The 57671-nt window shown below is 60.7% G+C and carries 39 protein-coding genes (2 of these 39 running past the window's edge); 25 read left to right on the top strand and 14 right to left on the bottom strand.

Going from position 1 to position 57671, the window contains the following annotated elements; genetic code table 11:
- The 5 genes from C9422_RS16080 to C9422_RS16060 form a co-directional block, all read left to right on the top strand.
- Positions 1-324, top strand: the 3' end of a protein-coding gene (locus C9422_RS16080; protein WP_116581315.1) for an NAD(P)/FAD-dependent oxidoreductase. It extends 1032 nt beyond the left edge of the window; 324 of the gene's 1356 nt are visible here — the last part of the coding sequence; its start codon lies off the left edge, out of view; it ends in the stop codon at positions 322-324.
- Positions 321-1436, top strand: a complete 1116-nt coding sequence (locus C9422_RS16075) for an FAD-binding oxidoreductase (protein ID WP_116581314.1) — start codon at positions 321-323, stop codon at positions 1434-1436. Before C9422_RS16080 ends, C9422_RS16075 begins: the two co-directional genes overlap by 4 nt.
- An 18-nt stretch (positions 1437-1454) precedes the next feature.
- Positions 1455-2501: an ABC transporter substrate-binding protein gene (locus C9422_RS16070; protein ID WP_116581313.1), complete on the top strand. Its 1047-nt coding sequence runs from the start codon at positions 1455-1457 to the stop codon at positions 2499-2501.
- A 279-nt stretch (positions 2502-2780) separates the two neighbouring features.
- Positions 2781-3905 (top strand): cell division protein ZapE, encoded by a 1125-nt coding sequence (gene zapE / locus C9422_RS16065; protein WP_116581312.1) that lies wholly within the window; start codon positions 2781-2783, stop codon positions 3903-3905.
- Between the two features lie 186 nt (positions 3906-4091).
- A complete protein-coding gene (locus tag C9422_RS16060; RefSeq protein ID WP_116581311.1) occupies positions 4092-5411 on the top strand; it encodes a leucine-rich repeat-containing protein kinase family protein in 1320 nt (439 codons plus the stop codon).
- 125 nt (positions 5412-5536) lie between these two features.
- On the opposite strand, the gene C9422_RS16050 is transcribed toward C9422_RS16060, so the two are convergent.
- Positions 5537-6241: a YebC/PmpR family DNA-binding transcriptional regulator gene (locus tag C9422_RS16050; protein WP_007976978.1), complete on the bottom strand. Its 705-nt coding sequence runs from the start codon at positions 6239-6241 to the stop codon at positions 5537-5539.
- Between the two features lie 225 nt (positions 6242-6466).
- On the opposite strand from C9422_RS16050, the gene C9422_RS16045 reads away from it, so the two are divergent.
- Positions 6467-7861: a type VI secretion system Vgr family protein gene (locus C9422_RS16045; RefSeq protein ID WP_116581310.1), complete on the top strand. Its 1395-nt coding sequence runs from the start codon at positions 6467-6469 to the stop codon at positions 7859-7861.
- Between the two features lie 67 nt (positions 7862-7928).
- Here C9422_RS16045 and C9422_RS16040 read toward each other — a convergent pair whose 3' ends face one another.
- Complete coding sequence (locus tag C9422_RS16040) at positions 7929-9254, bottom strand: MFS transporter (RefSeq protein ID WP_007976973.1); 1326 nt, start codon at positions 9252-9254, stop codon at positions 7929-7931.
- A 267-nt stretch (positions 9255-9521) separates the two neighbouring features.
- Here C9422_RS16040 and C9422_RS16035 point away from each other — a divergent pair, with 267 nt between their 5' ends.
- Complete coding sequence (locus tag C9422_RS16035) at positions 9522-10394, top strand: LysR family transcriptional regulator (protein WP_116581309.1); 873 nt, start codon at positions 9522-9524, stop codon at positions 10392-10394.
- 104 nt (positions 10395-10498) lie between these two features.
- On the opposite strand, the gene C9422_RS16030 is transcribed toward C9422_RS16035, so the two are convergent.
- Positions 10499-11365 (bottom strand): LysR substrate-binding domain-containing protein, encoded by an 867-nt coding sequence (locus C9422_RS16030; protein WP_116581308.1) that lies wholly within the window; start codon positions 11363-11365, stop codon positions 10499-10501.
- A gap of 109 nt (positions 11366-11474) precedes the next feature.
- Here C9422_RS16030 and C9422_RS16025 point away from each other — a divergent pair, with 109 nt between their 5' ends.
- From C9422_RS16025 to C9422_RS16015, 3 genes are all read left to right on the top strand, one after another.
- Positions 11475-12584, top strand: coding sequence for a 2-aminoethylphosphonate--pyruvate transaminase (locus tag C9422_RS16025; RefSeq protein WP_116581307.1), 1110 nt, complete (start codon positions 11475-11477; stop codon positions 12582-12584).
- 152 nt (positions 12585-12736) lie between these two features.
- Positions 12737-13564: a phosphonoacetaldehyde hydrolase gene (gene phnX / locus C9422_RS16020; protein ID WP_102700637.1), complete on the top strand. Its 828-nt coding sequence runs from the start codon at positions 12737-12739 to the stop codon at positions 13562-13564.
- A gap of 254 nt (positions 13565-13818) precedes the next feature.
- Positions 13819-14379: a cytochrome b gene (locus C9422_RS16015; protein ID WP_116581306.1), complete on the top strand. Its 561-nt coding sequence runs from the start codon at positions 13819-13821 to the stop codon at positions 14377-14379.
- A 131-nt stretch (positions 14380-14510) separates the two neighbouring features.
- Here the strand turns inward: C9422_RS16015 and C9422_RS16010 are convergent, their stop codons facing one another.
- The 5 genes from C9422_RS16010 to C9422_RS15985 form a co-directional block, all read right to left on the bottom strand.
- On the bottom strand, positions 14511-15428 hold the full coding sequence (locus C9422_RS16010) for a 1-aminocyclopropane-1-carboxylate deaminase/D-cysteine desulfhydrase (protein ID WP_116581305.1): 918 nt from the start codon (positions 15426-15428) through the stop codon (positions 14511-14513).
- Positions 15429-15614: 186 nt separating this feature from the next.
- Positions 15615-17654 (bottom strand): FAD-dependent oxidoreductase, encoded by a 2040-nt coding sequence (locus tag C9422_RS16000; protein ID WP_116581303.1) that lies wholly within the window; start codon positions 17652-17654, stop codon positions 15615-15617.
- Positions 17655-17878: 224 nt separating this feature from the next.
- Positions 17879-18265 (bottom strand): tautomerase family protein, encoded by a 387-nt coding sequence (locus C9422_RS15995; protein ID WP_116581302.1) that lies wholly within the window; start codon positions 18263-18265, stop codon positions 17879-17881.
- 47 nt (positions 18266-18312) lie between these two features.
- Positions 18313-19770: a coniferyl aldehyde dehydrogenase gene (locus C9422_RS15990; RefSeq protein ID WP_116581301.1), complete on the bottom strand. Its 1458-nt coding sequence runs from the start codon at positions 19768-19770 to the stop codon at positions 18313-18315.
- A gap of 109 nt (positions 19771-19879) precedes the next feature.
- Complete coding sequence (locus C9422_RS15985) at positions 19880-22255, bottom strand: crotonase/enoyl-CoA hydratase family protein (RefSeq protein WP_116581300.1); 2376 nt, start codon at positions 22253-22255, stop codon at positions 19880-19882.
- Positions 22256-22394: 139 nt separating this feature from the next.
- Here C9422_RS15985 and C9422_RS15980 point away from each other — a divergent pair, with 139 nt between their 5' ends.
- Positions 22395-23360, top strand: a complete 966-nt coding sequence (locus C9422_RS15980) for a LysR substrate-binding domain-containing protein (RefSeq protein ID WP_116581299.1) — start codon at positions 22395-22397, stop codon at positions 23358-23360.
- A 4-nt stretch (positions 23361-23364) separates the two neighbouring features.
- Here the strand turns inward: C9422_RS15980 and C9422_RS15975 are convergent, their stop codons facing one another.
- The gene (locus C9422_RS15975; RefSeq protein WP_256589972.1) at positions 23365-24324 is read right to left on the bottom strand and encodes an AraC family transcriptional regulator; all 960 of its coding nucleotides are present in this window, start codon (positions 24322-24324) and stop codon (positions 23365-23367) included.
- Between the two features lie 177 nt (positions 24325-24501).
- On the opposite strand from C9422_RS15975, the gene C9422_RS15970 reads away from it, so the two are divergent.
- Both C9422_RS15970 and C9422_RS15965 read left to right on the top strand, forming a co-directional pair.
- Complete coding sequence (locus C9422_RS15970; RefSeq protein WP_116581298.1) at positions 24502-26088, top strand: GMC family oxidoreductase; 1587 nt, start codon at positions 24502-24504, stop codon at positions 26086-26088.
- 147 nt (positions 26089-26235) lie between these two features.
- Entirely contained in the window at positions 26236-26895 is a 660-nt protein-coding gene (locus tag C9422_RS15965; RefSeq protein ID WP_116581297.1) for a MarC family protein, read from the top strand.
- Positions 26896-26976: 81 nt separating this feature from the next.
- Here the strand turns inward: C9422_RS15965 and C9422_RS15960 are convergent, their stop codons facing one another.
- The 3 genes from C9422_RS15960 to C9422_RS15950 all read right to left on the bottom strand — a co-directional run bounded on the left by C9422_RS15960 (position 26977) and on the right by C9422_RS15950 (position 30542).
- The gene (locus C9422_RS15960; RefSeq protein ID WP_165824782.1) at positions 26977-28689 is read right to left on the bottom strand and encodes an arylsulfatase; all 1713 of its coding nucleotides are present in this window, start codon (positions 28687-28689) and stop codon (positions 26977-26979) included.
- A gap of 282 nt (positions 28690-28971) precedes the next feature.
- Entirely contained in the window at positions 28972-29418 is a 447-nt protein-coding gene (locus C9422_RS15955; RefSeq protein WP_116581296.1) for a hypothetical protein, read from the bottom strand.
- Between the two features lie 164 nt (positions 29419-29582).
- A complete protein-coding gene (locus C9422_RS15950; RefSeq protein ID WP_116581295.1) occupies positions 29583-30542 on the bottom strand; it encodes a LysR family transcriptional regulator in 960 nt (319 codons plus the stop codon).
- A 153-nt stretch (positions 30543-30695) separates the two neighbouring features.
- Between C9422_RS15950 and C9422_RS15945 the strand changes: the two genes are divergently transcribed.
- The 7 genes from C9422_RS15945 (at position 30696) to C9422_RS15915 (ending at position 38545) form a co-directional block, all read left to right on the top strand.
- A complete protein-coding gene (locus tag C9422_RS15945; protein WP_116581294.1) occupies positions 30696-32732 on the top strand; it encodes an alkyl/aryl-sulfatase in 2037 nt (678 codons plus the stop codon).
- Between the two features lie 240 nt (positions 32733-32972).
- Entirely contained in the window at positions 32973-34241 is a 1269-nt protein-coding gene (locus C9422_RS15940) for an OmpP1/FadL family transporter (protein WP_116581293.1), read from the top strand.
- 47 nt (positions 34242-34288) lie between these two features.
- Positions 34289-34966, top strand: a complete 678-nt coding sequence (locus tag C9422_RS15935; RefSeq protein ID WP_116581292.1) for a DUF3313 domain-containing protein — start codon at positions 34289-34291, stop codon at positions 34964-34966.
- A gap of 65 nt (positions 34967-35031) precedes the next feature.
- On the top strand, positions 35032-35460 hold the full coding sequence (locus C9422_RS15930; RefSeq protein WP_116581291.1) for a hypothetical protein: 429 nt from the start codon (positions 35032-35034) through the stop codon (positions 35458-35460).
- Between the two features lie 14 nt (positions 35461-35474).
- Entirely contained in the window at positions 35475-35933 is a 459-nt protein-coding gene (locus C9422_RS15925; protein WP_007976931.1) for a glycine zipper 2TM domain-containing protein, read from the top strand.
- A gap of 783 nt (positions 35934-36716) precedes the next feature.
- On the top strand, positions 36717-37499 hold the full coding sequence (locus tag C9422_RS15920) for a PaaX family transcriptional regulator C-terminal domain-containing protein (protein ID WP_116581290.1): 783 nt from the start codon (positions 36717-36719) through the stop codon (positions 37497-37499).
- Between the two features lie 56 nt (positions 37500-37555).
- Entirely contained in the window at positions 37556-38545 is a 990-nt protein-coding gene (locus tag C9422_RS15915; RefSeq protein WP_116581289.1) for a fatty acid desaturase family protein, read from the top strand.
- A gap of 18 nt (positions 38546-38563) precedes the next feature.
- Here C9422_RS15915 and C9422_RS15910 read toward each other — a convergent pair whose 3' ends face one another.
- The gene (locus tag C9422_RS15910; RefSeq protein WP_371924769.1) at positions 38564-39259 is read right to left on the bottom strand and encodes a hypothetical protein; all 696 of its coding nucleotides are present in this window, start codon (positions 39257-39259) and stop codon (positions 38564-38566) included.
- A 50-nt stretch (positions 39260-39309) separates the two neighbouring features.
- The gene (locus C9422_RS15905; RefSeq protein ID WP_116581288.1) at positions 39310-50547 is read right to left on the bottom strand and encodes a peroxidase family protein; all 11238 of its coding nucleotides are present in this window, start codon (positions 50545-50547) and stop codon (positions 39310-39312) included.
- A gap of 672 nt (positions 50548-51219) precedes the next feature.
- On the opposite strand from C9422_RS15905, the gene C9422_RS15900 reads away from it, so the two are divergent.
- From C9422_RS15900 to C9422_RS15880, 5 genes are all read left to right on the top strand, one after another.
- A complete protein-coding gene (locus tag C9422_RS15900) occupies positions 51220-52956 on the top strand; it encodes a type I secretion system permease/ATPase (protein ID WP_116581287.1) in 1737 nt (578 codons plus the stop codon).
- 6 nt (positions 52957-52962) lie between these two features.
- Complete coding sequence (locus C9422_RS15895; RefSeq protein WP_116581286.1) at positions 52963-54303, top strand: HlyD family type I secretion periplasmic adaptor subunit; 1341 nt, start codon at positions 52963-52965, stop codon at positions 54301-54303.
- 1 nt (position 54304) lies between these two features.
- Positions 54305-55633, top strand: a complete 1329-nt coding sequence (locus tag C9422_RS15890) for a TolC family outer membrane protein (RefSeq protein ID WP_116581285.1) — start codon at positions 54305-54307, stop codon at positions 55631-55633.
- 233 nt (positions 55634-55866) lie between these two features.
- Complete coding sequence (locus C9422_RS15885) at positions 55867-56997, top strand: carbon-nitrogen hydrolase family protein (RefSeq protein WP_116581284.1); 1131 nt, start codon at positions 55867-55869, stop codon at positions 56995-56997.
- A 3-nt stretch (positions 56998-57000) separates the two neighbouring features.
- Positions 57001-57671, top strand: the 5' portion of a protein-coding gene (locus C9422_RS15880) for an AraC family transcriptional regulator (RefSeq protein WP_116581283.1). It continues 370 nt past the right edge of the window; 671 of the gene's 1041 nt are visible here — the first part of the coding sequence; its start codon is at positions 57001-57003; the stop codon falls past the right edge of the window.

Genomic DNA, 57671 nt, shown 5'->3' with positions numbered 1-57671 from the left:
GGCGATTTTCGTCAGGGCCTGGAGCGCGCCTTCGCCTTTCCCGAGAACTGGGCCGCCGGCATCGCCGATGACGTGATGGTCTGCCGCTGCGAAGAAGTCCGCGCCGGCGATATTCGTGAAGTGGTGCGCGAGGGTCACTGGGAAATAAATCGGGTCAAGGCCCATTGCCGGGTCGGCATGGGCCGCTGCCAGGGTCGGATGTGCGGCGCGGCGGCAGCGGAGATCATCGCCTGCGAAAGCCAGCGCGCGGTGTCCGACATTGGCCGGCTGCGCGCCCAGGCCCCCATCAAGCCGCTGCCCTTTGGCCTGGAGATCGACGCATGATCGAAGTCGACGCAGTGATCATCGGCGGCGGCATTGTGGGGGCTTCGGCGGCGCTGTTTCTCGGCAAGGCCGGGCGTCGCGTGGTGCTGCTGGAGCGGGACTTCTGCGGTTCCCATTCCAGCGGCGTCAACTACGGTGGCGTCCGCCGCCAGGGCCGACCGTTGTCGCAATTGCCACTGTCGCAACGTGCCCACGCCATCTGGGCGCAGCTGCCGCAATTGATTGGCATCGACGGCGAATATCAACGCAGCGGCCACCTTAAACTCGCCCGCAGTACAGACGATTTGCGTGCCCTGCAAGACTACGCTGCCTGCAGCCAGGGCTTCGGCCTCGACTTGCAGGTGCTTGACCGTACCGAGCTGCGCAGCCGTTTTCCATGGGTGGGAGACGTCGCGGTGGGCGCCTCGTATTGCCCGGATGACGGTCACGCCAATCCGCGTCTGGTGTCCCCTGCCTTCGCCCGGGCGGCGCGGCGACACGGTGTGCAGGTACATGAGCAATGCACGGTCACCGCCGTGGAACACGACGGCCAGCGCTTTTGCGTACGCACGCAAAACGGCATGCAGTTGCACGCACCCTGGCTGCTGAACTGCGCCGGGGCTTGGGCAGGCAGCATCGCCGCGCAATTCGGCGAACCGGTGCCGATGCATTCCGGGCACCCGGCAATGCTGGTCACCGAACCCCTGCCGTTGGTGATGGATGCCAGCACCGGCGTCGAGGGTGGCGGCATCTACGCGCGACAGGTCGCCCGCGGCAATTGCGTGTTGGGTGGCGGCCAGGGTTTTGCCCTGGACGACGCCCGCGCCCGCCCCGGTCAAGGCGCCGTGCTGGAAATCCTGCGCCAGGCCGTCGAGCTCTATCCGTTTCTTGAAGGTGCCCAGGCGATTCGTACCTGGAGCGGCACCGAGGGTTACCTGCCTGATCGCCAGCCGGTGATCGGCCACAGCCGTACCCAGCCCGGTCTGTTGCATGCGTTCGGCTTTGCCGGCGCCGGTTTCCAGATCGGCCCGGCGGTGGGCCAGGCGCTCACCGAGATCATCTGTAGCGGCGCGTCAAAGACGTCGCTGGATGCGTTTTCCATCACCCGGTTTCACTCCATCTCCGTAGCTTGATAGAGGAAGGTCGCGCCAATGAAAAACCTCAAACGCAACGCACTGCTCGGTTTGTCCTGCATGAGCGCCCTGCTCACCATCACCCAGGCCCACGCCGAACCGACGCTTTACCTGGGCATGAACGGCGGGACCATGGAGCGGCTTTACGCCGACAAGGTACTGCCGGCCTTCGAGAAGGCCAACAACGTCAAAGTGGTGATCGTGCCCGGGACCTCCGCCGATATCCTGGCCAAGGTCCAGGCCAGCAAGGACAACCCGCAGATGCATGTGATGTTCCTCGACGACGGCATCATGTACCGCGCCATCGCCATGGGCCTGTGCGACAAACTCGAAAACAACCCGGCCCTGGCGCAGATTCCCGCCAAGGGGCGGATCAAGGATGAAGCGGTAGCCGTCAGTCTCGGCGTCACCGGGCTGGCCTACAACACACGCTTGTTCAAGGAGAAAGGCTGGAGCGCGCCGACCTCGTGGATGGACATGGCTGACCCGCGCTTCAAGGACAAAGTGGTGTTCCAGTCGATGGCCTCCTCCACCTTCGGCCTGCACGGTTTCCTGATGTTCAACCGGATTCAGGGCGGCAGCGAAACCAACGTCGATCCGGGGTTCAAGGCTTGGCCGAATACGGTTGGGCGCAACGTACTGGAATACATCCCGAGTTCGGCGAAGATTTCCGAAATGCTCCAGACCGACGAGGCGGCGCTGTTTCCGCTGACACCGACCCAGGTCACCGCCCTGAAGCTCAAGGGCATGCCAGTGGAATACGCACAACCGAAGGAAGGCGCCGTGGTGCTCAACGTCGCTGAATGCGCCATCGCCAACAACACGCAACCGCAACTGGCGCAAAAACTCGCCGCGTTCCTGCTCACTCCCGAAGCCCAGGCCGCCGCGCTTGAGGACGGCGACCAGATTCCTTCAAACCCCAATACCCCGACCTCCGAGCGAACCCGTGGGCAGGTCGAAGCGATGCAACAATACCTGGAGACCGCAATCGCGGTAGATTGGGATCAGGTCAACGAACAGCGCCCTGCGTGGAATGCACGGTGGAATCGGAGCATCGAGCGATAGGCGACTGACACGACTGCGCTTCACAAACGACCCTCCTGTAGGAGCGAGCTTGCTCCGGGCGGCGTTCCGACGATGGACGTCAACGATAACGCGTGCTGCCTGAGTGCCCGCGCTATCCAGAGTTCTTCGCGAGCAAGCTCGCTCCTACAGGTCTTTCCAAGTGACCGGTCGGAACCGCTCCGACGCGCACCGACACAACTGGAAGCAAATTCCCTGCTCTGGTTACACTATGGCGCCCCGGCTCGGGGAGCCTGCCCGCACACCAGAGGTGACATCTCAGTGGCCGTTCGACCACCCAATCGTTCGCGAATCAAATCGCGCTGGCAATCGTTGCGTCGTCTTCTCGGCAAGACACCGGCTGCCGGCAGCGCCGAGGCAGGCGAGATAATCCACGACTACTTTCATCACCAGGCCCATTCCCGAGGCTACACCCTCAGTCACAGCCAGTTACGCGTGATCGACTGCATGGCCCGGCATGCCTGCCTGTTGACGGGCGCTTCGACTCAAACCCTCCCGGGCCTTTACCTGCATGGCGCCGTGGGGCGCGGCAAGAGCTGGCTGCTCGACGGTTTTTTCCGGGCCGTTCCCCTCGCGCAAAAACAACGCCTGCACTTCCATCAGTTTTTTGCCCAACTGCACCAGGGCATGTTCGAGCATCGCGCACATCCCGATGCCCTGGCGATCACCCTCGATGCCCTGCTCAGCGATTGCAGGGTGCTGTGTTTCGATGAGTTCCATGTGCACGACATCGGCGATGCGATGCTCATCACCCGGTTGTTCAAGGCACTGTTTCAGCGCGGCATCCTGTTGCTGGTCACCTCCAACTACCCGCCCGCAGGCCTGTTGCCCAATCCGCTGTACCACGCCCGCTTCAAACCGGTGATCGACTTGATCAATGCGCGCATGCAGGTCATGGAAGTCGGCGGTCCGCACGACTATCGCAGCCAGGTCCGCAGCCATGCGCAACAGCTGTTCACCCAAGGCCATTATGTGTGGCCGGCCAGCGCGGTGCAGCGGCGTTCATTGAACCTGCCGGATCTCGGCGCCCCGCCCCTGTCGCTCCCCGTGGGCACCCGGCATTTCCGGGCGCGTTTGTGCGATGAGCGCCGCGTCGGCTTTACTTTCGCCGACTTGTGCGACCAGCCTGTGGCCGTGATGGATTACCTGGAGTTGTGCCGCCGCTTCGATCGCTGGATCATCGATGACCTGCCGCGGCTCGCTGAGTGCTCGATAGCCGCCCAACAGCGCTTCATCAACCTGATCGACGTACTGTACGACCAGGACAAGCACCTGACACTGCTCGCACAGCACGCCCTGCGCGAAAGCCTGGACGGCGATGCCATTGACCTGGCACGCACCCGCAGTCGATTGGGGCAACTGGTCGAAGTCAGCGAGCCGGCCTGAGCGATATTATTTTGTTGTATTGAAGGGCCTCTTCGCGAGCAAGCCCGCTCCCACATTGGAACGCGGTCAACTGTGGGAGCGGGCTTGCTCGCGAAGGCGGCCTGACAGTCGCCACATCTTTCCCGCTATCATGTCGCCCATTTCCAGGGCCACGCGTCCTCTCTTTGGCTAATGGCGAATCTGTTCATGCATACCCTTGCTCAATTGCGTGCCGGCGAGTTGTCAGGCATCACGCGGCTGGATCTGGTCGACGGCCTCACCGAATTCCCTCGGGAGATTTTCGATCTGGCGGACTCGCTGGAAGTACTCAACCTCAGCGGTAATGCCTTGAGCGCCCTGCCCGAGGACTTGCATCGCCTGACCCGTCTGCGCGTGCTGTTCTGTTCCGATAACCGTTTCACCGAGTTGCCGGCCTGCCTGGGCCAATGCGCCGCACTGACGATGATCGGCTTCAAGGCCAACCGCATCGCCCACGTGCCCGCTGCGGCGCTGCCACCGCTGCTGCGCTGGCTGATCCTGACCGACAACTGCATCGAGACGCTGCCGAGCGAGTTGGGAGAGCGGCCATTCCTGCAAAAGCTCATGCTCGCCGGCAACCGTTTGCACGCGCTGCCGGAATCCTTGCGTCAGTGCCATCGGCTGGAACTGATCCGCATCGCCGCCAACCAGATGACCGAGTTGCCGCAATGGTTGCTGGAATTGCCAAGCCTGACCTGGCTGGCGTACGCCGGTAACCCGCTGGAAACCGAAGCCGACGCCGCGGCCCTCGACGCGATACCGCGCATCGACTGGTCGGCATTGCGCCTGGAAAAAAAGCTCGGCGAAGGTGCGTCCGGGGTGATCCATCAGGCCGTCTGGCAACAGGCTGACCAGCCGCCCATGGCCGTTGCGGTGAAGCTCTACAAGGGCGAAATGACCAGCGATGGTTCACCGCTGCACGAGATGAACGCCTGCATCACCGCCGGCCTGCACCCGAACCTGATCCGCGTCGAGGGGCGAATTGTCGATCACCCGCAGCAAACCGCCGGGCTGGTGATGCAACTGATCGCACCGAGTTACCGTAACCTCGCCGCACTGCCGAGCCTGGCGTCGTGCAGCCGCGACATCTACCCCGACGACTTGCGTTTCAGTGCAGCCGTGGCGCTGCGCATTGCCTCTGGCATTGCCTCGGTGGCCGAACACCTGCACAGCCATGGGATCACCCACGGCGACCTCTACGGGCACAATATCCTGTGGAATGAACAGGGAGATTGCTTGCTGGGGGACTTTGGCGCGGCATCGTTCCATGCGACTTCCGACACTTTGGAAAGCCGTGCCTTGCAGCGGATCGAGGTGCGGGCATTCGGGGTGTTGCTGGGGGAGTTGCTGGCGCGGATCGACTCGGGGTTGAGCGATGAACGGCGTGGGGTGCTGGAAGATCTGGAGCGGCGTTGCTGTCAGCCGCAGGTGCTGGCGCGGCCAGGGTTTGAAACGATCGTTCAGGAATTGGCTGGGCTCAAGAAATAAATACAGGACCTGTGGCGAGGGAGCTTGCTCCCGCTGGACGGCGTAGCCGTCCAAAAAGCGACGGTCGCTGCGCAACCGGACGGGAGCAAGCTCCCTCGCCACAAGTTAGGTCAGGGCCAGCTCGATCAACCCGCCAACCCGACAAACATGTCCTGCACGTCGTCATGGTTATCGAGCCCTTCGAGGAAGGCTTCGACTTCCGCCATCTGCTCATCGCTCAGGCCGCTGACCGGGTTTTTCGGCTGGTAGCCCAGTTTGGCCGACAGCACGGTGAAACCTTGTTCCGGCAGGGCTTTCTGCACTGCGTCGAGGTCGGTCGGTTCGGTCAGGAACAGGGTTGCACCCTCTTCACCCGGTTCGAAATCCTGCGCACCGGCTTCGATGGCGGCCATTTCCGGATCGGCGTCCGGGGTGTCCGGCGACGCTTCGATCATGCCGACATGGTTGAAGTCCCAGGCCACCGAACCGGAAGCGCCCAGTTGGCCCTTGCGGAACGCCACGCGGATTTCGGCCACGGTGCGGTTGATGTTGTCGGTCACGCACTCGACGATCAACGGCACCTGATGCGGGGCGAACCCTTCATAGGTCACGCGATGGTATTGCACGGTCTCGCCCAACAGGCCCGCGCCCTTCTTGATGGCGCGATCCAGTGTTTCCTTGGGCATCGAAGCTTTCTTGGCCTGTTCAACGACCAGACGCAAGTGCGCGTTGGTCGCAACATCAGCGCCGTTGCGCGCAGCAATGGTGATTTCCTTCACCAGTTTGCCGAAGATCTTGCCCTTGGCATTGGCTGCCGCTTCTTTGTGTTTAACCTTCCACTGTGCGCCCATTTCTCACTCTCTTATCTGTGACATCTGTGGCGTCGAGACAACCATTGGCCGACGCTTTGCGCAAGTTTATACGGCCTAAAGTTGGCAATCGACCAAAAAATCCCGACTGGCATCGACATCTTCACCAGCGGTTGTAGGGGGATTCTGAAATGCCGCTTTGGCCTGTCCGCAATACGCCGGGGTTTCGTACGCTTTGCACCCTATTCAACGGCGGCAGCGTGTTCGATGCACAACGACAAGGAAAGTCCCACCACCCTGACGCTTCTCGATGACGACCTGAGTTTCCAGGTAGTCCGGTTCAGCGGTCACGAAGCACTCAACCAGCCCTATCGATTCGACATCGAGGTTATCGGCCTGGCACCGGCCTTGAACCTTGAACGATTGCTGCACCAGCCGGCGTTCCTCGAATTCGGCCACGACCAGGGCCTGCATGGCGTGCTGCACAGCGCCGGGTGTGAACATCGAAGCGCACACCGGGTCGCTTACAAACTGGTGCTGGTGTCCCGTCTCCAGGCGCTGGAGCAGCAACGCCGCCGACGGGTTTTCCAGCGCGCCAGCGTGCCCATGATCTTGCGCCAGTTGCTCGAGGAACATGGGCTGCCCGCCAGCAGTTATCGCTTTGAACTGGCAACCGGGCACTATCCCCTGCGCCCGTTTTGCATTCAGTACGAAGAAACCGACCTGGCGTTGTTGCAACGACTGTGCGAGGAAGAAGGCATCCACTACCACTTCGAGCATCAACGCGACGGCCATGTACTGGTGTTGGCCGATGACAGCCTGAGTTTCCCCCAGGAGCCGCTACTCATGCCGCTGCGCAGCGACGCACTCGACGATCATCACCAACCTGTGATCAGCGAATTGTTCCAGCGCCATGATGCCTCGCTCCCCCCTGTGCGCCCAGGTGCGAGGAATCCTGGTGCAGCGGACATCAGCGACGGCGCAGCCAATCACTCGTTCACCACTCACGAACAGCAGCATCGCGACCAGCTCAGCCGGCGACAGCTGGAACGCCTGCGGTGCCGGCACCTGCAAATACACGGTCAAAGCAACCTGGGAGCATTACGCAGCGGCCGGATCGTGCAGGTGGCCGGCCATCCCCTGGCGAACTTCAACGATCAATGGCTGGTGACCGAAACAAGCCATCAGGGGGGCCAGCCATCGATTCTGCTCGACGACTCAGCGGGCATGGCCCTGGGTTATCGCAATCAATTCAGCGCCATCCCCTGGTCCACGGTGTTCAGGCCCGCGCTGAAACAACCCCGGCCGAGCATTCCCGGGTATCAGCCCGGCCGGGTGGGCGGCCCTGTCGGACAGCCGCCGACTGTGGACGAGGATGGCCGGATTCGAGTGATCCTCTGGCCTGCCACAGATTCAGCCACAGAGTCGTTGTCCAGTGGTCTGTGGCTGCCCTTGGCGCTGACCACGGCCGAGGACTGGATCGATCCGTCCCGCTTGCCTGTGGCCGGCAGTGAAGTACAGGTGATTTTCCTCGACAGTGACCCGGATCGCCCGGTGCTCTGTACGGCGCTGGGCCCTCGGCCACAACCTCTGAACCCACCGCCCCGTGAGCCCCGGGGCGATACCCGCCTGCTGTTCGACTGGCTGCTCCACCGTCCTTGAGCATGATCGCGGTCCACAGCCCGGTATAAACGCCGCCGATTTACACATCGGCGACGAGGACCAGGATTCAGGTACGCAGGGGTTTGATGTTCATCGCCCGATCGGGCGCGCAGGGATGCTTGGTTTTCAGGCCGCCGGGGCGGCTGTTCCAGTGCGGGATCAGCACCAGCGCCGAGAACATCGCGCAGCCGGCGAAGACAATGAATACGGTGACCGAGTCGAAGTAACCCGGCAGCAATCCGCCGAGCACCGCCCCGACGGAACCGCAACCGTTGACGAACCCGGCCGCCGTCGCACCGGCCTTGGCCGTGCCGAAATCGATCGCCGCCGCGCCGCTGATCATCGAGTCCGGCCCGTAGAGGGTCAGGCCCATCACGAACAAGAGCGCCACCACCAGGACCACACTGCCGGTATGCAGGGCACCCATGAACAATGCCAGGGTCACGGTGAGTGCCAACAGACTGAGTACGCAAGCCGGCATGCGTCGGGCGCCGAACAGTTTGTCCGAGGCCAGGCCGATCATGATCGGACCGAGCAACCCGGCCAGTTCGAACGAGGTCGGAATGATCGCCGCACCGACCTTGCCCACCGAAGGCATCTGTTCGAAGACGATCACCGGTCCCCACAGCAGGATCGCGTAGCGCGCCGGTTTCAGCATGAAGTACGCCAGCCCCAGCACCAGTACCGTGCGGTTGCGCAGGATTTCCTTGAGTGGCACCCAGATACTGATTTTGCTTTGGGCAAGGGCTTCTTCAGCGGTCAGTTCGGGTTCCGGCTCCACAGCCGGCAAGCCGACGTCTTCAGGTTTGTTGCGCTGGAAAATAAAAAACAGCACGGCGACCAGCCCAACCACCGCCGCACTGGAAACAAACGCCGCATGCCAGGTGCCGATGAGCGTATACGCCCACCAGCCGGCAAACGGCGAGGCCACGAGCCCGCCAAAGGCGTAGCAGGAACTCCACAGGCCCAAAACCCGCCCGCGCTGTTCGGAGGGAAAGAAACTGCCCAGGTTCTTGCACAATCCCGACCAGCCGGTGGACTGCGCCAGGCCTTGAATCAGCATGCAGGTAGCAAAAATCGGTAACGTCGCAAAGTTGCCCATCACCAGCGCCGCACCCGCGGAAATCAGCAACCCGCCGAGCACCACCACCCGCGGACCGAAGCGGTCGGCCAGGATGCCCCAGGTGAACTGGCCGACTGCGTAAGCCGTCAGGTAGATGGCGTCGAGGTTGGCCATGGCCATTTTGTCGAGCATGAAGGTCGGGTCTTCGGCGATGCCGAGTTTGGCCACCGAGAAGGCTTTGCGGGTGAAGTAGAAAGCGGCGTAGGCGAGCCAGGTGATCGCGAAGATCTGCACGCGCCAACGCTTGATGGTGCCGATGTGCTTGTTCATTGTGGTTCTGACCTCAGGGTGTGAGTGTGCCGGCAGAATTGGAAGCAAACGCCTGTTTTTTTATTGTTGAGCACTGCGATATCGCCCTGTCCCTACGGCGGATACCGGTCAGATGAGTCCTGTTTTGCACGCCCAGGCTCATGGCACCCGCTGCGGTTCGACTGACCGGTCAGCGGGGCTGAGAGTGATAAAAACAATTACTGTTTAATAAGTGAAATCGATTTATTGTATTTCCAAAATAAGCTTTGCTTGTTACTGGAGATATCGATGTCGGTTTCCCACGCCCAACTCAAAGCGTTCCATGCCGTTGCGGTACATGGAAGCTTTACCAAAGCCGCCGAGCGGCTATTTCTGACGCAGCCGGCGATTTCCGACCAAGTGCGCAAACTTGAAGAGCGCTACGGTGTTTTGCTGTTTCACCGCAACAAACGTTCGGTACGCCTGACCGATCTGGGCGAACGCCTGCTGAGCGTTACCCAGCGGCTTTTTGTGATTGAGGCCGAAGCCCAGGAACTGCTGCAGGATTCCCAGGCCCTGCAGACCGGCAGCCTGATTCTGGCGGTGGATGCGCCGGTGCACGTGCTGCCGCAGATTGCCCGATTCTGCGAACGCTACCCCGGCATCAGCGTGAAGATCGAAACCGGCAACACCGATGAGTCGCTGTTTCGACTGTTCAACTATCAGGCCGACCTGGCGTTGCTGGGCCGTGACGTCAGTGACGAACGCCTGATCTCCCTGCCCCTGCGCAATGACCCGATGGTGGCGTTCGTGTCGCGCAATCATCCGTGGGCCGACCGTGAATCCATCACCCTCGCCGACCTCGATGACACACCGCTGGTACTGCGGGAAATCGGTTCGGTGACGCGCCAGACCCTGGAGGAGGAAATGGCCGGCGCCGGGCTGCGCATTCGTCCGGCGATCCAGGTTGAAGGTCGGGAAGCCGCTCGTGAAGCGGTGGTGGTCGGGATTGGCATCGGCGTGGTGTCGGCGGCCGAGTTCGGCGCCGACTCACGGGTGTGCGCCTTGCCGATTACCGATTGCAAACGCCGCCTGACTGAAACGCTGGTGTGCTTGCGCGAGCAGAGTTCGCGGCGAATCGTGGCGACGTTTCTCGAGATGGTGCGAGAAAGCCTCGACTGACCCTCTGTAGGAGCTGTCGAGTGAAACGAGGCTGCGATCTTTTGATCTTGAAAGTCAAAAGATCGCAGCCTCGTTTCACTCGGCAGCTCCTACAGGGGAATGGGTCAGTTCAGATTCGGCGCCAACCCGAAAAATGCCTGAATCAACCGCAAATCCCGGCGCCGCTCCATGCACCCGATCATGTGCCGGTTCACCAATCCCTCACCAATGATCGGCACCGCCGCCACTCGCGGGTCGTGGCTGACTTCCACTGACGACACCACCCCCACCCCCAGTTCGGCGGCCACCGCCTCGGTCACCGCTTCGCGGCTGTCCAGTTCCAGCAGCACCCGCGGATTGACCCTGGCCTGGGCGCAAGCCTCATCGAAGGTGCGCCGGGTGATCGAACTCGGTTCACGCAACACCATGATCACCTGATCCAGCTCCCTGAGCTGCACGCCATTGGTCTTCTGCGCCCAAGGGTGCCCGTCGGGCACCAGTGCACAAATCCGTGATTCGTTCAGTGGCTGCAGATGCAAGCCCTTGCGCGGCTCGACTTCGGTCAGCACCGCGACGTCGGCATGTTCGGACAGCAGCGCCGCCAGGGTTTCCTGAGCGTTGCCCAGGCGCAGGTTCACCGTGATCCCCGGATAGCGCGCGCGCAGGCTGGCAAGCATCGGCATGACCATGTGCGGACCGTCCGCCGCCACCTCCAGGCGCCCGGTCAGCAACTGCCGGTTGGCTTCGAGCATCACCTGCGCCTCTTCGGCCAGGCCGAACATCGCCCGAGTGATCGCCGCCAGCTTGGTCCCCTCCTCCGTCAGTTCCACACGTCGGGCGGTGCGGCGCAGCAGGGTGATCTGGTAGTGCTCTTCCAGCGCCTTGATGTGCCCGGTGACCGCCGGCTGGCTGATGAACAGCCGCGCCGCCGCCCGGGTAAAGCTGCCTTCCCGGGCCACGGCATCGAAGGCACGGAGCTGAAACAGGTTCATGAATAACCCTCACTGATGGCTAGCATAACAATAAACAATTTGATTGATAGCACGGCAAATTGCAATTTAAGCCCCGTAGCTTCATCCCATCGAATGCGAGGACACGAACATGAGTGCTGCCGAACCTATCCTGCTCACCCCCGGCCCGTTGACCACTTCGGCCCGCACCCGTCAGGCGATGATGATCGACTGGGGTTCATGGGATGACCGCTTCAATCAACTGACCGCCAGCCTCTGCGAGCAATTGCTGGCGATCGTCAACGGCGCCGCGACCCACCACTGTGTGCCCTTGCAAGGCAGTGGCACCTTCGCCGTCGAGGCCGCGATCGGCACCCTGGTGCCTCGCGATGGCAAGGTTCTGGTACTGATCAACGGCGCCTACGGCAAACGCCTGGCGAAAATCTGCGAAGTGCTGGGCCGTTCCTTCAGCACCTTCGAAACCGCCGAAGACGAACCGACCACCGCTGCCGACGTCGACCGCCTGCTGCGTGCCGACAACGGCATCACCCACGTCGCCCTGATTCACTGCGAAACCAGCACCGGCATCCTCAATCCGCTGCCGGAGATCGCCCAGGTCGTCGCCGGACACGGCAAGCGCCTGATCATCGACGCCATGAGCTCCTTCGGTGCCCTGCCGGTGGACGCGCAACAAGTGCCGTTCGACGCCCTGATCGCCGCCTCGGGCAAATGCCTGGAAGGCGTGCCTGGCATGGGCTTCGTCTTCGCTCGCAAAGAATCCCTGGCCAGTGCCGCCGGCAACTCGCATTCGCTGGCGATGGACCTGCAGGACCAGCACGCCTACATGGCCAAGACCGGCCAGTGGCGCTTCACCCCGCCGACCCACGTGGTCGCGGCGCTGCACGAAGCCCTGCTGCAATACAACGAAGAAGGCGGCTTGCCGGCCCGGCACGAACGCTACGCCGCCAACTGCCAGGCACTCATGGAAGAGATGGGCAACCTGGGGTTGCGCAGCTTCCTGCCGGCGGCCATTCAGGCGCCCATCATCGCCACCTTCCACGCCCCGAAAGATCCTCGCTACCAGTTCAAGGAATTCTACGAGCGGGTCAAGGCCAAGGGTTACATCCTCTACCCCGGCAAACTGACCCAGGTCGAAACCTTCCGCGTCGGTTGCATTGGGCATGTGCAACCGGACGAGATGCGCCAAGCCGTGGCCGCGATCGGCGAGGTGTTGCGCGAGATGGAAGTGCTGGAGATCTAACCCACACCGCATTCCCCTGTGGGAGCGGGCTTGCTCGCGAAGACGGACCGACATTCAACGTAGATGTCGGCTGACACACCGCTTTCGCGAGCAAGCCCGCTCCCACCAAAAGCAGCTTCCCTATTAGCCAGTTGCCACAGGACTTGATCACCATGAACTACTCCAACCCAAGCAAACTCCAGGCCGCCATCCTCGACTGGGCCGGCACCGTGGTCGACTTCGGCTCCTTCGCCCCGACGCAGATTTTCGTCGAGGCGTTCGCCGAGTTCGACGTCCAGGTGTCCATCGAAGAAGCCCGTGGCCCGATGGGCATGGGCAAGTGGGACCACATCCGCACCCTGTGCGATCTGCCGGAAGTTGCCGAGCGCTATCGCAAAGTCTTCGGCCGCACACCGACCGACGACGACGTCACCGCGATTTACCAGCGTTTCATGCCGCTGCAGATCGAGAAAATCGCCGAACACTCGGCGCTGATTCCGGGCGCTCTGGAGACCATCGCCAACCTGCGCGAGCAAGGGATCAAGATCGGCTCCTGCTCCGGTTATCCGAAACAGGTCATGGACAAGGTGGTCGAACTGGCTGCCACCAACGGCTATGTGGCCGATCACGTGGTTGCCACCGACGAAGTCCCGAACGGCCGTCCATGGCCGGCCCAGGCGCTGGCCAACGTCATCGCCCTGGGCATCGACGATGTCGCCGCGTGCGTGAAGATCGATGACACCGTGCCAGGCATTCTCGAAGGTCGCCGCGCCGGCATGTGGACCGTGGCGCTGATCTGCTCGGGCAACGCCCTGGGCCTGGATTACGAAGGTTATCGCGCGCTGGGCAGCGACCAACTGGACAGCGAGCGCAAGCGCATCCATGGGATGTTCGAAGATTCGCGCCCGCACTACATGATCGACACCATCACCGATCTGCCGCAAGTGATCGCCGACATCAACAAGCGCCTGGCCAACGGCGAAATGCCGCAATCAAGCTAAAAACCGCACCGCCCTTGTAGGAGCTGCCGCAGGCTGCGATCTTTTGATCTTCGGCGTCATTGCGGACCTGAAGATCAAAAGATCGCAGCCTGCGGCAGCTCCTACAGGGGCCGATGCGTTTTTGCCGTCAATTACCTGATCCAGAGCATCCAGCGATCAATCACCTCAGGCAAACCCGGTGAAACAGGATTACAGTTAAGGCACACCGTCGGACAAGAGCGGTGGCTTTAAACCGGACCTCTGAGGAACACCGAATGCCGTGGAAAAACTCTGCCTCGCGCTACAGCACCGTATCGATCACGCTGCATTGGTTGATGCTGGTCCTGCTGGCGTTGGTTTATGCCTGTATCGAGTTTCGCGGGCTCTTTCCCAAGGGCAGTGGCGGGCGCACGCTGATCGTCGAATCACACTTCATGCTCGGCCTGACCGTATTCGTCCTGGTCTGGCTGCGATTGTTCGCACGCAGTCTCGGCCCGGCGCCGCAGGTCTTCCCCGCCTCGCCGCCGTGGCAAACGACGCTGGCCAGGCTGATGCACTGGGCGCTGTACATTTTCATGATCGTCACGCCGATTCTCGGCTGGCTGGTCACCAGCGCCAAAGGCAACCAGGTGATGTTCTACGGTTTCGACCTGCCGATGCCCATTGCGGAAAACAAGGACCTGGCCAAACAACTCCAGGACTGGCACGAGCTCGGCGGCACTATCGGCTATTGGCTGATCGGCCTGCATGCCGTGGCCGCGCTGTATCACCATTATGTGGTGGGCGATAACACCTTGCTGCGGATGATGCCCAAGAGCGTGAACCGCGACTCCTGAAACCAATGAATTCAAATGTGGGAGCGGGCTTGCTCGCGAAGGCAGTGTGTCAGGCAATACAAAATTGACTGATACTCCGCTTTCGCGAGCAAGCCCGCCCCCACACTGGATCGCAGCGCCGCTCAGTTTTTTTATTTCAATCCCCGCCGCCCCTGCAAGCCGCCGGTGTGGATGAAGATCAGCCGCGTGCCTGGAGCGAACTTGCCTGCAGTGACTTGTTGCTCGAGGGCCATGAGCGCTTTGCCGGTATACAGCGGTTCCAGGGGTACGCCGCTGGCCTGCCCGGTCTTTTCGATGAACTCAAGCAGCAGCGGATCGACCTTCGCGAAGCCGCCGCGACTGGCCTCAAACAGCTCATACGCCGCATCGACCACACCGGCTTCCTGCACGATCCGCTCGACCAGCTGCGCCACCCCATGATCGTCAGGCACCGCCAGGGCACCGTACACCGGGTGATCCCCCGCTTCGGCGAGTACCAGGCCTGCCAGCGTCGTGCCGGTTCCGCAGGCCAGCCACCAGCCGTCGTAGTCGTTCCAGCCTAACCCAGTCAGTTGCGCACAAACCTGCGCCCGCAACTGCATGCACCCTCGTGCGCCGGGTAATCCGCCTCCACCTTCAGGCACCGGATGCAATGTCGGATACTGCGTTTGCCATGGCTGCCAAAAACCGGCCTCGTGTCGCGCCCGATAGCCGCCGTAACCCAGCCAGTGCAACTGCATGCCAAATGCCTGCAAATCCCTCGCGGTCGGCGTTTCCTGAGGATGCCCGCGCAACAGGCCGACAGTGGCAAAGCCGAAACGCCTGCCCGCCGCCGCCAGGGCGTGGAGGTGATTGGAATGCGCGCCACCGAGACTGATGATGCCTTCGGCCCCCGCGCGGTCGGCGGCCTTCAGGTGCTCGATGAGCTTGAACCATTTGTTGCCGCTGATCAGTGGGTCGATCAGGTCCAGACGCAGGATGGCCACTTCGATGCCGGCGTGGGTGAGCCAGTCGAGATCAAGGCGTTCGAGGGGGGCCTGGGGTAGCCAGGTATCGGGAGGGAGAAGCATCAATGCCGGCTCTGGGTGAAGAGCCGGCATGTTATCACCCGGTTTGTGGCGAGGGAGCTTGCTCCCGCTCGCCTGCGCAGCAGGCGCAAACCCGGAACACTCGATACTTCTGATGTGCCGGACCTACCGATTTGGGGCCGCTTCGCGGCCCAGCGGGAGCAAGCTCCCTCGCCACAGACCAGTCTGTTACAACTCAGCCGCCAACCGTGAACCCTGATTGATCGCCCGCTTGGCATCCAGCTCTGCCGCGACGTCCGCGCCACCGATCAGGTGCACGCTTTGCCCTGCCGCCACCAGGCTTTCATGCAACTCGCGCAGCGGGTCCTGCCCGGCGCAAATCACGATGTTGTCCACTGGCAGCACCTGCGGCTCGCCGGTTTCGCCGATGCGGATGTGCAGGCCTTCGTCGTCGATCTTCAGGTATTCAACGCTGTTGAGCATCTGTACCTGCTTGTTCTTCAGACCCGTGCGATGGATCCAGCCGGTGGTCTTGCCCAGGCCGTCGCCAACCTTGGACTTCTTGCGCTGCAGCAGGAACACCTCGCGGGCCGGCGCATGGGGCGCAGCCTTGATACCGGCGACACCACCGCGTGCCTCAAGGTGCGTATCGATGCCCCACTCCTTCCAGAACGCGGCGCGGTCCTGACTGGTGGCGACACCTTCATGAACGAGGAACTCGGAGACGTCGAAACCAATACCACCGGCACCGATCACCGCGACACGCTTGCCGACCGGTTTGCGCTCCAGGATCACATCCAGGTAGCTCAGCACCTTGGCGTTTTCCACGCCAGGAATCGCCGGCACGCGCGGCGCAATGCCGGTGGCCAGGATGATCTCGTCGTAGCCGCCCTCGACCAGCTGTGCCACGTCGACGCGGGTGTTCAGGCACACCTCGACGTTGGTGGTCTGCAGCTTGCGGTTGAAGTAGCGAAGGGTCTCAAAGAACTCTTCCTTGCCCGGCACGCGCTTGGCGATGTTGAACTGACCGCCGATTTCGCTGGCCGAATCGAACAGCGTCACCTGATGGCCACGCTCGGCCGCCACGGTCGCGGCGGACAAACCGGCAGGGCCGGCACCGACCACGGCGATTTTCTTCAGTTGCTGCACGGGCAGGTAATTGAGTTCGGTTTCGTGGCAGGCACGCGGGTTCACAAGGCAACTGGTCAGCTTGCCGCCAAAGGTGTGATCGAGGCAGGCCTGGTTGCAGCCGATGCAGGTGTTGATTTCATCGGCGCGACCTTCAGCGGCCTTGTTGACGAAATCCGGGTCGGCCAGGAATGGCCGCGCCATGGACACCATGTCGGCATCGCCCTCGGCGAGGATCTGCTCGGCGACTTCCGGCGTGTTGATGCGATTGGTGGTGATCAGCGGAATATTCACCGAACCCCGCAGCTTGGCCGTGACCTTGCTGAACGCCGCACGCGGCACTTTGGTGGCGATGGTCGGAATCCGCGCTTCGTGCCAGCCGATACCGGTGTTGATGATGGTCGCGCCGGCCTGCTCGATGGCCTTGGCCAGTTGAACGATCTCTTCCCAGGTGCTGCCGCCTTCGACCAGGTCGAGCATCGACAGACGGAAAATGATGATGAAGTTCGGGCCGACCGCTTCACGCACGCGGCGAACGATTTCCACCGGCAGGCGCATGCGGTTTTCATAGCTGCCACCCCAGCGGTCGGTACGGTGGTTGGTGTGGGCGGCGAGGAACTGGTTAATGAAATAACCTTCGGAGCCCATGATTTCCACACCATCGTACTCGGCGGTTTGCGCCAGTACCGAGCAGGTGACGAAATCGCTGATCTGCTTCTCGATGCCTTCCTCGTCCAGCTCCTTGGGCTTGAACGGGTTGATCGGCGCTTGAATGGCGCTGGGTGCAACCTGTTTCGGGCTGTATGCATAACGACCGGCGTGGAGGATCTGCATGCAGATCTTGCCGCCCGCGTCATGAACGGCACGGGTGACGATACGGTGCTTGAGCGCCTCTTCTTCGGTCGTCAGCTTGGCCGCACCGGAATACACGCCACCTTCATCGTTGGGGCCGATACCACCGGTAACCATCAGGCCGACACCGCCACGGGCACGTTCGGCAAAGTACGCCGCCATGCGTTCGAAACCACCCGGTTTCTCTTCAAGGCCCGTGTGCATCGAACCCATCAGGGTGCGATTGCGCAGCGTGGTGAAACCCAGGTCCAGCGGAGCCAACAGGTGCGGGTATTGAGCGGCGGTCATCGGTAACTCCACATCGATCGATCACGGAAAGTGCAGGAGCTCTGTGGCCCCCGTCAGTCATGTTCGACAGACTAAGAGTCGCGACGCGGCCGCTCAATGACCGTAACTGACAACTTAATGATCGAAATGTGCAGCAACAGGGAGTGACTGGGAAATAGCTGCTACACCCGCGGATGCCCAACAAGCGCGAAAATGCGCAAATGTTTTCGTCGCAGCAAAGCGTGTCAGGCCACTTCAGGTGGCTGTTCCGGCTCCGGAAAAATATGACCGCCTTCCATGGCCCATGAAGCGGGAATGTCGACCACTGCCACGACCACTGCATTCGCATCGGCCCCGGTGACGGCCATGTAAACCTCGGTGATTGCGCGCAGGATGGCGTGGCGCGTCGCTTGTGGTCGTCCTGCACGGATCTGGCCGCGAATTATCGCGGGGGCCGCGACTTGGCCGGCGGTGAATGCGCTTCCCGCTTCAAGCTCCTTGAACAGCACGTGCACGTAGCTGGCCGGCGCGCCCGTCTCCTGGGTGTGAATGGATGTGATGGACTCGGCCAGCGATTGGCGTTGACGCTCGCTGAGCGTTCCCTTGACGGTCTGGCATTCATAGAGGGGCATGGAAAACTCCTTTGAAGACGTTCTGCAACAGTCAGCTACACAGGGCTTCAGCCCTTCAACTGGATGATCAGTTCGATCAGCTTGTTGGGCTTGAGCGGTCCCTTGTCGTAGGGCGGCAGCATCATCCTGGTGGCGGCGAAGAAGCCCTGACGATAGACAGGGCGCATTTTGGAAAAGGTCTGAAAGCCTTCGTAACCGTGGTAATGGCCCATGCCGCTGGCGCCGACGCCGCCGAAGGGCATGTCGTGCTGAGCCACGTGCAGCAGCGCGGTGTTGATGCATACGCCGCCCGACATGATGTGGGTCACGTAGTAGTCCTGCAGGGCGCGGTCCCTGGTGAAGGGATACAGCGCCAGTGGCCTGTCGTGCTGGTTGACATAACCAGCCACGTCTTCGCGGCTGGTGTAGGTCTTGACCGGCAGCAGCGGGCCGAAGATCTCGCGCTGCATGATGACCATGTCGTCGCTGACGTCGAATACCAGGGTCAGCGGGAATTTGCGCAGGGTCTTGTCCGGCGTCTGGTCGGGGAAAAGATTGACCACCCGCGCGCCCTTGGCCACAGCGTCATCCAGCGTGGCCTGCATGCGGTCATAGGCGCGCTGGTCGATCATGGACGTGTAATCGGCATGATTGATGTCGGGGTAGCGCTCGGCTATTACCCGCTGGGCTTCGCGTTCGAAGTCCGCCTCGGAGCCGGCGGGAATGAAGACGTAGTCTACGTTGGTGCAGATCTGTCCCGCGTTGAAGGCCTTGCTCCACATGATGCGATCGACGGCCAGGGTCATCGGGAAATCCGGCGCGACCACAGCGGGTGATTTTCCGCCCAACTCCAGTGTCACCGGGGTCAGGTTGCGCGCAGCATTCGCCATCACGGCGCGGCCGGTCTGACCCGAGCCCGTGAAGAAGAGATGGTCGAAGGAGATCGAGGAAAAAGCCGGGCCCACCGAGCCATTGGCGCCGCTGTCTTCGAAGAACTGAAGCTGTTGCGGCGGGAAGTATTTCGGTGAGATGGACATCAGAAGACGCGTCAGATTGCTCGAGTTTTCCGACATCTTGACCATCGCCCGGTTGCCGGCGGCGAAGATGGCGGTGAGTGGCCCGAACGACAGCAGCAGCGGAAAGTTCCAGGGTACGATCACGCCGACCACGCCCAGCGGCTGGGGAATGACACGGTTGCTGGAGGTGGGGTAGACCATCAGATCGATGTGGCGTTTCTGCGGTTTCATCCACTTCTTCAGGTGCTTGATGGTGGACTTGATGTCTCCCAGCACGACGAAAAACTCGGCGAACAGCGTCTCGAAGGTGGAGCGGTTGCCGTAGTCCTGGTTGATCGCTTCGATCAGTGCCTGGCGGTTGTCTTTCAGCATCCGCGCCAACTTCTTGAGGTCTTCCACGCGCTGGGCATGGCTGCGCTCGGGCATGGCAAGGTAGGCGGCGCGTTGGTGCTCGAAGCAGGATTGCATGGCGGGGGGAACGATGGGCTGGGCAATATTCAGGGCACTCATGCCGAGGTCCTTGTGTAGTGATTGAAAGGCGGCAAATGGGTTTGGCTACGCTTGTCGCGCAGCCGCCCCCCCTTCTATTGCAAAGGATTCAATGCCTCAGGTGTGGCGCTCACGCGTCCTTGAAGTTCGGCGCTCGTTTTTCCAGGAAGGCTGCAGCGCCTTCCTTGAAGTCTTCTGCGCCGGTCAACCGGGCGACTTCACTTAGCAGAGTTGCAAGCGCCGCCTCGGGGCCTTTTTCACGGGCCAGGCGCACCGACGCTAGCGCTGCCTTAACCCCGGACGGTGAGTTCTGCGCAATCAGTCGTGCGAATTCGAAAGCGCGCGTCATCAGCTGGCTCTGCGGGACGACTTCTTGCACCAGCCCCATCCGGCAAGCGGACTGAGCATCGAACTCTTCCGCTGTCAGGATGTAGCGAAGCGCGTTACCGAGACCGATTTTTGCCGGCAAGAACACGGTGGCCCCCCCGAACGGGAACAACCCGACTGCCACCTCGCGTTGAATGAACGTGACATCGTGCGCGGCGATAACGATATCCGCCGCTGCCGCCAGCTCCACCCCCAGGTTCATGCACTTGCCATGAACGGCGAGGACCACCGGCTTGCTCCGGCGGCGAACGGTCGGGTCGATTTCGAGCATATCCACCAGCGATGGATCGCCGATACGCAACTCTCCCCGTGCGGCGAGAGGCGCAGAGCTGACGATGTCCATGCCCGAGGTAAAGAGCAGGCCGTTGGCATGCAACACCGCACAACGCAGGCTTGGATCGTCTTCGTAGATCGCCATGGCCTTGGCCAGGCCGATGAACATGTCGCGGTCGAAGGCATTCATCTTGCGCGGACGGTCCAGGCAGATCGACAGCACATTACCGTGGCGTGTGATGACCACCCGATCCTCGAGGCGGTCGCCGGACACGGCATGGGTTTCGCGTTTTTCGCGCTCGCGCAGTACCAGGATCCGCCGCAGGATTTTCCCTGCCGGGTTTTTCGGAATGGCGTCGATGAACTCGATGTCGCGCAGTTTCTTGTAGGGGGTTACACGCTGTGCGACGAAGTCGATCAGTTCGGCTTCTGTCACAGGTGAGCGCAGCACAACGAAGGCTTTGGGCACCTCACCGGATTCGGTGTCAGGGCTGGGCACGACGCCGGCATCGGCCACCGCCGGGTGCATCAACAACACACTTTCGAGTTCGACCGGGCTGATCTGGAAGCCTTTGAACTTGATGAACTCTTTGGCGCGGTCGATGATTCGCAGATTGCCGTGTTCATCGATCCGGCCGACATCTCCGGTTCGCAGCCATCCCTGCGCATCGATCGTTTCGGCGGTTGCCGCCGGATTGTTGAAGTAGCCGAGCATCACGTTGGGACCGCGTATCAGCAGCTCGCCATCCGCACCTGGCGCCACGTCCTGGTTGCCGCCGATTTCCACGACCCGCACCTCAATGCCATGCATCACCCGGCCGACCGAACCTTCGGCCTCTTTCGGCATGCCTGGCTCGGAAACAGCGCCGGTGGTGGTGGATTCGGTAAGGCCCCAGCCGTTGAGCACCGGTACTTTCAATCGATCGGCGGCGCTCTTCAGCAGCTCGGCACTGATGGGTGAGGCACCGGAGATGGCCAGGCGCAGGCTCGACAGGTCGAAGTGATCGACCAAAGGATGCTTGGCAAACTGCAAGACAACCGGAGCAACGACCGGAGCGACAGTGATTTTGTAGTCCTGAATCACGCGCAAAGTCACTTCCAGGTCGAGTGCGGGCAACACGATCAAGCGTGCTCCCTGAGAAAGCGCCGAGCCTATGAAGCTGGTCTGTCCATAGATATGGAAGAACGGCAGCGCCGCCAGGATAGTGTCGGACTTGCGGAAAACCTGGGCGGCAGTCACCTGCTCGGTCGCCGCAACGTAGTTGCGATTGCTGAGCATCACCGCCTTGGGGAAGCCGCTGGTGCCACTGGAGAACATCAGGGCCAACAGGTCTTTTTGCAGATCACGGCAGCGCTCTTCGGCCAGAGGCTTGCCCACCAGCAACGAGGCAAACGGCGTGAGGCCCGCGGACTCACCCAGCACGAAAATGTCTTTCAATTCCAACGTGATCAGGGTGTCACGCAGCCTTTCGAAGACTTGCGGGGTGACGATCACACGCGTGGCCCCCACCAGCTTGAGGAGTTCTCGCACGTCCTCCGGCGAGGACATGGGATTGAGTGTGGAGTACACGCCGCCGGCGAAGGCTATACCGTACAGAGCCACCGGGAACCAGATGCTGTTCGGCGCGATGATGGCGGTGACCTCCCCGGGCTCCAGACCGCGCTCTATCAGGTTGCCGGCAAGCACACGCACATGCCTGGACAGTTCGGCATAGGTGAGCTGTTCACCGCTCAGCCCGTCGATCAACGCCGGGTTGTCTGCGTAGCGTTGGATTCGCTCCAGAAATAGCCCGGCGAAGGAACCGACAGGTACTTCCAAAGGCCTTTGCGACAGAAATGAATTCATGTATTTACCCCGCTCGTGGTATTGGTCATCGCGTGTTCCGAGGCACGTTGGTGCGCCTTAGGGGTCATCGACTCGTGAACAACAGTACGAGCGGGGTCGTGAGCTCGACAAACGACATTGGTTTTACTTGGATGACAAAATGTCACGTGAAAAGAAGATCCTCATCCCGGCGGAAAGCGTGCGACAACTGCCCGCGCTCAATGCTTTTGAAGCCGCTGCGCGGCTGGGCTCCTTTCAAGAGGCCGCGACGTTCCTGCACCTGACGCCTTCGGCCATCAGTCACCAGGTTCGAAGGCTGGAAGGCGTATTGGGTGTGGCGCTTTTTGTTCGACGCAATCGGCAAATCGAATTGACCGAAAGCGGTCGCAAGCTGCAGCAGCACGTCAGCCGGGGGCTGGCCGAGATCTCTATCGGGCTTCAGGCGGTCAAACAAGCCAGTGACACCAGCCCTTTACGCATCAGCGTGGCGCCCAGTTTCGCGGCTACCTATCTGAGTGCGGGCATGGCGCAGTTCGAACGTGAGAACCCGGACATCACCGTGCATATGGAGTTTTCATCCAGGGTGGCCGATCTGGAAGCCCGCGAGCTGGACATCGCCATTCGCCATACCACGCAAACCCGATTCAACGTTTTTTCCGAAAAACTGGCAGATGTATCCGGTGCGCCTGTCTGTGCACCGCAAATAGCGGCAAGACTCGTTGCCGGGGAACGTATCGAGAGTATCCCTCGCATTGCGCTAGCCCAGGCGCCTGGGGTCTGGACGCTTTGGAATCAAGCCGCCGGACGCATGGATATCCCGCCACAGCGTGAGCTGCTTTTTGAAAATCTGAGTGATGGCCTGCAGGCGGCCATTGACGGTCACGGATTGATGATGGCTCCGCTGGGGCTTATCGAAAAGCACCTGAAGAATGGCCAATTGGTCCTGCCTTTCAAGGAGAGGCTGGAGCGAGTGTCTGCCTACCGCCTGCTGTGTCTCAATGGCAATGAGATGTCTCCCAAAGTCTTGCGGCTGCGGCGCTGGTTAAAGGCTGTGATTCGCAAAAGCGGCCATTTCGGCGACGGTCTCGATGTCGCCAGCCATCAGGTCCCGCGCGAGGATCGATAACCTTTCATTCAAACAACTGACGGCGCCTGGCTCCCGGCGACATGGAAAACCAGCGCTGGCAAGCGCGATTGAACACGCTCTGTTCGCTATAGCCGAGCAGACCGGCAACCTGGGACATCGGCATGTGCCGCTCCGCCAGATAGTGATCGGCACGGTCACGCCGCAGGCTCTCGACTATTTCATCGAAGCTTCTCCCCTGCTCGGCCAGCCTTCGCTGCAACATACGCACGTGCATGCCCAGTTGCTCGGCAATCAATGGCAAACGGCAACGCTGTATCGGCATCATGCGCAAGACCAGGCGCTCGACCTGGCTGACAACATCCGACGTCGCTTGCAAGTCGAACTGCTGGAAATACTGTTCCAGTGCGCGATGCAGGTAGGGTGCCTGCTGTTCAATCCGCTGATTGAGTTGTTCGTCACGAAGTACCAGGGCGTTGCAGGATTGGCCGGTGCACACGGCAGTTTTGAAATAGCGTCGGTACCGTGCCTGAGCCGCTGGGTGATTGGCGGAAAACAGAACCGCCTGGGCAACGAAGTTGTCGCCATACAGCAGCTTCATACCGTTATGCGCCACCCCCATTGCCAGCTCCACCATTTGCCGTCGCGGGGTCGGTCCGGACAGGCGGATGTCGATCAACAGGCGCGGCGCGTGGTTCTCGCTGAGGTCCAGATCAAGCTGGATGCCCGGGCTGTGGTAGCCGATAAAACGGATGATTTGCTCCAACGCCTCCCCCGCCGTTGCGCACGTTCGAGCGATGACCGCAATCGGCCCCAGGACGTGCAAGTCCTGGTACTCGGCCATGCGCAGGCCAAAGTCAGGGCAATCGAGCTCTCGTGCGGCAAACTCCAGCAGCCCGACCAGCGAACGCAACGGTACCCGTGCCTCCTCGTCCATCAGCACGTCCGGATGGATGCGGAAGCGCTCGAGCATGAGGTCGGCTTGCCCGCCGAGCTGGCTTGCCACCTCACGGAATCCGGTCAACGAGCTTGATCTGATCAATGTAGTCATGTCGTCAAAGATCAAATAATTGGCATGAGAGGTCAATTATTTTCTAACGCCTTCAGCCAACAATCGGTCCCGGGTACCTTTGTTGCTTCCTGGTGAAGCAGCCCCTGTTCGCTCGCTCGGGATCATTGTGTGATGGAATTCGACTACGTAATCATTGGTGCCGGTTCAGCCGGTTGTGTCCTGGCCAACCGCTTGAGTGCAAATCCCGATATCACGGTATGTTTGCTGGAGGCTGGTCCGGAAGACCGCTCGCCATTGATCCATGCCCCGGTAGGGGTCGCGGCGATCCTGCCGAGCCGACACGTCAATTGGGCATTTCACACAGTACCGCAGCCCGGCTTGAACGGCCGTCGTGGCTATCAGCCACGCGGCAAGGTGCTGGGCGGAAGCAGCTCGATCAACGGCATGGTGTACATCCGTGGCCACCACAGTGACTTCGACGATTGGCAGGCGCTGGGCAACCCCGGCTGGTCGTTCGCCGATGTACTGCCGTACTTTCGCAAGAGTGAGATGAGCCACCGCGGCGCATGCGACTACCACGGAGCGCAGGGCGAACTCTATGTCGGCAAGAACCCGATGCATCCCGTCACGCAAGCGTTCATCGAAGCGGGGCAGATGGCCGGACACCGCCACAATCCCGACTTCAATGGCGTCGACCAGGAGGGCGTTGGCCAGTTCGATGTGACGATCCGCAACGGTCGGCGCTGGAGCACGGCCACTGCGTTCCTCAAACCGGTTCGACACCTGCGCAAGAACCTCACGGTGCTGACTTCGGCTGCGGCCGAACGCATTGTGCTCGAAGGCAAAAAAGCCGTCGGTGTCGAACTGCGTCTCAAGGGCAATCGCCAGAACATCAAAGCACGCCGGGAAGTCCTGCTCAGTGCCGGTTGTTTCGGCAGCCCACAATTGCTGATGCTCTCGGGGATTGGCCCGCAAGAGGAACTCAAACCACAAGGCATCACGGTGCAGCACGAACTGCCCGGTGTCGGGCAAAACCTTCAGGACCATCCGGATGTCGTGCTCAGCTACAGGAGCCAGGATACGTCATTGATGGGTGTCTCCCTGCGCGGCAGTGTGAAAATGGGCAAGGCCTTGATCGACTATGCCCGTCATCGGCGCGGCCCTTTTGTGAGCAACTTCGCCGAAGGTGGCGGCTTCCTGAAAACCGATGCCAAGCTTGCACGCCCGGATATCCAACTGCATTCGGTGATCGCGATGATCGACGACCACAACCGCAAACTGCACTGGGGTCACGGCTTCAGTTGCCACGTCTGCGTGTTGCGGCCCAAGAGCATCGGCAGCGTCGGTTTGCAATCAAACGATCCGAGCGCCCCACCGCGCATCGACCCGAACATTCTCGGGCATGACGACGATGTCGAGACCCTGCTCACGGGTTACCGCATGACCCGCAACATCATTCAACAAGCACCGATGGCGCGTTATGGCTTGAAGGATATGTTCAGCGCGGGCTTGTACGGCGATGAACAACTGATCGAACTGTTGCGCCAGCGTACCGACACCATTTATCACCCGGTCGGTACCTGCAAGATGGGCAATGACGAGCATGCGGTGGTGGACAGCCAATTGCGTGTGCATGGCATCGAGGGGCTGCGGGTGGTGGATGCCTCGATCATGCCGACGCTGGTGGGCGGCAACACCAACGCCGCTTCAATCATGATCGCCGAACGCGCAGCGGACTGGGTGTCCGCCAGCAGGTGATCGTGCTGTCGAATCGACCTTCGGCGTTACTGCCGCAGGTCAGCGGTTTCGCTACACAGGTTCCGAACAGTGCGGCAGTGGTTTGAGGTGATTTGTTCCTGATCAGCTAAGGTAACTGGGTCGACCACCCGTTTGGGCAGATCAGCAATGAACTCATACCTCACCCTGTTCTTCGGTATGTTCACAACCCTGCTGGCAATCATCAACCCACTGGAGGCCATTCCGGTATTCCTGGGTCTGCTGCAGGGCAAAGACTCTGCCGAACAGCGCCGCGTTGCACGCAAAGCCTGCCTTTATGCGCTGCTGTTGATGTTTTTCTTTTTGATTTTCGGCAACCTGCTGCTGCGTTTGTTTGAAGTTCCGCTGAGTATGATTCGGGTGGTCGGCGGGGTGATCCTGATGCGGATCGGGTTCGAGCTTTTTGCGCCCTCGCCCGACAGCAGCCTGATTCCAAGCGGTGGCAAAGGCGACGAGGACGTATCTTTCATCCCCATGGCCATGCCGATCATGTTCGGCCCCGGCGCCATTGCCACGGTGATCGGCCTGACCAGCACCATCAAGGACTCCGACCGCGCCGTACTGTCCTTCGCCGTCGTGGCGCTGGCAATCTGCGCCACCATGCTGGTCACTTACCTCTCTTTGGCCTACGCCAACACCATCCTCAAGAAGATTGGCCCGCAAGGCATCGATGCCGCGACCCGCATCGTCGGTTTTTTCGTTTCGGCGATGGGCGTGGGGCTGATCTTTCACGGGACGGTGGAGTTTCTGCAGTCCTATGGGGTACTGCTCAACGCCGTGACAAAGTAGGACAGCAAAGTCCTCATGCCGTCAGAAAACGGGCGCCTGTCTGGGGCGCCCGTCGTTTACTGCAGCTGACCAGCCACGAGGTTAATCGTGTCCGTTATGGCCACTCTGCCGCATGGCTTTGAGAATGCCGTCCAGGTTGTAGGTTTCCGGCGCCTGCATGGGCGGGAAGTCCTTGTACGACATCAACTCCTTCTCCCAGAGCAATTGTCCGATCGGCAGCATGTTCCAGTTGTAGATATAGGCGTTGCCCGGTGAGCCCAAGGCACCGCCATAGCCGGTGATGGACTTGGCGTCGGCACCGACGGTTGTTTCAAAGGGGTCGCGCTTGAGGTTGAGCAGTTGGGTCCAGTGGAAAGTGGTCGCGCCATACAGCCCGCCCGTCGCGGTATCCGGCACCATGGTGTAGTACATCTTCCAGTTCTTGTAGCGCACTGCCGAAGGTTGCGAGCCGGTGTAGTAGAAGAAGGTGTCGCGCGCCGACTTGTCGGACTTGCCGGTCAGGTAATCGGTTTGATCCACGCCATCGAGCTTGGTCTTGACGATGCCGGGGTAATTGCCCGCCATGATCTGCTCGTTCAGCTCATTGCCCTTCTTGCCGCCAGCGATACTGACCAGTGTCGGCACCCAGTCGAGCGAAGCAAAGATGTCGGTCATGACCGTGCCTGGCTTGATCACCCCAGGCCAGCGCATGACCAGCGGAGCGCGCATGCCACCTTCCCAGGTGGTCAGCTTGCCGCCCTTGAACGGGGTCGTGCCGCCGTCGGGGAAGGTTATGGTTTCCGCGCCGTTGTCGGTGGTGAAGACGACTATGGTGTTGTCCAGTTGGCCCATGTCCTCGAGTTTCTTCAGGACATATCCAATGTTGTCATCCAGTTGTTTCATGCCCGCTTCGTTGGTGCCCCAGTCTTTTCCGCCGGGCTCTCCGACCATGGCGTCATACTTGGGTGGCAGCACCGTGGTGATGTGCATGCGTGCCGGGTTGTACCAGACGAAGAAGGGTTTACTGGTCTTCTTCGGATCGTTGCGGTCAAGGAAGTCGATGACCTTGGCGGAGATTTCTTCATCCACGGACTTCGAACGTTCCAGCGTCAGCGGCCCTTCGTCCTTGCACGTGGTGTTCTTCTGCGTACCGTCGCTGGAGACGCAGGACATGACCGGACGAGGTGGCGTCAGGCAGGTGCCTTCCCGCGGATCGATGGCGCCAGGCACGTCCGGCAGCCCGTTGATCGGTGTGGCCTTGCAGGGTGGGGCTATGCCCTGGACCTGCGGCGTCTTGTTGATGTCGACAAAACTCACGCCCTGCATCGCATCGAGGTGATAGAGGTAACCCCAGAATTCCTGGAAGCCGTGGGATGTCGGCAGCGCTTCGAAGTTGTCGCCCAGGTGGTTCTTGCCGAACTCACCGGTGGTATAGCCCAGATCCAGCAGGAACTTGGACAACGCAGGTGTGCCAGGACGCAGCCAGGACGGGCTGCCGGGCAATTGCGGCGGGATCATGCCGGTACGCAGCGGGTGCATCCCGGTAAAGAAAGCGTTGCGCCCCGCCGTACAACTCTGCTCGGCGTAATAGGTCATGAATTTCGCGCCTTCCTGGGCGATGCGGTCGATATTCGGCGTTTCACCCACCGCCAGGCCCTGGTGATAGATGCTCGGCTGCATCCAGCCGATGTCATCGGCCATGATGAACAGGATGTTGGGTTTCTTGTCGGCCGCTTGAGTCACTGTCGACAGGCTGGCTGCACCGGCAAGACTGCTTAACGCCAATCCCGTCAGTACAAGTTTTCTCAGTTTCATGAACTTGATCCTCTTCCAGTTGATTCACATAACTACCCATCTCGGATACGTCGTGCTCTCATCTCTCAAGGCTCAAAAACTTCAACTGCCCCATCCTTAATACTGACGGTCATCCGTCACGGGTGCGGCTTTCTTAAATATGTTGAGCTTTGACCGCAATGGCGATTGGCTCCAGTCCTATGCATACCCAGTGCTCAGCCCTACCACTAACCGGATGGTGAGTATAGACGCGCATTTACAAGGTGTCGGCCGCAAGGCCGCCCCTCCTTGGATCACATCATTTCATCGCTTTGCCTGCGCAACATCGCCACAAAAGATATCGACGCTGCCGTCTTCGGGTGATGTACGCACGACGACGGAATATTTTCCGGAAAGCAACTCTGACGTTGCGATCGGCGCATTGCGGTAAAAACTCCAACCATTGGACCCGGCTTCATTTTTTGTATTGACCTTATCGTTCATTGCATAGGCGACAGGTCCGGGTTGCTGACAGCTGCCTTTGTTGATGAAGGTGTAAATGCGCGGCGGCAGGAGGGTTCCGGTCGGAACGCCAGTGATATAGAAATCAAAATTGGTCTGGTTGCCTTCGGCTGTCAGTGTGGCGTTGCCCGTCTGGCCCGCATTGCGGTGGGTGGCAGCCAGGGGCAGATTCATTGAATGATTTGAAGCCGTGCTGCAACCGAAGAGACCTGCCATGAGTAGCGCGAGTGGAACGATGCGGGCATTCATAACAACCTCCAAAAGTGGAAGAAGTGCATGGGGGAACATTGGGTATAGCTCATTAATAAATAGGCTGTACCTCAATAAATCCGCATTGAACAACTTCGCACCTGTCACCCGGTGATCAGGCAAAAAAATAGAAGAAACGCTGACAGTGTCATCTGTCCTTGCTTTCACGCCGCCATGATCTTGACCAACAGACTTTCGCGCTGGCAAACGTCGGCCTCCACGGCCCTCACTTCTTGCATGAACACCTCTACCGCGGGTGGCAGCGAACGCTCCTTTAGGTAAATGAAGCCGTACCGGGTGCGCAGTGCGAGGTCCTGAACGGGTAACGGCGCGATTTCACCCGCCGACAATTCGCGCTCGAACGTCGACAGATTCCCCAGCGCCAGGGCGTTGCTGTTCTCGACGAACTTCACGATTTGCATGGGGACATCAATTTCGATGGCCGGTACGAAGTCTCCGGTCAGCGCATCATAGGCACCGGCGCAGCCCAGCGTTGCCGGAAGCAAGTGGGTCGCCAACCGCAAGGGAATGCGCGAAGCCACCCAGGGGTAATCGAGTGTTTGTGCCAGCGTCAGAGGACGGTCTTGCGCAAGCAGCGGATGGTCCGGGCGACAGAACAGGCGGCCTTCATGCTCCCCCACCAGCTCGCAGGTGAGTTCTTCCCGGCCTTGCAAGGTGCTGATTTCAGCGATGCCAAGATCCACCACGCCGGTTGTGACCTGATGAGCCACCTCGCGCCACCCGGCCACATGGGCCGTCACCCTGATTTGCGGATGCCGGGCATGCATCCGCGCGATGCCGGCGTAGCCGCTGATGATGCTGGGGTAAGGACCGAAAGCGACTTTCAGTGCGCCGATATCCCCGCCCGCCAGCAAGGCGATGTCACGCCGCAGATCCTGCTCCGCGACTAACAGGCGCCGACTCTTCTCCCGCAGCAAATGGCCAAATGCAGTCAATACAACACCGTCGGTGCGTCGATCGAACAACGTGACCCCGAGTTCGCGCTCCAGCATCTGGATGCTTTTACTCAGCGCCGGTTGGGAAACACCCAGAGCCTTGGCGGCCCGGCCAAAGTGCGCGTGCTCGATCAATGCCAAAAACTGACGTAGACGGTTCGGTGTCATTTCATAACCTTTACGTTATCGAAAACATTTAAAACGGAATTTTTAGGAATCAGATCAATATGCTATTCATGGTTCGACGGGTCAAGCCGAGAACGCAGAACGCTTGCGTTGCCTTGACGCCCCTGGACATTTCATCTGGCGCAGGAACCTTTCATGTACAACAAGACCCTCCATCTGGCACTGGCGATCACACTTGGCGGTGGCATCAGCCCTTGCGTTTTCGCTGCCGATGCAAACGGCGCAGCTTCCGATCCGGCTCCATCGCAAAACGTGCACTTCGACAGCAAGGGCAAGGCGCCTTCGTCCTACACGGTCGACATGCAGAACACTGTGCGCAAGACACTCCCCTTTGCCGACAAGCGCGACCTTGAAGAAGCGAAAAAAGGCTTCATCGCCGCACCGCCCTACAAGAAGATCATGGCCGACGCCGGGAACGTCGCGTGGAACATGGGGAGCTACAACTTCCTGAATGAAGGCAAGGATTACGACAGCATCAATCCGTCGCTGCAGCGTCAGGCAGTGCTCAACACGGCCTATGGCCTCTACGAAGTCGTTCCGGACAAGATTTACCAGGTGCGCGGGTTTGACCTGGCCAATATCACGTTCATCAAGGGCGACACCGGCTGGATTGTCTTCGACACGCTGCTGTCGAAGGAAACCGCCAGGGCCGCCCTGGACTTCATCAACGAAAAACTGGGCAAGCGCCCGGTCGTGGCGGTGGTGATCTCCCACTCCCATGCCGATCACTTTGGCGGAATCCGCGGCGTGGTCGACGAGGCCGATGTCCGCAGCGGCAAGATCCCGCTGATTGCGCCGCAAGGCTTCATGGAGCATGCCGTGGCTGAAAACGTCTACGCCGGCAACGCCATGAACCGGCGGGCGTTCTTGCAATATGGCTTGCTGTTACCCCACAGCCCGTACGGTCATGTCGACATGGCCATTGGTAAAAATGCTTCGATTGGCAACATGGGGTTGATCGAGCCCAACCGATACATTGCCAAAGATTTCGAAACACTGACCATCGACGGTATCGAAATGGAGTTCCAGAGCACGCCGGGCACTGAAGCGCCTGCGGAGATGAATACCTGGTTCCCACAGTTCAAGGCGTTCTGGGCCGCCGAAAACATCACCGGCACCATCCATAACATCTATACCCTGCGCGGCGCCCTCGTCCGCGACCCGCTGGTCTGGTCGAAGAACATCAACAATGCCCTGTATCGCTACGGTCAAACGGCAGACGTCATGTTCGCCTCCCACAGCTGGCCACGCTGGGGCAACGAGCGGATTCAGGATGTGATGCGCGCGCAACGCGACGCCTACGCCAACCTGAACAACGCCGTGCTGCATGCCGCCAACCAGGGCGTCACCATCAACGAAATTCAAAACGTCTACAAACTGCCCGAAAGCCTGAAAAACAACTGGGCGACCCATAGCTACCACGGCTCTGAAGAACACAACAGTCGTGCGGTGATCAACCGCTACCTGGGTTACTGGGATGCCAATCCGGCGACGCTGATGCCGCTATCGCCAAAGGACTCGGCCCCGCTCTACGTGGAAATGATGGGAGGCGCCGACAAGATCATGACCAAGGGGCAATCCTTGTTCGATCAGGGCAAGTACCGCGAAGCCTATGAAATCCTCAACAAGCTGGTGTATGCCGAACCGCAGAACAGCAAGGCCAAGGACTTGCTCGCGGATGTCTATGAGCAAGTCGGTTATCAGAAGGAAAGTGCCGGCGTACGCAACAGTTTCCTTTCGGCAGCCTATGAACTGCGCCATGGCATGCCCAAGGGCTTGCCGCCAAAAACCGGCGGCCCCGACATGATTCGCGGCATGAGCACCGAGTTATGGCTCGAATACCTCGGCATCGCCCTCGATGGCAGCAAAGTCGCGGATCAACACTTCATCTTCAATCTCAAGACGCCCGATAACGGCGAGCAGTTCGTGGTGGAGTTGAGCAACTCGACATTGACCAATATCAAGGGGCAACAAGCCAGCAATGCCGACCTCACCATCACCCTTGACCGTGCTGATCTGGAAGGCGTGATGGCCCGCAAGACCGGATTTGAACAACTCGTCGCAACCGGCAAGGCCACCTTCGAAGGCAACCGCAAACCGTTCGAACTGTTAATGGCGGCGATCACCCCATTTACCCCGACCTTTGAACTACTGCCAGGCACCCAGCAGTAATCAACAACGGCGCGCGCTTCATCCTGCCTCGGGGTGAAGCGCTTTGGCGTTCTACTTCGCGATCCTGAATAAACAATAACGCGCATGGATGGCGCTATTCATAAGTTGTTCCTTCCAATATCGAGAATATGAACTACCACTTATGTGTGACCCCACCAGGCCGTTTGAGCGTAATTCAGGTTTTTCGACGTTCGTTAATTCACCCTTATTCGAAAATGCACATTTGCCGGGATCTGATCCATGCAAACCAGAACAGGTGCACTGCCTGCCTTTACGCTACTTGCCTTGTGCAGTCAGCAAGCACACGCCGGCGGCATCATGCTTTACGAAATCGGCACCGATAACGCCGGCCTGGCCAATGCCGGAGCCGCCGCCCGGGCCCAGGGCCCTTCCACTATCGCCAGCAATCCGGCGGGCCTGAGTTACTTGCCGGGAACACAGATCACCGCGGGCTTGCAGGTGCTTTACGGCGACCTCAAGTTCGATCGCGACGCAGACACCAACGTGCCGGGCAGCGGCAGCGGCAATGCCCTCGACCCAATTCCCGGCGGCAGTTTTTTCATCAGCCATGAACTGGACGACCACTGGAGCGTCGGCTTCGGCCAATACGCCGACTTCGGCCTGGCGGTCAATTACGACAACGACTGGTCCGGGCGCTACTTCGCACAGAACGCCAGCCTCGGTGGCTTGTCGTTTGTGCCGAGCGTGGCTTACCGCTTCAACGAGCAATGGTCGGTGGGTCTGGGGGTCAAGGCCATGTACGGCATGCTGCAAGCCCAGACCGCGATTGACCGCTCGCCGTTCGGTTTTACCGACCGCACGGACGGCCAATTCAAGTACAAGGACCAGGATTGGGGTTTCGGTGCGAATGTCGGCGTCATCTACGCCCCGCAAGCCGGCACACGCATTGGCCTGACCTACACCAGCCAGGTCGATCTGGACTTCGAGGACCGGCTGGACGTGAATGGCGATGGCCGACTGCTCGAGCGCGTCAACAACACCAAGACCGAACTCGACATGAAGGTGCCGCAAACCGTCACCCTGAGCCTGTTCCAGCAACTGGACCGCCAATGGGCCTTGCTCGCTTCGCTCAACTGGCAGGACTGGTCAGAGTTCGGCGACATCGCGGTGCAGGTCGACACCACCGCGGCTGGCTCCCAATCGACCACGGTCGATGCACATTTCAAGGACACCTGGCACCTGTCGCTCGGCGCGCAATACCAGGCCACCGAGCAATGGCTGTGGAACGTCGGCGTGGCTTACGACAGCAGCGCCGTGTCGGACAGCAACCGCACCGTGACCGTACCGATGGCCGAATCCTGGCGCCTTGCGACAGGAGCCACCTATGCGCTGGACAAGGACACCGACGTCAACCTCAGCTGGGCCATGATCTGGATTGGCGACATGCCGGTGGACCAGACCAGAAACGTTTCGGGCAATCGAATTTCCGGTCAATTCGACAGCGCCTGGATTCAAGCCGTGACCGGAAACATGACCTGGCGCTTTTGAGTGTCTTGCCACACCAAAGCGACTTCATCCGAGGAGCACACAGCATCATGAATCTGTCCCGAAACCTGCTTTTCGGTGCCGCCGTGACCGGGCTTCTGCTCGGCGGTTGCACCTCCAAAGTCACTGAACAGACGCAGTACTCCGGCTACCTGTCCAGCTACGACAATCTGCAGGAGGTCACCACGCCCAGCGGCGGTACGGCGATGCGCTGGGTGAGCCCGTCGTGGAACCCCAATGCCTATGACACGGTAGCGTTCGAGCGACTGGAACTGTATCCGGCGCCCAAGCCCAATGAGCGGGTCAACCAGCAGACACTCGATGACATCCGGGACTACATGAGCAACAGGGTCAAGGCGACGCTGGGGCAGAAATACCGGATGGTCCACCACACGAGTGCCGCGCCAAAAGGTTCGAAACCCTTGATCCTGCGCGCCGCGATTACCGGCGTGAGCGCCTCCAACGAAGGCATGAAATGGTATGAAGTGGTGCCCATCGCCGCTGTCGTCGGGGCGACACAGGCGGCTACCGGTCACCGCGATCAGGACACCGAGCTGTATATCGAGGCCGAGCTCATCGACGCGAGAGACAACCAGACTGTGGTCAGGGTCGTGCGCAAGGTGTTCGGCAAGCAACTGTCCAACGAAACCCAGAAAATCACCGCCCAGGACTTCAAGGCGGCGATCGACAAGTTGAACGTCGATCTCTGGGCATTCATCCGCAGTTGAACCCCTGATTCAACCCGCCAACCGATGTTGGCGGCTGAATCGCTCCCGGAAGAGGAATGGCTGATATGGCTTCCCATGCATTGCTTCGACTCACACATTTGCACAGACCTTTAATCGCCGCAGCGCTCATCGCCAGCGCGCTTGCATTAAGCGCTTGCGCAACGGTGGATGCCCAGACGACCGCCTACGTCGGGGTCGAGCACCCTGCTCCGACCCTGCCCGCCGAAGTCCAGATATTACGCACGGAACCGACGCGACCCAGTGTGCGTTTGGGCGAAATCCTGATTGATGCCAGCGTCGACCCGGCACCGCCCATCACCCAGGTCGAACAGAAACTGCGTGAAGAAGGTGCCAAGCTGGGTGCAGACGCGGTGGTGGTGGTTTATGACCGGATCCAACCCGTCGCCGCTTACGTGACGGGGCCTCTGTGGAACCGCGACATCGATACGATCCAGGGTCGCAAGCTCAAAGGCATTGCCATCAAATACCAATGACGAGGTGTACAGCTATGAAAGCAATCCTGTCCTGGCTGACGGTCACGTTGGCGACGGTCTTGATCAGTGCCTGTTCCGCCGTGGGGTCGAACGATGGCGGCGCCGGTGAAATGGAGATTCGCTCGGGCAAGATCGAGCAGATATCGCTGACGCAGATGCAGACCAATCACGACAGTGGCGTCGGCGCCGTACTCGGAGGCCTTGGCGGCCTCGGTATCGGCAGCCTGATCGGCAGTGGCACCGGGCGCGACGTCGCCATGGTCGCCGGCGCACTCGCCGGTGCGGTGGGCGGTAACTATGCAGAGAAGAAAAAGTATGATCAGCCGGTTGCAGCGCAACAGGTCATCGTTCGGGTGAAAAGTGGCGTGCTGGTATCGGTGACCCAGCCGATCAATCCAGCCCTGAGCAAAGGCATGAACGTTTACATCGAAGGCTCGGGGAATAATGCTCGGGTGCTCCCACAAGGTGGGTAGTGGCCACGCCTGGAGCGGTAAACCGCCATTGATCAGGCAGCCCAAGGTATCTTCGCTGGCAAGCCAGCTCCCACCGAGAACGCGTGCTCACCCTCGTTTTGTGAGCGACGCAAAACCCTGTGGCAGCCGGCTTGCCGGCGAAGGCGTTTTCCAGCCCGGCGCCTGACGCGAGGCCGTCTTCGCTGGCAAGCCAGCTCCCACAAAAAACGCGTATTTACCCTCGCTTTGTGAGCGACGCAAAACCCTGTGGGAGCCGGCTTGCCGGCGCAGGCGTTTTCCAGGCCGGCGCCTGACCCGAGGCCGTCTTCGCTGGCAAGCCAGCTCCCACAGAGAACGCGTGTTCACCCTCGTTTTGTGAGCGACGCAAAACCCTGTGGGAGCCGGCCTGCCGGCGAAGGTGTTTTCCAGGCCGGTGCCTGACGCGAGGCCGTCTTCGCTGGCAAGCCAGCTCCCACAGAGAACGCGTGTTCACCCTCGTTTTGTGAGCGATGCAAAACCCTGTGGGAGCCGGCTTGCCGGCGCAGGCGTTTTCCAGGCCGGCGCCTGACGCGAGGCCGTCTTCGCTGGCAAGCCAGCTCCCACAAAAAACGCGTATTCACCCTCGCTTTGTGAGCGACGCAAAACCCTGTGGGAGCCGGCCTGCCGGCGAAGGTGTTTTCCAGGCCGGTGCATGACATAAGGCCGTCACCCTGATCATTACACCAAAAATGAATTAACTTACTATTGTGTAATATTACACGTCACGATAGATTTATTCAGAACCTGTAATGACCCGGAAAGACAATGAAACCTTGCGTAAAAAGCCTGGTGCTCGAACTGCTGGTCGCTAAAAACGGCGCCCCTCTGCAGGTCAGGGAAGCCATCGTAGCCTGCGAGCTATTCGGCATCAGCGAAAACAACGTCCGGGTCACCTTGGCGCGCCTCACTATCGAAGCGTTGCTGGAAGGTGCGGGCCGAGGCAGTTATCAGCTGGGGCCGCAGGCCAGGGACATCTCGGCGCAGTTGTTCGAGTGGCGCAACGTGGAGCAGCATCTGCGGCCGTGGGACGGCAGTTATCTGATGGTGGCGTGCAACGCCCTGGGGCGCAGTGATCGCAACATCTTGCGCCAGCGTGAACGGGCCCTGCACATGCTGGGTTTCGCGGAGCTGGACAAAGACCTGTACGTGCGCCCGAACAATATCTCGCCTGATATCGAGTCGTTGCGTCGACGTTTGATCGAACTCGGCCTGGAACCGGCCGCACTGGTTTTCCAGGCCCAGGGCTTCGAAGAGGCGCAGGCGCAGCGAATACAAAACCTGTGGAAGGGTGAGTTGCTCGACGACAGCTACCGCCGCCATTGCGAGCAATTGGAAAGCTGGACGCTGCGCGCCGGGCAACTGAAGCCGGACATGGCCGCACGCGAGTCTTTCATCCTCGGTCGCGAAGGCATCCGCCAGATCGTCTTCGATCCCCTGCTACCGGAACCTATGGTCGATGTGGCGCTGCGCACAGAGTTCTTTGCCTGCACCCAGCGTTTCGTGGATCGCGGCCACCAGATCTGGCGCACCTTTCTGCAACAGCCCTGAAGACTCAACTGACTCATCACCCGTGCCGTTCCAGGCCCTTGATGTAGAGGATAGACATGCATAACAAAACAAAAATCAGCGATATTCTCAGCCGCGACGAAATCAAATCCTTCAGCGAACGCTCAGACCTCTGGGGTGCCTGGGCGGTGGTGTCTACCTGGGGCGTGTTGGCCTTGACCTTTACAAGCCTGGCCTGGGCCCGCGAACTCCTGCCCTGGTGGGGAATGAGTCTCGCCCTGATCGTGGCTGTGGTGATTATTGCCGGACGCCAATTGTGCCTTGGCATTTTGCAGCACGACGCCGCGCACGGGACATTGTTCAAGAGCAAATGGTGCAATGACGTACTGGTCGACTGGATGTGCGCCCGGCCGATCTGGAACGAGCTACGCAAATATCGTCCCTATCACCTGACTCATCACGCCAGGACCTCATCCGTCGACGATCCCGATCTCTGCCTGGTTGCCGGATTGCCTACGACGCGCCGCTCCATGATGCGCAAGTGCCTGCGTGATCTTTCAGGCATTACCGGGCTCAAGTTCCTGGCGGGACGCGTGCTGATGGATGCCGGCGTGCTGCAGTGGTCGCTCACCAGCGATATCCGCCGCCTGCCACAGGCAGGTCGTCGCTGGTGGGATTACCCACGGACCTTTTTCAGAAACGCCAGCGGCATGCTGCTCACCAACGGCCTGCTCCTTGCCGCATTCTGGATCAGTGGACAGGCGTGGTTGTACGGCGTGTGGGTGCTGGCCTATGTCACGCCGTTCCCGTTGTTCATCCGCATTCGTTCCATGGCGGAACATGCCTGCCTGGAACCAGGCACGGACGTCCTTCGCAATACGCGAACCACACAGGCCGGTTTGATCGCCCGCGCTTGCGTGGCGCCTATCCGGGTCAACTTCCACATCGAGCACCATCTGATGGCATCGGTGCCGTATTTTCGCCTGCCGAAGTTGCACGCTCTTTTGCGGCAGCGCGGCATCGTGCCGCCACCACCCACTTACTGGCAGGTGCTCAAGCGTGTGAGCCAGCGAGCTCACACCGCATGAATACTGTTCGCCCCAGACTCAAAAGCCGAAATACACAAAAGCCGTAGCTGCCGCCATACCCCAGGCGAGCAACGCCATGACTGTTGAATTTTGCGGTAACCCGGATTCGCTCAATCGCTGAAAACCGGGCCTCGCAACACCGGCCTGTACGTAATAACCCTGCCTGATCGCCCGGTAGGTTTGCCGCAGGCCGACCAACAGAAACAGGGTGATCAGGCCAAGGGCAAGTCCTCGCCTGAAAGCCGGTTCAGCCAAGGCTGCAAGGTGATCCTGCTCGCAGGCAACGCTATTGAGTTGCACAACGGTAATTCGTTGATAGTCCGTCACAGAGCGCTTTTGCCCCACCTGCATCGCCGCCTGTTGCTCCAGATCCAGCACCTGATACTTCCAGAGTGTTGACGATCCTTCTCGGCAGAAGGTAAACGCGGCAGGACTTGAAGCGGAGATTATGCAAGCGTCGTTTATATCCAGTTTTTTCAGGGTTTCCATGGCTGATCGGGTGAAGTCCAGATCGAACACCGAAGCAGCTCCGAGGGCAGAAGCCGCAACCGAAGCCAACAGGCTGATCAAGAGGCAGGTGGCTGAAATGTTCACGGCCGAATTTCCCCTTTTTCTTTTTTGTTTGCGCAGCTCGGTTCCAGCCTGCCTTGTCGAGTTCCAGTACGCTGCTGGCACCCGGAAAACCGAGTGGAAGAAGAAAGGGAGGGCATCCATTGCCCTCCCCTCCGTGGTCCACGCTCCTTGCGACAGTGTTTGTCAGAACATCAAGAGGCCAGAATGAAGTCTGCGGCCGAGATGGTGTTCGGGTCTCCCACACCTACCAGGGTGATGGAACCGGCTCCGAAGTTGAGCAACGTATCTGCACCGAGATCGACGACGTTGACACTGGTGTTGAAGGTCGCAGCCGTGATGTTGAGTGCGGCGAAATTGAGCATATCCTGACCTCCCGCCGCGTTGGCATCAAAGCCGATGATTCGGTCGTTGCCGAAGGCCAGTCCGAACACGAAGACATCGTCGCCACTGCTGGCATTCATCGTGTCGTTGCCGGCACCACCGGTAATACTGTCGTTGCCGGCACCGCCATCGATGATGTCGTTGCCGAGGCCGCCCAGCAAAGTGTCGTTGCCGTCAGCACCATTGAGGTTGTCATTACCCACCCCACCGGTGATGACGTTGTTCGACGCGTTGCCGGTGCCGACAAAGTTGCCTACGCCGGTGTACAGCAGATGCTCGGCATTGGCGCCCAGTGTGTAACTGGACAGCGACGTCTGAATGGAGTCCTCTCCACTGGCTGCCACTTCGATGACCCCGTCCGCGGCAGAATCGACGCGGTAGGTGTCATTGCCGACTCCGCCTTCCAAGCGGTCAGCCCCCGCACCGCCATCGATGACGTCGTTGCCGAGGCCACCCAGCAGCGTGTCGTTGCCGTCTCCGCCGTTGAGCGTGTCATTACCGGTCCCGGCGGTGATGATGTTGTTCAACGCGTTGCCGGTGCCGACGAAGTTGCCGGCGCCGGTGAAGAGCATGTGCTCGACATTGGCACCCAGCGTGTAGCTGTTCAGCGTCGTTTGTACGGAGTCCGCACCCTCACCCGTCACCTCGACCACCAGGTCCCCGGCTGAATCGACGCGGAAGGTATCGTTGCCAGCTCCGCCGAGCATCGCGTCATTGCCCGCACCGCCAGTGAGGACGTCGTTTCCGGCGCCACCCAGCAACGTGTCGTTGCCGTCACCGCCGTTGAGGGTGTCATTACCCACCCCACCGGTCATGACGTTGTTCAACGCGTTGCCATTGCCGGTGAAGTTGCCGGTTCCGGTGTAGAGCAGATTCTCGACATTGGCGCCCAGTGTGTAACTGGCCAGGGTCGTCTGCACGGAATCGGAACCTTCACCCGCCGCCTCGGTCACCAGGTCCCCGACTGAATCGACGCGGAAGGTATCGTTACCGGCTCCGCCGACCATTGCGTCATTACCCGCACCACCGGTGAGGACGTCGTTACCGGCACCGCCCATCAATGTGTCGTTGCCGTCACCGCCGTTGAGGGTGTCATTAGCCGTCCCGCCGGTGATGACGTTGTTCAGCGCGTTGCCGTTGCCGGTGAAGTTGGCGGCTCCGAGGTAGAGCAGATGCTCGACGTTGGCGCCCAGTGTGAAGCTGGCCAGCGAGGTCTGTACGGAATCCGCCCCCTCACCCGTCAACTCGGTCAGCACGTCCCCGACTGAATCGACGCGGTAGGTGTCGTTGCCGACACCGCCCAGCATCTGGTCATTACCCGCACCACCGTTAAGGAAGTCATTGCCTTCCTCGCCATTGAGGAAGTCGTTGCCGTCCCCGCCGCTGAGAGAGTCGTCGCCAAGGCCGCCAAACAACTGGTCGACACCACCCAGGCCATTGAGCGTATCGTTCCCGCCCAAGCCAAACAGCACATCGCTACCGGCGGTACCGTTGAGGGTGTTCGCCAGGGCGTCACCCGTTTGCACCGCACCCAGCAGCACGACCAGCGCCGTCGCCGCAGAGGTCACCGACTCCAGCGTGCCGAAGCCATCGGTGTAGCGTGCGATCACCCGCAGTTGCTGGTTGATCTGCGCCGCACCCGGGGTGAAAGTCGCGTTGGTCGCGCCAGCGATATTGGTGAAGGTAGTCCCGGTACCTTGCTGCCATTGGTAGCTGAATGTACCGACCCCGTCCGGATCGACAATCCCGGCCGTCTGTGCGGTCAGCACCTGCCCTTGGGTCGGTGTGGTATCGCTGATCAGCAACGCGCCTGTCGGTGCATCGTTGACGTTGACCACCGGTGCCGTGGCATCGGACGCAACGCTTTCGGCGACACCGAAGTCATCGACGTAACTGACCACCACGCGCACTTGATTACCGACCTGAGCCTGGGTAAGCGTGAGCGTGCTACCGGTGGCGCCGGCGATGTCGACGAAAGTGACTCCGTTGGTCACCTGCCACTGGAAGGTGAACTGCGGATTGCTCAGGCCATCGACATCAATGATGGTCGACGGGTCAGCGGTCAACACCTGGTTCTGCGTCGCAAGGCCGGTAACGGTCGGCCCGGCAGTCGGTGCGTTGTTCGCCGACGAACTGACGAACTCCAGCGTACCCTTGGCATCCTGATACACCGCCCGAACACGGATGTTCAGACCGGCGACATCATCCGCCACCAGATAGGTGGCGCCGATCGCCCGCGATACCTCGCCGGCGGCGACAAAGGTGATGTCTTCATAGACACCCGAGCCCGCAACGTTTTCGACCTGCCAGTAGTAAGCCACCGGACCGGTAACCGCGCCGGTCAGATTGCCCGCACCCACGTTGTCCAGGTCGCGGATCGACTGATCGCTGACGCGCAACAACTGGCCGGCGACAGGCGTATCCTCACGCGCACCGGTGGCATTATCAAGGATCGCCAGACGCCCTACAGGCCCGCTGTTCAAGGCGGTGCCAACGCCGGACGCCTGCGCCTGGTCAGCGAACTGCAGACGCTCGATGCCGGTCAGGCGATCGACGCCATCACGGCCCGCCACCAGGTCAGTCACGATGACAGCATTGCCATCGACTGCGACGGTGTACTCCGATGCATTACCGGAGAACACTGCGGTGTCGAAGCTGTCAGTACCGCTCAGAATCTCCCGCACGATGACCAATTGGCCCGGGTTGTAAGTGCCGTTCAGCATAAACGGCACCAGCGGCTCCATGCTGTTGAAGCTGGCGATTTCCGCACCAGTGCCATCAGCGTTCGCCCGTACGCTGATGCGCACGTTCAGCCACTTGTCACCATCGATGATGTCGTCACCACCGCGACCTTCGATAAGGTCGCTGCCGCTGCCACCGAGGATGATGTTGCCGCCGTCGAAGAACGTCGCTCCGACTGGCAACAGACCCGCCAGACCGTTGATCAGGTTGATGTTGGTCAGCACACTGCCGGTTGCACCCGCAGTAGGCAGCGAAGTTGCATCTTCGTTGTCACCGCGCAGGAAGTCACCGTGGGACGACCCCGACAGACCTTCCATGATGTCGAACCGCACCAGCGCCGAAGCACCTGAACCCGGCACCGGTGGCACATCGAAGAAGCGATCGCTGTAATCGATGGTCACGCCCTGGGCGAGATCCTTGAAGGTTGCCCAGTCATAGCCGGAGCCGCCGATATAGCGATCACCCATGCCGAGACTGCCGACCATGATGTCGTCGCCGCCTTCGCCGTTGAACTTGTCGTTCTCGTTACCGCCGACGAATACATCGTGGCCGATCACAGGGTCGTTGCCGAGCGGGTCGAAGTTGTCGCCAGGTGCACCGTCCGAGGTGCCCTTCTCGATCCAGTCGTCGCCTTCGTTACCCATGTCCTGTTCGTTGGCCTTGCTGCCCAGGATGAAGTCGTTGCCCTGGCCACCAATGGCTTCGGAGGCGTCCTCACCGGTGACGATGAAGTCGTTGCCGAACCCGCCAATGATCAGGTTGACGCCGTTGCCTCCGTGCAGCACGTCGTTGCCGTCGCCACCCTGGATGTTATCGTCGCCACCGGTGTCGGTGATGATGTCGTCGCCGGTACCACCACGCAGTTGGTCGTTGCCGTCACCGCCATCGATGCGATCGTTGCCGCCATCGCCCCAGACCGTGTCATCACCTTCACTGGAGATGAGGATGTCGTTGTTATCGGTGCCACCCAGCACGATGTGCTCGGCACCGTTGTAGCGGATGTAGTTAGTGTCCGCCCCCACGGTCAGCGGGTTGTCGCGGAACACCACCTGCTCGCCGTTCGGGCCGAGCGGATCAACGGAGACCAGGCCTTCGTTGAATTGCTTGCCCTGGTCCACTTCCAGGTAGAACCCCGGATCCGAGAACACCAGGCCCGGCAAGTGCGTGGCCGACGTGTTGGCCATGATCAACTTGGCGAACGAGTTGCTTTCAAGTTCGGCATTCATCGACAGGCCAGAGGTGCGCTCCAGGTAGTAGAAGCGATCGCCGTCCTGCAGTTTTTCCAGCTGGTTCTCGAACACGAAGTTGAAGGTCGAGCCGAGCATGCCGCCGAACGGAGTTTTCTGTTCGGCCAGGCCGCCAATCCACATATCGATGGCATCGACACCTGTGATCGTCACCCCCTTCAGGTCATCGGCAGTACCCAGCACTCCATCCCTGCCAGGCAGCGTAACGTTGGCCCAGGCACCGCTGCCGTTGAGGAAGTCCAGGCGGTCAGCCGGCGCCCCCACACCACCAAAGACCAGTGCCAGCGCTGCAGCGCGTTTGCCTTCCAGTGTGGTCGCCCCGGTGATCGTGTCATGCGTGCCATAGGCGGCGATGAAGTTGATCAACGACTCCGGATGCTTGAGGTGCTGCACCAGGTCAACCCAGCTGTTGTACGGCTTGAGTTGGGTGTCACCGGTTTGACTGTAGATGTCGCGGCGGAACGCGTTGAGTGAAGGAATCCCCACATCGCGGCCACGGGCGATATTGAGCGCCGGCAGATCGAGCGGCAGGCCGAGCAGGTTGTTGCGCAGCGCCTCGGTGACGAACTCGTCGATTTCGTTACCGGCTTGCCGAGTCACCCCACGCACGATCGCACTGGTCGCATCCTCTGGGGATACGCCACTGGCGGCGTACGCCAACGGGTTGAGGAACGCCGCGATCAAGCCCATTTGCTGATCGGGATTGGCGCTGGCCGGATCGCCTATCACATTGAAGTCGATATCGTAGCGATCGACGGTCTCGGTCAACATCGAGTGGCCAAACCGGTACACGGTGTGGGCGAACTCGGCGACGATCGAGGCATCGAGGTCGACGTCATAGACCTGGGTCGGTGCGAAGAACAGGTCGATGTTAGGCTGGATGGTCCGCGCAAACTCCTCGAACACCAGGTGCTGATACTGCATCTCGGTGCCGAACTTGGCAGCCTGGAACAAGCGCTCGCCATTCCACTGCAGCGCATCGAACTCGGCCTGGGTGGCAGGCAATGCGGTCACCGGATTGAGCAGCCACTCATTGAGGAAGGCCACGTCACCCGAATCGAGCACGGTGTCCTTGGTCTGCTGGACCAGGCGGTTGTGCTCGGAGTGGAAGATCGCATGCACTGCAGTCAGGCCGATGTTCTCGTTGACCCGACCGTCGCCGGCGATGTAGTGAGCATCGAGCAGTTCGTTGTCGTAGGTCAGGTTGTTGCCACCTGGGCCAACAGGCTGCGCATTGCCGACATCGGTGTCAGCGTCCGCCTGCAGAACGCCACCGACAACGACCGGAGTGGCGTTGTGCGCGATGTCGTTAAGGAAGGCATGCCCCGTGCGCACTGCGTTCACGAGGCTGACCGGACTGGCCGGATTGCCTTCGACAAGCGTAGTGACGTCATCGGCGGTGCCGGCAATGCCGTCTACCCCGTTGTTGACCCGAATGACAATTTGCGGGAAGCCGTTCGGCCCCTTGAGGAAATTGCCATAGGCGTCGGTCGCCAGCAGCGGACCGCTGTCGATATCGGCGTCGGTCAGATTGATACCGAGAACGTCACGCGCCTGCGCCTTGACCACCTTCCAGGTGGCCATGCCACCGATTTCAACGTCGTCAGCGGTACCAAAGGTACCATCCGCTCCCAGGTCACGGTTAGTGATCAACCGGCCTGTCGCGACAGGGCCGTCGGCGGTCAGTTCATATCCGCGCAGGAACACCTGATGCGACGGGTGAGAACTGTAGGTCTGGTTCTGGTCCACGAACGGCGTGGTGGTGTTGGTTTGCTCATGGATGTCGTCGGCGGTGCCGAGAACGCCATCAGGCCCTGGCTGGTTGGTCGCGCGGGTCAGGACCATGAAGTTGGTCGGGCTACCTGGGACAAACAGTGGATCATCCGGCTGAAGCGGAATGAAGACAGTGCCCGAGCCACCTTTGGTCACCAGGTCCAGGCCATGGTCGAAGAACTGCCCGAAGAAAGTCATCCAGGCGTTGAACGGAGCTGACAGCCCCGCATCCGCCGCGGTGTTCTCGAACAGGTACACGTCGTGATCATCGGCAGTACCGAACTGACCGTCCAGGCCTGGGCTGGCGACTATCCGTACGCCATCCTTGAGTACGTCGTCATTACCCGCACCCACCACGCCGAAGTCGAGATGACCGTTCAAGCCCGGGTCGAATGCCGTGGCATAGGCCGCCGGGTTGTTCGACGTCTGGTCGACGATCAGATTACTGATGGTGCGCGGCTGTGAGTCAATCACAAGGCCGCCGTTGCTCGCATACGTCGTTCCCCCTTCCGCAGGATTGAAGACCGGATCGCTCAAACGCGGAAAGACGTTGTCGGCAGCACCAAACTCGGTGTGATTGTTGCCGTTGAGGTTCAGCAGGTTGTTGTTCGACCCGTCGACCGCCCGCAGGCCCAATGGCGCACGGATGTTCGGGATCAGCGAGAGGATGTCCTGACCGGACGCTTCAGCCTCGGCAATCTTGATCTGGTCAAGAATGAAGTTGAGGTCGGAGCGGACCATGTGCAGGCCTGCGCCACCGGCGGTTGCATCCACGACCGGTACTGGCGCCGTCGGTACGACCGGTGTGCCCGGAGCCACCACGGAGGTCGGCTGCGAGAACATCATTTCAGTGGTGCCATGGGCATCCTGGTAGATCGCCTTGACCCGCAACGACAGCCCGGCAAGGTCGGGAGAGACCTTGAACGAGGTGCCATCGGCACTCTGGAACGCCAGGTCACCGGCCGGCAACAGGATGATGTCCTCGAAAACGCCACTGCCCGGAGTTGCCTCGAATTGCCAGTAGTAGGACACGGAGCTGTTGATCAAGCCCAGCGGGTTACCCGCCGTGATGTTGTCGGCATCACGCAGCCCGGCCACGCTGACAGTCAGCGTGTCGCCCACAACGATCGCGCCGCCGTTGCCATCGGTGATAGTCGGACTGCCGGTCGGTTGGGCATTGAGCCCGTCCACCAGCACTTGCTGGTTATCGGAGAACTGCAGGCGTTCGATATGCAGCAGGGTATCGACGCCGTCACGGCCCGCTACGCTGTCTGTCACCGTATAGACGTCGTCCGCCAGATCGGCGGTGCCGCGATCGTCGACGGTCACCGTGTACTCGCTCTGAAGCCCGGAGTAAATGGCCGTGTCGAAGGCCGCCCCGCCGGTCGAAGTACCGGGCAGGATTTCCCGCACGGCCTTGAGCTGACCGGGGTTAAAGGTACCGTCCAGCATGAACGGGATCATATCGACCATGCTGTCGAAGGAGGCGACTTCGGGACCGGTATGGTTGACGTCGCCAGGGGCATAAACGGCAATCCTGACGTTGATCCATTTGTCACCGTCGATCAGGTCATCGCCACCGCGACCTTCGATCAGGTCACTGCCATCGCCGCCGAGGATGATGTTGCCCGTGGCAAAACCGGTGACCGGCAAGCCGGCATCGGCCAGGAACTGGTCCAGTCCGCGGATCAACGCCACATTGGTCAGCGCACTGCCCGTGGCACCACCGTGGTTGACGATTGTGACTGCATCAACATCATCGCCTTTGAGCACATCGCCGAAACTCGAACCGGACAAGCCTTCAACCTCGGCAAACCGGTCAAGAATCGAGGCCGGCGAGGCGCCGACCGGGTTGAACACCCCGGCGTTCTGGTTTGGCGTATTGCCGTGTGGCTGCGCCAGCGCGGCCAGCCTCAGATCAGCGGTCACGCCGACATTGTCGTTCTTGTAGGTGATCCAGTCGAAACCGGACATGCCGTCCATCTTGTCCTGGGCATCGCTGCCGACAAAGATGTCGTCGCCACCCTCGCCGATCATTTCGTCGAAGCCACCGCCGCCGACAAAGATGTCGTTACCGATCACATCGTCATTGAGCAATGGCGAGAAGTTATCGCCAGGTGCACCGTCCTGGGTGCCCTTCTCGATCCAGTCATCACCTTCGTTGCCGGTTGGAGGCAGGTTGGTCTTGGCACCGAGGATGAAGTCGTCACCCTGGCCGCCGAAGGTGGTGCTGATGTCTTCGGTGGTGATGATGAAGTCCTGGCCATCGCCCCCCAGGATCAGGTTGCCTGCGGCAAGCATGCTGCCGACCACGATCACATCGTTACCGGCATTACCTTCCAGACGGTTGTCGCCGAACGAGTCGCTGATGATGTCATCGCCATCGCCGCCCAGCACCGCGTCGTTCCCGGCACCGCCTTCGAGACGGTCGTTCCCGGCATCGCCGTAAACGGTGTCATCGCCGTCACCGGAGATGATGATGTCATTGCCGGCGGTGCCGCCCATGACAACATGGTCTTCACCGGTGTACTGGAGATAATTGGTATCCGCCCCCGGGGTTTCAGGGTTGTCGCGGATCACCAGCGGCACGATCTGCACGCCGTCGATCATGATGCCGCCCGTCGGATCATCGCGGCCGCCCACACCCAGGCCGGTGAACTGATGGGTCTGATCCACTTCGAGGGTGAACGTTGGCGTCAGGAACACGGTGTTCGACAGGTGGGTGACATCGGAGTTGAGCATGATCAGCTTGGCAAAGGAGTTGTTCTCAAGCTCAGTGCCGAAGTTCAGGCCCGCGGTACGCGACAGATAGTAGAAACGGTCGCCGTTCTGCAACGCCTCCATCTGGGTTTCAAACACGAAGTTGAACGTCGAGCCGAGCATGCCGCCGAACGGCATTTTCTGTTCGGCGAGGCCGCCGACCCAGAAGTCGATGTCGTCGACACCCGTGATCGTCACACCTGTCTGGTCATCTGCTGTTCCCAGTATCCCGTCCTTGCCGGCCGTCGTTACGTTGGCATAGGCACCGGTGCTGTTGAGGAAGTCCAGGCGGTCAGCCGGAGAACCCGCACCACCGAGTACCAGCGCCATGGCTGCAGCGCGTTTTTCTGCCAGCGTGGTCGCCGCCGTGATTGTGCTATGCGTGCCAAAGGCCGCGATGAAGTTGACCAGTGACTCGGGGTGCTTGAGGCTGTCCGCCAGGTCAGCCCAACTGATGTATGGCTTGAGTTGGCTGTCACCGGTTGATGCATAGAACTCACGCCGCGCTTCATTCAAGGTGGGAATGCCAGTGTCGCGACCACGCGCCAGGTTCAGGGCCGGCAAATCGAGCGGCAGGCCAAGCAGGTTGTTGCGCAACGCTTCGGTGACGAACTCATCGATCTCGTTGCCGACCTGGCGGGTCACACCGCGAATGATCGCCCCTGCCGCCTCGTCCGCAGTCACCCCGCTACCGGCGAACGCCAGCGGGTTGAGGAAGGCCGCGATCAGCCCCAGTTGCGAGTCCGGGTTGGCCGGGTTAGTGAGCAGTGGATTGAATGCGGGGTCGAAGCGATCGACGGTCTCGGTCAACATCGAGTGGCCGAAGCGGTACACCACGTGGGCAAACTCGGCGAGGATTGCCGGGTTGATCGAGGTGTCATAGCCGTTGGGCGCAAGGAATTCGTCGACCTGCGGCTGAACGGTGCGCGCGAACTCTTCGAACACCAGGTGCTGGTACTGCATCTCGGTGCCGAACTTGGCGGCCTGGAACAGGCGTTCGCCGTCCCACACCAGCGCCGCGATCTCGGCGGGTGTAGTCGGTATCGCGGTCACGTCGTCAGCCAGCCACTCATTGAGGAAGGCCAGGTCGCCGGAGGCAAGGATGGTGTCCTTGGACTGCTGGACCAGGCGGTTGTGCTCGGAGTGGAACACATGGTGCACGGTGGTCAGGCCGATGTTCTCGTTGACCCGGCCGTCGCCGGCGATGTAGTGGGCGTCGAGCAATTCGTTGTCATAGGTCAGGTTGTTGCCGGTCGGGCCAACGGGCTGCGCATTGCCGACAGCGATGTCGGCATCCGCCTGCAGAACCCCGCCGACGACGACCGGCGCGGCATTGTGGGCGATGTCGTCGAGGAAGGCATGCCCGGTACTCACCGCGTTGGCCAGGCTGATCGGAGCAGCCCGGTTGCCTTCGACCAGTTGAGTGACGTCATCAGCCGTCCCGGCGATGCCGTCGGCTCCGTTGCTGATGCGAATCACCACTTGCGGCATGCCGTTCGGCCCACGGATGAAGTTGCCGTAAGCATCGGTTGCCAGCAGCGGAACATTGTGTACATCGGCGTCAGTCAGGTCGATGCCGAGTATGTCACGGGCCTGGGCCTTGACCACCTTCCAGGTCGCCATACCATCACCGGCGCCATCATCGGCAGTGCCGAATACGCCGTCGGCGCCGAGATCGCGGTTGGTAATCAAGCGTCCTGTTGCAACAGGATCGCCTGCGGCATTGAGCACGTACTCACGCAGGAACACCTGATGCGACGGGTGCGAACTGTAGGTCTGGCTCTGGTCCACGAACGGCGAAGTGGTGTTGGGCTGGCCATCATCGGCAGTGCCGATTACTCCGTCCGCGCCAGCCGTACGCACGGCACGGGACAGCACCATGAAGTTGGTCGGGCTGCCCGGTACGAACAATGGATCGTCCGGCTGCAGCGGAATAAACACGACGTCGGTAGCGCTCTTGGTGACCAGGTCGAGACCGTGGTCGAAGAACTGACCGAAGAAGGTCATCCACGAGTTGAAACTGGCGGTCAGGCCGACGTCTGGCGAGACGTTGGGCATGAAGAACACGTCCTTGTCATCGGCCGTGCCAAACACCCCATCCAGACCGGGGCTGGAGACTATCTGTACGCCATCCTTGAGTACGTCGTCATTACCCGCCGTGCCGAAGTTGAGCACACCGTCCAGGCCCGGGTCGAAAGCTGCGGCATAGGCCGCCGGGTTGTTGGCGGTCTGGTCGACGATCAGGTTACTGATAATCCGTGGTTGCGGGTCGATCACCGTCCCGGTCCCGGCGTATGCCGGCGATAGAAAGGAAGGATCAAGCAGGCGCGGGAAGGCGTTGTCCGAGGCGCCAAATTCACTCTGGCCGGTGACCAGGTTATTGAAGCTGCCATCGACGGTACGCAGGCCGAATGGCACCTGACTGTTGGGAAGCAAATCACTGAGGCTGGCGCCGTCGGCATTCGCTTCTGCGATGAAGATTTGCTTGAGGATGAACTCCAGGTCCGACTTGTTGAAATTGGCCATTTTGGATTGCCCTCGATCTGTCTGGGTAAAGGCGCGGGACGAGAAGGTCCATCCGCGCCAAGTCACGTGCTGGCTTGTGCAGTTTGTTGGTCTTGTTTTCTAGCGAGAGAGCTGGCGTTACCCGGGACCCGGGATACGCGCCTGGAATTCGCGTAGTGGATGGCTCGCCGAACGGTCAGGCAGAGCGAGTACGCGCCCTGGGCGGGCCATGGAAACAGGAGGTAAAGGCAAACTGGCTGGAAAGCCCCTTCACTCTGCAAAAGAACGCAATGATCGACATGCTCTGCTCCTTCCGGGAAATCACCGCACCTTGCGTTGCCAAAACGATGACAAGCTTCAGGCGGGCGGGCCCCCCGATAACTAAGACTAAAGTTCCATAGCAAATCTTTGTCAATATTACGTCGTTAAAACAGACGACTGGTGCTTGGTGATCACAACTCGCTGTTTTTAAAAGACATATAGAAAGTTGAGTGCAGGTATAGAGCGAAATGTTATTTCGGAGTGTTACGGCGCGACCTACGCTCCTGCATAAGGGAGCAACGCAGAGATTTCGGAAGACTCGCCATCCACAGAGCGACCAGCCTGCGCGTGCATAAGTCGTTTAAGGGACTACATTTACTGTTAGCTGTTGCGCCCCAAGGGCAACCGCCTTTTCGAAGTGGGAGGATCACCATGCCCAAGCAGTCGAGCATCCGTTCCGAACTGTCCGACGCCCTTTTTCGCATGCGCCGCAGCTTTTACATGCTGGCGGCGTTCAGCGGCGTCATAAACGTCATGATGTTGACGCCAGCCGTTTATATGCTGCAGGTTTATGATCGAGCCCTGGTCAGTCGCAACGTCACGACGCTGACGATGCTGACTGTGCTGGTGGTGGGTCTTTTCCTGCTGATGTCCACCCTGGAGATGGTCCGCACCAAGGTGCTGATCCGGGTCGGCAACTGTCTCGACATGGAACTCAACCGACGCATTTTCAACGCGGCATTCGAACGCAACCTGAGCCGCGCCGGGGGTAATCCAGCCCAGGCGCTGCAAGATCTCTCCCAGGTTCGCCAGTTCGTCACCGGCAATTCCCTGTTCGCGTTCTTCGATGCACCGTGGACACCGATCTACCTGTTGGTCGCCTATCTGATCCACCCGCTGCTCGGACTGCTCACGCTGGTCGGCTCCCTGATTCTGATGGGCCTGGCTTATCTCACTGAAAAGGCGACGCAGAAACCGCTGGCCGAAGCCAATCAGGCCGCCATGTCCTCCGCCCAATATGCCAACAACAACCTGCGCAATGCCGAGGTCATCGAGGCCATGGGCATGTTGCCGTCGATCAGCAAGCGCTGGTTCCAAAGCCATTTGCGCATTCTGGAAATGCAGACCCTGGCCTCCGACCGCGCCGCCTTGATCAGCAGCACCGGGCGCTTCGTGCGCATCACGCTGCAATCACTGATCCTCGGCGCCGGCGCACTGCTGGCGATCGAAGGCAAGATCACCCCGGGGATGATGATTGCCTGTTCGATCCTCACCGGCCGTGCACTGGGTCCGGTGGAACAAGTCATCGCCTCGTGGAAACAACTGCTCGGTTGCCGCTCGGCCTGGGCCCGGCTCAACGAAATGCTGCACGACTATCCACGCCGGCCACCGAGCATGTCGCTGCAGCGGCCGCAGGGAATGCTGGCGGTGGAAAATGTGTATGCCGGTGCCCCTGGTACCACCAACACGATTCTGCGCGGTGTGGGCTTCAGCCTGGTCCCCGGTGAAAGCCTTGGCATCATCGGCCCGTCCGCCTCGGGCAAATCCACCCTCGCCCGCCTGCTGGTCGGAGTCTGGCCGGCGCAGGCCGGCAAGGTGCGCCTGGACGGCGCGGACATATTCACTTGGAACAAGGGCGAACTGGGCCCCTGGCTCGGCTACCTGCCACAGGACGTCGAGTTGTTCGAGGGCAACATCGCCGACAACATTGCGCGCTTTGGCGAAGTGGACAGCGAAGCGGTCATCCGCGCCGCCAAGATCACCGGCGTGCACGAGATGATCCTGCGTTTTCCGCAGGGTTATGACACCCGCCTGGGCACCGACGGCAGTCCGCTGTCCGGTGGCCAGAAGCAGCGCATTGCCCTGGCCCGCGCACTGTATGGCGAGCCCAATCTGATCGTGCTGGATGAGCCGAACGCCAACCTCGATGACGTCGGCGAAAAGGCCCTGGTCGATGCGCTGGCCGAACTCAAGGGCCGTGGCGCCACCGTGGTCCTGATTTCCCACCGTCCCAACGTACTCTGCGCCGTCGACAAGGTGCTGATGCTGCGTGACGGCGGCGTGCAGATGCTCGGCACGCGCGATGAAGTATTCGCAGCGCTGCGCAAGGCCAGTGTGATGCCTGCAGGCGCCTCGACTCCGCTAGCCTCCGTCAAAGCACGGGAGTGACCGATCATGCAAATGAGCCAACATACCGAGATGATTCCTGCCGATCCCCGCAGCATGGTGGATCTGGACGTCGGCAGACCTGCGCGATGGGGCGTGTGGCTGGTGATCGCCGGCTTCGGCGGCTTCCTCCTGTGGTCCTGGCTGGCACCGCTGGATGCCGGCGTGGTCGCGACCGGCACGGTCAAAGTCACCAACAATCGCAAAGCCGTACAGCACCTCACCGGCGGTACCGTGGAGGCCATTCTCGTTCGCGAAGGCGATTTAGTGAAAAAAGGACAGGAAGTGGTCCGCCTCGATTCGTTGCGGGCCACTGCCGAAGAAGGTGCGATCAGCGCCCAGTACATCGTCAGCAAGACCGTGGAAAACCGCCTGGAAGCGGAACGGGACGGTCGCGATGTAGTGACCTACGATCCCGAACTGCTCAAGCGCTTCAAGGGTGATTACCGCCTGGAGGCCGCCATGGACCTGCAGCAGCGCCTGCTGGACACCCGCCGCGCCGGACTCGCTGGCGAAATCAGCATCCTGCAGGAGAACCTGGCAGCATCGGCAGTGCAGCTCAAGGGCCTGCAGCAGGTCTACAGTGCACGCGCCTCGCAGATCGGTTTCCTCAACCAGGAACTGCAAGGCACCCGCGTGCTGTCGGCTGAAGGCTATGTGCCGCGCAACCGCCTGCTCGAACTGGAGCGCAGCAACGCCGACCTGTCCGCTGGCCAGGCCGAGAACCTCAACAACATCGCCCGTGTGCGTAGCCAGACTACTGAAATCAAGCTGCGCATCCTGCAGCGCCAGCATGATTACCTCAAGGAAGTCGAATCGCAGCTGACTGAAACCGCCAAGGAAAACACTACCCTGGCCGACCGCCTGCGCGCGCTCGACTATGAAGTGACCCACACGGTGATTCGCTCGCCCATCGATGGCATGGTCCAGGGCCTGAGCATTGCCACCGTCGGCGGGGTCATTCAGCCCGGCTTCAAGATCATGGAAATCGTTCCGCTCAACGAACCGCTGCAGGTCGACGCGATGATTCCCGTGCAGGCCATCGACAAGATGGTCCCCGGCCTGCCCGTGGACATTTCCTTTCCGGCCTTCAACCATGCCAGGACGCCCAACATTCCCGGCCGCGTGCTGACCATCTCCGCCGACCGCCTGATGGACGAGGAAAGCAAGCAACCCTTCTACCTGGCCCAGGTGGAAGTCACACCCGACGGCATGAACCTGCTTGGCACCAATCACATTCGCCCCGGCATGCCCGCCAGCGTCACCATCAAGACGGGCGAACGCAACATGATGAGCTATCTTCTTAAACCAATGCTCGAACGCGTGGACAGCTCATTCAAGGAACAATGAAATGGAACGTCATTGCCTGCTCTTCTGCCTGCTGGGGTTGGCCCTGCCGGCTGACGCAATGGACCTCAAGCAAGCCTGGGACCTGTTGCAGTACCAGGGGCCTATCTACCAGGCCGCCGTGCATGAAAAAGAAGCCGGCGGCGAAAACCGCGCCATCGGCAAGGCTGGCCTGCTGCCGCAGATCAATGCGTCAGCCTACGACAACAAGGTCAATGGTTCCCAAAGCCAGAGCGGCATCGACAGAGATCTGCACTACGACTCCAAGGGTGCCAACGTGCGCCTGCGCCAGCCGCTGTTCAACAAGCAGAAGATGGCCGAGTACCGCCAGGGTCAGCAGCGTGCCGACTACAGCAACGCGGTGTTCGATGCCAAGAGCCAGGACGCCGCGGTGCGCCTGGCCGAAAGCTATTTCGACGTGCTCCTGGCCAGCGAAACCATCACCCTGGCCAAGTCCAAACTGAACGCCTTCGATGAACAACTCGCCTCGGCGAAACGGCGCATGGAGTTGGGCGCCGGCACCGTCACCGACATCGACGAGTCGGCCGCCCGCCGCGACCTCGCCGAAGCCGAACTGATCGAAGCGCAGGACAACCTGGTCAACGCGCGCGCCAAGCTTGAGGAGTACATCGGTGAAACTCCGGAATCCCTGACCACCTTGCGTCCGAGCTTCGATACACCGCCGCTGCTGCCGAGCAACCTGCAGGACTGGTTGGTCAAAGCCCAGACCGACAGCCCGCTGATCCATGCGCGCCGCTATAGCCGCGACCTTGCTGCAGAAGAAGTGAAGCGTGCCAGCGCCGGCCACTGGCCAACATTGGATTTCATTGCCGGCTACACCGCGGGTGAAAGCCAATCACTTTCCGAACTGAACCAACGCAACCACTACGGCTCGATCGGGCTGGAAGTCAATATCCCGCTGTACAGCGGTGGCGGCGTCAGCGCGCTGACACGCCAGGCCAGTGCCAATAGCGACAAGGCCCTGGATGAGCTTGACGCCGCGCGTCAGGAAGTCATCACCGGAACCACCCGTGAGTATCAAGGCATACTGAGTGGCGCCAAACGCATTCGCGCCCTGGAGAAGGCTGTAGTGTCCAACGAACGCTCACTGGTATCGACACGCAAGGGCTTCAAGGAAGGCGGCACCAGCACCAACTCGGACGTCCTCAATGCCGAAGAACTGCTCTTTGTTGCACGTCACGATCTGTTCGAGGCCAAAGTGCGCTATTTGCTGTCGCGTCTGCGTCTGGCTTCTTCGGTGGGCAGCCTGGGCGACGACGATATCGACCAGATCAACAACTACCTCGGCCCGGAACTGCTGGTCACCAAATAACGTTCACCTGCCGGCCGGTCGAGCAACATGATGGCGACCGGTGCCCCCCTCCCCGTCAATTCCCCTCGCGTTCAACCCGGTCATTTATTGCGGCATCTCGATGCAGAAAGGCCGCCGACCGCGAAAAAAACCGTCAGCGTTGAAATTTGCCCACCAGGCCCTTGATCCCTTTATGCTCGATCCGATTCCAAATGAAGAGCCACGCCCGGCTCCAGGCTGTAAACTGTGTCCCCATGCGCAAACTTTTGTACCTGACATTCTCCATGGCATTGCTCGCCGCCCTCACGACCTACGCGATGTGGGCCGCGGACCGGCCGGTAGGTCATTACCTTTCGGACCTGCGGATCAACCTGGCTGTCGACCAGGGTACCCCTGCCGATCGTGGCAATCTGCTGGGCATTCAGCCCGAACTGTTTCCTACCGACTATCAAAGCCCCGAGCGTTTGCACCGCAAACTCGCGGCCTATCTGCAAGCGGCCCGGGACCAGGGTTTGTTGAACGGCAAGACCGTCGTCGTGCTGCCGGAACACGTCGGCACCTGGCTGATGGTCAGCGGCGAAAAGGATGAGCTGTATCAGGCCAGCACCCTCAAGGAGGCCATGAACTGGCTGGCGGTGAGCAATCCCCTGAAGTTCGCCAAAGCGTTGATCAGCGCCGAGGGTGGCAACCGTCTGGACGATGCCCACCTGCGCATGAAAGCCAAGGCGATGGCCAGAGACTACCAGGCATTGTTCGGTGGATTGGCCAGGGAATTCCATGTGACGCTGGTCGCGGGCTCCATCGTGCTGCCCGAACCGAGCATCATCGACGGCACCTTGAAGATCGGTCGCGGCGCGCTTTACAACAGCAGCGTGGTGTTCAACAACGATGGCCTGCCGATCGGCCAGCCCCAGCGCCAGATGCACCCGTTCTTCGCAGAACAGAACGGGATCAAGGCGAACGCCGAACACTCGCTCAATGTCGTGGATACACCCGCAGGAAAGTTGGGCGTATTGATCGGACACGACAGCTGGTACCCGGAAAACTACCTCAAGCTCAACGACCAGAGCGTACAGCTGGTTGCGGTACCGGCCTTTGTTCCCGGCCGCGGCACTTGGGAGCAGCCGTGGCGTGGCTACAGGGGGGCATCGGAGCCGGCGTCGGTCAACCTCAAGCCCGGAGAAGTCAGCGAAGGCCAGGCCTGGCAGCGCCTGACCCTCACGACCCGGGTACCGGCCAGTCAGGCTGTCGCGGGCATGAGCGTGTTCCTGCGGGGGCAATTCTGGGATCAAGGCAGCGCCGGGCACAGTTTCCTCAGCCGCAACGGCCAGCAGTTTGCCGACGGCAACGCCCAGGGTGCGCGTTTGCTGAACCTCTGGTTGTAAACCATGAAACCGCAGCCGATGCGCCTCGGCGATCTGTCGGTAGGCTTTGTTCATAGCCTGGCCGATGCCGTGCGCAGTCACGGCATCGATCCGCAGCCACTGCTCGATCAATACGGCCTCGATACAGCGCGACTGAGCGAGGCCGGCGCCCGCCTGTCAATACCGCGCTACATGCGCCTGGGCCACGGCGCCATTCAACTGACCGACAACCCGGCCCTTGGCTTGCGCATGGGGCAGCTCAGTCGCCTGAGCCAAGTCGGCCTCGCAGGGGTCACCGCAGCCCAGGCACCCACAGTACGTGAAGCCGCGCGCTGCCTGATCCGCTTCGAAGCCTTGTACGGTTCCAATTATCGCGGCCAATCAAGCTTTCACGAAGACGCCCAGGGCGCCTGGCTGCGTTTCTATTCGATCAGCCCCTATAACGCCTACAACCGCTTCGTGGTGGATTCGATCATTGCCGGCTGGTTGCAGCAATTATCCAGCGTCAGCGCCATCGCGCTGCGCGCCGAACGTATCGAGATTGAATTCGACGAACCCGATTACCGTGCGGCCTATGACGTGCTGGGTGATTGTCCGATCCAGTTTGGCAGCGAACGCAACCAACTGCGCCTGAGCCTGGCAAGCCTCGCCCAGCGCAACCCCGAGCATTGCCCGAGTACCTGGCGGCATTTGCT

The organism is Pseudomonas sp. B1(2018) (assembly GCF_003097365.1).
Taxonomy (GTDB): domain Bacteria; phylum Pseudomonadota; class Gammaproteobacteria; order Pseudomonadales; family Pseudomonadaceae; genus Aquipseudomonas; species Aquipseudomonas laurylsulfatiphila.
The sequence above is the reverse complement of the archived record's forward strand: the minus strand, read 5'-3'. Positions and strand labels throughout refer to the sequence as shown.

Excerpts from the sequence above, each read along its gene's own strand:
- C9422_RS16075 (WP_116581314.1), top strand. The coding sequence starts at position 321 with ATGATCGAAGTCGACGCAGTGATCATCGGCGGCGGCATTGTGGGGGCT.
- C9422_RS16070 (WP_116581313.1), top strand. The coding sequence starts at position 1,455 with ATGAAAAACCTCAAACGCAACGCACTGCTCGGTTTGTCCTGCATGAGC.
- C9422_RS16060 (WP_116581311.1), top strand. The coding sequence starts at position 4,092 with ATGCATACCCTTGCTCAATTGCGTGCCGGCGAGTTGTCAGGCATCACG.
- C9422_RS16050 (WP_007976978.1), bottom strand. The coding sequence starts at position 6,241 with ATGGGCGCACAGTGGAAGGTTAAACACAAAGAAGCGGCAGCCAATGCC.
- C9422_RS16045 (WP_116581310.1), top strand. The coding sequence starts at position 6,467 with ATGCACAACGACAAGGAAAGTCCCACCACCCTGACGCTTCTCGATGAC.
- C9422_RS16040 (WP_007976973.1), bottom strand. The coding sequence starts at position 9,254 with ATGAACAAGCACATCGGCACCATCAAGCGTTGGCGCGTGCAGATCTTC.
- C9422_RS16035 (WP_116581309.1), top strand. The coding sequence starts at position 9,522 with ATGTCGGTTTCCCACGCCCAACTCAAAGCGTTCCATGCCGTTGCGGTA.
- C9422_RS16030 (WP_116581308.1), bottom strand. The coding sequence starts at position 11,365 with ATGAACCTGTTTCAGCTCCGTGCCTTCGATGCCGTGGCCCGGGAAGGC.
- C9422_RS16025 (WP_116581307.1), top strand. The coding sequence starts at position 11,475 with ATGAGTGCTGCCGAACCTATCCTGCTCACCCCCGGCCCGTTGACCACT.
- phnX (WP_102700637.1), top strand. The coding sequence starts at position 12,737 with ATGAACTACTCCAACCCAAGCAAACTCCAGGCCGCCATCCTCGACTGG.
- C9422_RS16015 (WP_116581306.1), top strand. The coding sequence starts at position 13,819 with ATGCCGTGGAAAAACTCTGCCTCGCGCTACAGCACCGTATCGATCACG.
- C9422_RS16010 (WP_116581305.1), bottom strand. The coding sequence starts at position 15,428 with ATGCTTCTCCCTCCCGATACCTGGCTACCCCAGGCCCCCCTCGAACGC.
- C9422_RS16000 (WP_116581303.1), bottom strand. The coding sequence starts at position 17,654 with ATGACCGCCGCTCAATACCCGCACCTGTTGGCTCCGCTGGACCTGGGT.
- C9422_RS15995 (WP_116581302.1), bottom strand. The coding sequence starts at position 18,265 with ATGCCCCTCTATGAATGCCAGACCGTCAAGGGAACGCTCAGCGAGCGT.
- C9422_RS15990 (WP_116581301.1), bottom strand. The coding sequence starts at position 19,770 with ATGAGTGCCCTGAATATTGCCCAGCCCATCGTTCCCCCCGCCATGCAA.
- C9422_RS15985 (WP_116581300.1), bottom strand. The coding sequence starts at position 22,255 with ATGAATTCATTTCTGTCGCAAAGGCCTTTGGAAGTACCTGTCGGTTCC.
- C9422_RS15980 (WP_116581299.1), top strand. The coding sequence starts at position 22,395 with ATGTCACGTGAAAAGAAGATCCTCATCCCGGCGGAAAGCGTGCGACAA.
- C9422_RS15970 (WP_116581298.1), top strand. The coding sequence starts at position 24,502 with ATGGAATTCGACTACGTAATCATTGGTGCCGGTTCAGCCGGTTGTGTC.
- C9422_RS15965 (WP_116581297.1), top strand. The coding sequence starts at position 26,236 with ATGAACTCATACCTCACCCTGTTCTTCGGTATGTTCACAACCCTGCTG.
- C9422_RS15960 (WP_165824782.1), bottom strand. The coding sequence starts at position 28,689 with ATGAAACTGAGAAAACTTGTACTGACGGGATTGGCGTTAAGCAGTCTT.
- C9422_RS15955 (WP_116581296.1), bottom strand. The coding sequence starts at position 29,418 with ATGAATGCCCGCATCGTTCCACTCGCGCTACTCATGGCAGGTCTCTTC.
- C9422_RS15950 (WP_116581295.1), bottom strand. The coding sequence starts at position 30,542 with ATGACACCGAACCGTCTACGTCAGTTTTTGGCATTGATCGAGCACGCG.
- C9422_RS15945 (WP_116581294.1), top strand. The coding sequence starts at position 30,696 with ATGTACAACAAGACCCTCCATCTGGCACTGGCGATCACACTTGGCGGT.
- C9422_RS15940 (WP_116581293.1), top strand. The coding sequence starts at position 32,973 with ATGCAAACCAGAACAGGTGCACTGCCTGCCTTTACGCTACTTGCCTTG.
- C9422_RS15935 (WP_116581292.1), top strand. The coding sequence starts at position 34,289 with ATGAATCTGTCCCGAAACCTGCTTTTCGGTGCCGCCGTGACCGGGCTT.
- C9422_RS15930 (WP_116581291.1), top strand. The coding sequence starts at position 35,032 with ATGGCTTCCCATGCATTGCTTCGACTCACACATTTGCACAGACCTTTA.
- C9422_RS15925 (WP_007976931.1), top strand. The coding sequence starts at position 35,475 with ATGAAAGCAATCCTGTCCTGGCTGACGGTCACGTTGGCGACGGTCTTG.
- C9422_RS15920 (WP_116581290.1), top strand. The coding sequence starts at position 36,717 with ATGAAACCTTGCGTAAAAAGCCTGGTGCTCGAACTGCTGGTCGCTAAA.
- C9422_RS15915 (WP_116581289.1), top strand. The coding sequence starts at position 37,556 with ATGCATAACAAAACAAAAATCAGCGATATTCTCAGCCGCGACGAAATC.
- C9422_RS15910 (WP_371924769.1), bottom strand. The coding sequence starts at position 39,259 with ATGGATGCCCTCCCTTTCTTCTTCCACTCGGTTTTCCGGGTGCCAGCA.
- C9422_RS15905 (WP_116581288.1), bottom strand. The coding sequence starts at position 50,547 with ATGGCCAATTTCAACAAGTCGGACCTGGAGTTCATCCTCAAGCAAATC.
- C9422_RS15900 (WP_116581287.1), top strand. The coding sequence starts at position 51,220 with ATGCCCAAGCAGTCGAGCATCCGTTCCGAACTGTCCGACGCCCTTTTT.
- C9422_RS15895 (WP_116581286.1), top strand. The coding sequence starts at position 52,963 with ATGCAAATGAGCCAACATACCGAGATGATTCCTGCCGATCCCCGCAGC.
- C9422_RS15890 (WP_116581285.1), top strand. The coding sequence starts at position 54,305 with ATGGAACGTCATTGCCTGCTCTTCTGCCTGCTGGGGTTGGCCCTGCCG.
- C9422_RS15885 (WP_116581284.1), top strand. The coding sequence starts at position 55,867 with ATGCGCAAACTTTTGTACCTGACATTCTCCATGGCATTGCTCGCCGCC.